Here is a 56,025-nt window from a genome sequence, read left to right as displayed (position 1 = left end):
CTCGAACTGCTGAAGCCCGAGCTGATCCAGCAGGAGCAGGGTGTGGAATCCACCGTGGTCGTGTTTGGTAGCGCGCGCTTCAAGGCGCCGGACGTGGCCGACGCAATGCTGCGCGATGCGGTGGCCAGCGGGGACGAGGCCGCGATCCGGCGCGCGCAGCGCATGGTGAGCAACGCGCGCTGGTACGAGGAGGCGCGCCGCTTCGGTGAACTGGTCACGCGCGAGCCCGAGGCGTTGGGAGAACCGGTGATCGTCGCCACCGGCGGCGGCCCGGGGATCATGGAGGCGGGCAACCGCGGCGCCTACGAGGCTGGCGGGCGCAGCATGGGGATGAGCATCTTCCTGCCCTTCGAGGAGGCGCCCAACCCCTACATCACGCCCGAGTTGTGCTTCCAGTTCCACTACTTCGCCATCCGCAAGATGCACTTCCTGATGCGGGCGGTGGCACTGGTGAGCTTCCCGGGGGGCTTGGGTACGCTCGATGAGCTCTTCGAGGTGCTGACCCTGACCCAGACGCGCAAGATCCGCCGCCGGCCGATCATCCTGGTCGGGCGCGACTTCTGGCAGCGCCTGATCGACTTCGAGGTGTTGGTCGAGCATGGCGTGATCAGCCCCGAAGACCTGAACCTCTTCCACTACGCGGAGACGGCCGAGGAAGCCTGGGATGCGATCAAGGCGGCCTACAGTGGTGACAACCCCACGCTGACCGCGCGCCAGCTCCGGGGCAACTGAGCCGGCACGGCCCGCGTCGCATGCGCTTCCGGTTCCGCCTGTACCGCTCGTGATCGGACGCATGGAGCAGCGAGATGAATGACCGACCCTCCGAAATCGTCTTCATCCACGGTTTGTGGATGCATGGCTGCGTGTTCGGGCTGCACCGCCGCCGCGCCGCGCGGGCGGGCTGGCGCAGCCATGTGTATTCGTATCCTTCGCTGCGCGGGTCGTTGGATGCGGTCGCCGACGGGCTGGCCGATTTCGTGGCCGCGCACAACGGGCGACCCCTGCACCTGGTTGGCCACAGCCTCGGCGGTTGCGTTGTGCTGCATATGCTCGCCCGCCATCGCCCCGCCGGCATCGGGCGCGTGGTGCTGCTGGGTTCGCCCTGCTGTGGCTCCCGCCCTGCGCAGCGGGTGCTGCGCTTGCCGGTGCTGCACCACGCACTGGGGCGGGTGTTGCCGCAATGGCTGGCGCTTGCCCGGCCCGTACTCGATTCTGCGCTCGAGGTCGGCGTCCTGGCGGGCAACCGGCCCTATGGCCTTGGACGCATCGTGCCGGGACTGCCCTGGCCCAACGATGGCATGGTGGGCGTCGAGGAGACCCAATGGCCCGGTGCGCGTGCGCATCTCGTGCTCCCGGTCACGCACATGCAGATGCTGTGGTCGACGGACTGCCTCGTACAGACCTTGCACTTCCTGGAGGCGGGTTGCTTCCTGCATGAGGGTGGAGGGTGACTGGGGCGGGCGCGGCGCATCCGGTGTATGTGACGGCGGTCGTGAAGCATGCATGGTGTGAACAGGAACAAGGCTCTTAGAATAGATCTTCGTTTTCCTGGAGGCTGAGAATGACGATCCCGCAGGCCGCGTGTTTCGGCAGGTTCCCGTGGGAGCCCCGCTCGTCTCCAGACTTGCCTGCCGTGGCGCGCGCAGCATGATCGCGTTCGCTTCACACGCGGGATGTCCGGCCCGGGGGGCAAGCCGCTTGGCTTGGACCTTCGGTCTGCTCCTGCTGTTGTGGAGCACCCTCGCGCGGCCGGCCGTGCCGCTCGATGTGCTCGGGGGAGGGCCGGTCGGGCGCCATGCCAGCCTGCTGCTGGAGCAGGCATCGGTGATGAGCGTGGAGGAAGCGCTGGCGGCGCAGCGCGAGGGGCGCTTCGTCGCGGCGGATGCTGCGGTGCCGAAGTTCGGGATCGGCGCAGCACCGGTGTGGCTGCATCTCGCGCTGGAGAACCGCAACGCGGTGGTGCAAGCGCGACAATTGTTCTTCGGAGCGCCCTGGACCGATCGGCTGGATGTCTTCATCTTGCGGGAAGGGCGGGTGGTCCTGCAGGTGGCGGCCGGCGATGGCGAGCGCGGCTTGCAGGCTCCAGTGGGCAGCGTGGGCTATCGGATCGAGCACGATTTTTCTCCGGGGGTGACGGAGATCCTTGTGCGTGCGGCCTCGGCCGACCCCCTAGTGCTCCGCTGAGGCTGCTCGAACCCGCCGAGGCACGGCAGATGCTGCGCGCACACGACTATGGCTATGGGCTGCTGTACGGCTACCTGTTGGTGCTTCTGGTCTACAACCTGATGCTCTTCCTGGGCCTGCGCGATCGCAGCCAGCTCGACTACGTGCTCTATGTGGGGAGTTTCGCGCTGCTCAGCATCGCCTATTCCGGGCACGGCCAGATCTGGCTGTGGCCGGAACAGCCCGTGGTGCAGCGCTACGTGATCCTGGCGATGATGGTGCTTTTCAGCTGCATGGGCCTGCGTTTCGCAAGTAGCTTTCTGGGGCTGGCGAGTAGCCTGCCAGGCCTGTACCGGCTCGCCCGCGCTCTTGTTTTCGGGGGGGCGTCGGCGATGGCCCTGTGCGTCGTGTTCGAACTGCAGGCGGCAGCGGGGGTGCTAGCCTTCGTGTTCACGCTGGCCTTGGCGGTGGCGATGGCCTGGATCGGCGTGGTCAGCGTCCGGCATGACCGCATCGCGGCGCCCTATTTCCTTGCCGGTGCGCTGATCGCGATGGCAGGCACGGCGACTACCACCCTGGCGGTATGGCAAGGCTTGCCTTATTCGCCGTGGGCCCTGCACGCGGCGGAGATCGGGATTGCCGTGGATGGCACGGTGTTGACGCTTGCGCTGGCCTATCGCATGCGCAGGCTGCGCGGTGAGCGCCTGCGTGCGGAGTATCTCGCTTCCACTGACCCGCTCACCGGACTGCGTAACCGCCGTGCTTTCGCTGTGGAGGCTGCCCAGGCCTGGCAGACGGCGCTGACGCGCGGATCGCCCCTGTCCGTGATCGTGCTTGATCTGGACCACTTCAAGGTGCTCAACGACCGCTTCGGGCATGCGGCAGGCGATGCGGCTCTGGTCGCGGTTGCGCGCACGCTCGAGCAGGGGTGCCGGGCAGCCGATCTCATCGCGCGCTGGGGCGGTGAGGAGTTCGTGGTGCTGCTGCCAGACACCGGGTTGGGGCAGGCCAGGGCAAGCGGTCTGCGTCTGCTGGAGGCCATTCGCACCGCCGAGGTGGTGCATGAGGGGCGGCACCTGCCGTTGAGTGCCAGCGTGGGCGTGGCAGAACGTGCGGAGCATCCCGACCTGGAAGCGCTGATCCGGGATGCGGACCGGTGGATGTACGAGGCCAAGCAGGCTGGGAGGGGGTGCGTGTGCTGCGATGGCGGCGCAAAGCCGGCACAGGCCTGAGCGCAGGGGCGGACGTGGGGCGCCGCGTGCATGGAAAGAGCGCTACCGAAGCAATGCAGGACTGAATACAATTACAGGCATGCTTGCTGCCCCCCGCTCTTCCGATCGAGTTTCTGCTGTCGGAAATCCTGACGATCCGCTCGCTGCGCTCAATGCGGCCCAGCGTGAAGCCGTTCTGCATGGTCTGGGTGGCGGGGCGGGTGGGGACCCTCCGCCGCCGCTGTTGGTGATTGCTGGCGCCGGCTCGGGCAAGACCAACACGCTGGCCCACCGTGTCGCGCACCTCATCGCCCACGGTGCCGATCCCGGCCGCATCCTGCTGCTCACCTTCTCGCGTCGCGCGGCTGACGAGATGGGGCGTCGGGTGCGGCGCATCCTGGCAGAAATGTCGGCTGGCCGGCCTGGCCCGGCGCAGGCCCAACTGAACTGGTCCGGCACCTTCCACGCCCTCGGCGCGCGCCTGTTGCGCGAGTACGCCGGGCGCATCGGAGTCGACCCCGGTTTCACCATCCACGACCGTGAAGATTCCGCCGACCTGATGAACCTGGCGCGCCACGAACTGGGCCTGTCGGCGACCAAACAGCGTTTTCCGCAGAAGGGCACCTGCCTGGCGATCTACTCGGCGGCGGTCAACACGCAGGCGCCGCTGGCCGAGGTGCTGCAGGCGAGCTTCCCGTGGTGCGCGGCGTGGGAGGATGCGCTCAAGCGCCTGTTCCGCGCCTACGTCGAAGCCAAGCAGGCGCAGCAGGTGCTCGATTACGACGACCTGCTGCTGTACTGGGCGCAGATGGTGGCCGAGCCCACGCTCGGAGCCGAGATCGGCGGCTTGTTCGATCATGTGCTGGTCGACGAATACCAGGACACCAACCTCCTGCAGGCGTCGATCCTGCTCGCAATGAAGCCCGATGGCCGCGGCCTGACCGTGGTCGGCGATGACGCACAGTCGATCTACGCCTTCCGCGGTGCCACCGTGCGCAACATCCTAGATTTTCCCGCCGCGTTCGACCCGCCGGCGAGAATGGTGACGCTGGAGCAGAACTACCGCTCCACCAAGCCGATCCTGGAAGCCGCCAATGCGGTGATCGCGCTTGCCGCGGAGCGCTTCACCAAGAACCTGTGGTCCGATCGCGCATCCACCCAGCGCCCGCGCCTGGTGTCGGTCAAGGACGACGCCGACCAGGCGGCCTTCGTCGTGGACACCTTGCTGGCGCGGCGTGAGGAGGGGCTGAAGCTCAAGCAGCAGGCAGTGCTGTTCCGCGCCTCGGCGCACAGCGCGCGTCTGGAGATGGAGCTCACCCGGCGCAATGTCCCGTTCGTGAAGTTCGGCGGGCTCAAGTTCCTGGAGGCCGCTCACGTCAAGGATGTGCTTGCGCTGCTGCGCTGGGCTGAAAACCCGCGCGACCGCATCTCGGGCTTCCGCGCCATCCAGCTGCTCGCCGGCATCGGCCCCAGGACCGCTGGCCGGGTGCTCGACAACGTCTGCGCCGCGCCCGAGGGCTGCGCGCTGCTCGCCGAGCAGCCGGTGCCCGAGGCGGCACGCGCAGGCTGGCAGGCGTTTGCGGCCTTGATCGACCGCCTTGCAGGACGTATCGCCGCTGCCGACCCGGCCGCTGCCTCGGCGGCCTTGGCCGAGCCGCGCGCACACGACGCGGGCGGCAGGTTTGCCAGCGGCTGCCCCGCCTGGCCGGTCGACTTCGAACTCGCCTGCCGCTGGTACGAGGCCCAGATGCCGCGCCTGTACGACGACTTTGCGCTGCGTGTGCTCGACATCCAGCAGCTCGCCCGTATCGCCGCCACCAGCCCCAGCCGCCAGCGCTTCCTCACCGAGCTCACCCTCGATCCGCCCAGCGCCACCAGCGGTGAAGCCGGTATGCCGCTGCTCGACGAGGACTACCTGATCCTGTCGACGATGCATTCGGCCAAGGGGCAGGAGTGGAACGCTGTGAGCGTGCTCAACGTGGTAGACGGCTGCATCCCGTCCGACGTCGCCACCCGCAACAGCGCCGAGATCGAGGAGGAGCGCCGCCTGCTGTACGTGGCGATGACGCGGGCGAAGGACAGCCTCGACCTCATCGTGCCGCAGCGCTTCTACGTCACCCAGCAGATGGGCATGGGCGACCGCCACCTGTATGCGGGCCGCACGCGTTTCATCCCCAACCGCCTGCTGGGGCACTTCGAGCAGATCAGCTGGCCGCCTCCGCCGCCGGAACTGCAGGGCTCGCCCGCATCGCGCCAGGCGGCGATCGACCTCGCAGCGAAGATGCGGGACATGTGGCGCTGAAGACTTTCAGCGTGCGCTGTCGTGCGCCTGCAGCCACAGGCGGAGGGCTTGGGCATTGTTGTGTTCCGCGTCGCGCGCGCCGTATAGAAGGGTGACGGTTGGCTGCGTGGTGATGAGCTGGCGCAGTTCGGCGAGTGCCACGCTGGTCGAGGGCGACTGTAGTTCCTCGGCATAGCGCTGGCAAAATGCATCCCAGCGCTCAGCGTCGTGTGCGAACCATCGACGCAGTTCGTTCGATGGTGCGAGCTCGCGCAGCCAGTGGTCGATCTGCGCCTCGTCACGCGCCAACCCGCGTGGCCAGAGGCGGTCGACGAGCACGCGGCAGCCGTCCCCGGCTGCGCTCGGGTCGTAGGCACGGCGCACGCGGATCGTCATGGCCTCGTCAGATCGCCAAGCCCTTCTCGTCGAACATTCCCTCGAACAGGATCGAGCTCAGATAGCGCTCGCCCGAATCCGGCAGGATCACCACGATGGTCTTGCCCGCGTTCTCTGGCCGCTGTGCCAGGCGAACCGCAGCCGCAGTGGCCGCGCCGCAGGAGATGCCGGCGAGGATGCCTTCCTCGCGCGCCAGGCGGCGGGCGTAGAGGACCGCGTCCTCGTTGGTCACCTGCTCGACGCCATCGACCAGCGACAGGTCCAGCACCTTGGGCACGAAGCCGGCGCCCAGGCCCTGGATCTTGTGCGGCGCGGGGGTGAGCGGCTGGCCGGCCAGGGTCTGGCTGATCACCGGGCTGGCGGCGGGTTCCACTGCGATCGACTGGATCGCCTTGCCGCGCACGCGCTTGATGTAGCGCGAGATGCCGGTGATGGTGCCGCCGGTGCCGACGCCCGAGACCAGGATGTCGATCGCGCCGTCGGTGTCGTTCCAGATCTCCGGGCCGGTGGTGACCTCGTGGATCGCCGGATTGGCCGGGTTCTCGAACTGCTGCAGCAGCACGTAGCGATCCGGGTCGGAGGCGACGATCTCCTGCGCCTTCGCGATCGCCCCGTTCATGCCCTTGGCGCCTTCGGTCAGTACCAGCTTGGCGCCATAGGCCACCAGCAGCTTGCGGCGCTCGACGCTCATGGTCTCGGGCATCGTCAGCGTGAGCGGGATGCCGCGCGCCGCGCACACGAAGGCGAGCGCGATGCCGGTGTTGCCGCTGGTCGGCTCGACGATCTCCTTGCCCGGGCCGAGGCGGCCGTGGGCTTCGGCGTCCTTCACCATCGAGGTGCCGATGCGGCACTTCACCGAGAAGGCCGGGTTGCGGCCCTCGATCTTGGCGAGCACGGTGGCCTGGGCACCGTCGGTGACGCGGTTGAGACGGACGAGCGGGGTGTGGCCGATGGATTCGGTGTTGTCGGGGTACCAGTGGGACATGCGGGCTCCTTGTGGTGTGGAGTTGTCGTTCAACGCGGAGGGGCGCTTTCGCTGCGGCGCCGGTAGCGGAAGTATAGGCAAGTGCGTGGGTCCTCGCCCGGGGCGTCCGCTGGCTTGGTAACATCGCCGTCCATGCAGACACCCATTTCGCTCCCCGCCGCCCAGCTTGCCCTCGGCCTGCGCGACGTCGCCGCGCTCGGGCAGATCTTCACCCCCGAGCCGGTGGTGCGCGCGATGCTCGCATTGCGCCGCAACACCGGCCGCGTGCTCGAGCCCTCATGCGGCGATGGCGCCTTCCTCCGCCATCTTCCGGGGGCCGTGGGGCTCGAACTCGACCCCGACCACTGCCCGCCCGGCGCGCAGGCGATCGACTTCTTCGCCTACCCCGATCACGAGCAGTTCGACACCATCATCGGCAATCCGCCCTATGTGCGATGTCAGGACATCCCGGCTGCCACCCGGGCCCTGATTGCGCGGGGCGGCTACGGCGCGTGCCTGGACAAGCGCGCCAATCTCTACCTGTTCTTCATCGACAAGTGCCTGCGCCACCTCAAGCCCGGTGGCGAGCTGATCTTCATCACGCCGCGCGACTTCCTCAAGGCGACTTCGGCGGTGAAGCTCAACCGTCTGCTGTTCGAGGCGGGCTCGATCACCGACGCGATCGAGCTCGGCGACGCGCGCGTGTTCCCCGATGCCGTGCCGAACTGCCTGATCTGGCGCTTCGAGAAGGGCTGTGCCGAGCGCAGCCTGAATCATTGCGAGATTGGCGCGGGCGATGATCTGGCTGCCGCGCTCGCCGCACCCGGCTGGGACACGCGCCACTTCATCGAATGCGCCGGCCACCTGATGTTCGCGCGTGGCGACTATCCGCTGCGGCTGTCGGACGTGGCCTTCGTCAAGGTGGGTGCGGTGTCCGGGGCGGACGAGCTCTACACCAGCCCGCTGCAGGGCAACCGCGAGTTCGTGTGCTCGCACACCGTCCGCACCGGCCAGACGCGGCGCATGATCTTTTCCGAGCCCGGCGAGCCACCGCCCCAGGCGCTGCTGCCGCACCAGGCGCGCCTGTTGCAGCGCAAGGTGACGAAGTTCGACGAGTCGAACTGGTGGATGTGGGGCAGGCTGCACTACCGCAGCACGCAGCCGCGGGTGTACGTGAATGGCAAGACGCGCGTTGCCAAGCCCTTCTTCGTGCATCCGTGCAGGGACTACGACGGTGCGGTGATGGCGGTCTTTCCGCGTCGCGCGGATGTCGACATCGAGGCCTTCCGCGATGCGCTCAACGCAGTCGATTGGGGCGATCTCGGTTTTGTCTGCGACGGCCGCTTCCTGTTTGCCCAGCGCAGCCTGGAGAACGCACCGCTGCCGGCGGAGTTCGTGCGCTTCCTGCCCGGGCCTTGAGCTTGCCCATGTGCAGGTCGGGCCGGAGCGGGCCGTTTCCCGGCGATCGGCGTGTCTTCGTCGCTTGTCGGGGAGATGGCTTAAGCATTCTTTAAGGATTCGTTAAGCATCTGTAAATAAAAGAGTTTTTTATGAGCGAGTAAGCAGAATGTAAGCCTCTCGGCCTACCTTGCCGGCAGCCGGACGAGCGTCCGGACCGCTACGGAGGAGGGAGAGATGAAGGACGACATGGCGATACGAATCGCCGCAAACCCCAAGTACCAGCGCCTGGTACGCACGCGCTCCAGCTTCGGCTGGATCCTCACCGCGATCATGATGGTGGTGTACTACGGCTACATCGCAGTCATCGCCTTCGACAAGGAGATGCTCGCCGCCCGCCTGGGCGATGGCGTGATGACGGTCGGCATCCCGGTCGGCCTCGGGGTGATCTTCTTCACCATCCTCATCACCGGCTTCTACGTGCGGCGCGCGAACTCCGAATTCGACCGCCTGACCCGCGAGATCGTCGAGGAGGTGGGCAAATGATCACGACCCTTCTGAAGCTCGCAGCTGCGTTTGCGTTTGCACTTGCGCCCGCAGTCGTGTTCGCTGCGGGCGGCGATCTCGGCCAGGCCGAGAAGCAGGCGACCAACTGGACGGCGATCATGATGTTCGGCTTGTTCGTCCTCGGCACGCTGTACATCACCAAGTGGGCGGCCTCCAAGACCAAGTCGGCGTCCGACTTCTACACCGCCGGCGGTGGCATCACCGGCTTCCAGAACGGACTGGCGATCGCCGGCGACTACATGTCGGCGGCCTCCTTCCTGGGCATCTCGGCCGCGGTGATGATGAACGGCTACGACGGCCTGATCTACTCGATCGGCTTCCTGGTCGGCTGGCCGGTGATCACCTTCCTGATGGCCGAGCGCCTGCGCAACCTCGGCAAGTTCACCTTCGCCGACGTGGCGGCCTACCGCTTTCAGCAGACCCCGATCCGCGCCTTCGCGGCCTCGGGCACCCTGGTCGTGGTGGCCTTCTACCTGATCGCGCAGATGGTCGGTGCGGGCCAGCTCATCAAGCTGCTGTTCGGCCTGGAATACTGGATGGCGGTGGTCATCGTCGGTGCGCTGATGATGGTCTATGTGCTGTTCGGCGGCATGACCGCGACCACCTGGGTGCAGATCATCAAGGCCTGCCTGCTGCTTGCCGGCGCGAGCTTCATGGCCTTCATGGTGCTGCTCGCCTATGGCTTTTCCCCTGAGGCGATGTTTGCCGATGCGGTGCGCATCAAGGTGGAAACCGCGATCGCCGGCGGCAAGAGTGCGGAAGAAGCGGCCGCTATCGGCCAGGCGATCATGGGCCCGGGCTCCTTCATCAAGGATCCCGTCTCGGCGATCTCGTTCGGCATGGCGCTGATGTTCGGCACGGCGGGCCTGCCGCACGTGCTGATGCGCTTCTTCACCGTGCCGGATGCCAAGGAGGCGCGCAAGTCGGTGTTCTGGGCAACCACCTGGATCGGCTACTTCTACATTCTCACCTTCATCATCGGCTTCGGCGCGATCGTGCTGGTGTCGACCAATCCGGACTTCCTGGATGGCAAGGGTGGTCTGATCGGCGGTGGCAACATGGCTGCGATCCACCTTGCCAATGCGGTGGGCGGCAACATCTTCCTCGGCTTCATCTCCGCGGTGGCGTTCGCGACCATCCTTGCGGTGGTGGCCGGCCTGACCCTTTCGGGTGCCTCGGCGGTGTCGCACGACCTGTACGCCACGGTATTCAAGAAGGGCAACGCCGACTCGGCTTCCGAGCTGAAGGTCTCGCGCATCACCACGCTGGTGCTGGGCTTCATCGCGGTCATCCTGGGCATCGCGTTCGAGAAGCAGAACATCGCCTTCATGGTGTCGCTCGCCTTCGCGATTGCGGCCTCGGCCAACTTCCCGGTGCTGTTCATGTCGGTGTTGTGGAAGGATTGCACCACGCGCGGTGCGACCATCGGCGGTTTCCTCGGCCTGATCACCGCGGTGGCGCTGACCATCGTATCGCCCTCGGTGTGGGAGGCCACGCTCGGCAACCCGAAGGGTTCGGCGCTGTTCCCCTACGCGTCGCCGGCGCTGTTCTCGATGGCGGCAGGCTTCATCGGCATCTGGCTGTTCTCCATCCTCGACAACAGCGCGCGGGCCAAGGCTGACCGCGCCGGGTACCTCGCGCAGAAGGTGCGTTCGGAGACCGGCATCGGCGCCGCGGCAGCCTCGTCGCACTAAGCCGCAGGCTGGGTCGGTCGCTCCCGTGCGGGGGCGACCGGCCGGCGGATTCGACCGCGGGGCGGTGGGCGCAGGCTCGCCGCCCCGCGGTCTTTTCAGGGGGCGGGCCGCGGATGGAGCGGGAGCCGGACGCGCACGCAGGTGCCGCAGCCCTGGGGTCCGTCGTCGATGTCGATGCGGCCACCATGGCTATGGACGATCTCGCGCGCGATCGACAGACCCAGCCCGCTGCCGCTGGCTGCAGCGGTACCGGCATGGCGGTAGAAGCGCTCGAAAACCTGTTCGCGCACGACGGGCGGAATACCCGGTCCATCGTCACAGACCTCGATCAGTACCGATTCCCCTGTGCGCGCGCAGCGCAGGCTGACGGTACCGTGCGTGCGCCCGTACTTCAGCGCATTGTCCATGAGGTTGGCGATCAGCTCCTGAAGCAAGGTCGGGTCTCCAGCGATGCGTAACGGTTCGCGCTCGATCCCAAGGTCGATCTGGCGTGCGTCGGCGCGCTCCACCCAGTCCTCGACCATCGCATCGATCAACGCGGCGAGATCGACCTCGGTGGCGTCGGCCATCAGGCGCTCTCCCGCCTCGGCGCGCGCGAGTGCGAGCAGCTGGTTGGCGAGCCGGGTGATGCGGGCAACCGAGTGCCGCAGGCGGGCGCGCGCTGCCGCGTCCGCTGGGCGTGACTCGAGCAGCTCGAGCTGAACCTGCAGGCCGGCGAGCGGGGTGCGCAGCTGGTGCGCGGCATCCTGCAGGAAGCTGCGCTGCTGTGCGTTGGCGGCACGCAGGCGGTCGAGCAGGCCATTGAGCGCGCCGATCACCTCGCGTACTTCCTGTGGCACGCCGGCCGGGTCGATGGGTGACAGGTCCGTGCCCGAGCGGGCGCGCAGCGAGCGCTCGAGGCGCGCGAGCGGCGCGAGGCCGCTGGGGATGCCGAAGCGTGCCGCCACGCCAGCGGCGATCAGCAGCAGCAGCGCTGCCCACGAAAACCCGGCGACCAGCCGGCCCATGGCCTCGTCGCGCTTGCCGAGGGTTTCCGCCACCGTGACGTAGAAACCGGCGGAGCCTTGGCTGCGGTACAGCCGGACCGCGCGGATGGGCTGACCGGCGTGGGTCAGGTCGCGAAAGACGGGGCGTGCGGCGGGTACGGTGGGTAGTATGGGGTAGGTGGGTTCCCTGCCGACCGGCGTGTAGGGGATCGGCAGGCTGGAGAGCGCGTCGAGGTCATCGAGCAGCGGCAACCCGGCGTCGCCGCCGAGCACGCGCCCCTGCCGTTCGCGAACACGAAAGTAGATGCGGTCGACGGCGTCGGTGCGCACGGCAGCTTCCACCTCGGGTGCGAGGCGGAGCGCCAGGCCGTCGGGTGTCGCATGTACATGGGTGGCGATGGCCTGTGCGAGGTTGAGGAGGTTGGCGTCGTAGGCATTGCCGACCACCCATCTCGCGCTGCTGTAGGCGACCGCGCCTGCGGTGAGGAGGAGCACGAGGGTGGGTGCGGCGAGGCTGCTGAAGAGCGTGCGGCGAAGGCTAGTCTGCACCGGCGGGACGCTCCCTGGCGCGCTCCAGCCGGTAGCCGAAGCCGCGTACGGTGCGGATCAGCAGGCCCGCCGCTTCGAGGCGGGGGCGCAGGCGCGAGACGTAGACCTCCAGCGCATTGCTGCTGCCTTCGCCCTGCAGTCGTTCTCTAGGCACGGTGCGTCCGTCTGCGCGTACCAGGGCTTCGAGCACCTCCCACTCCCGCCCGCTGAGGGCGAGCGGCTCGCCGGCCAACTCGGCCAGTCGGCCTTCGACGTCGAGCACCAGCGGGCCGAAGCCGACCGCCGGCGCTGCCGCGCTGCCACCACGCCGCTGGACGGCGCGCATGCGCGCACTCAGCTCGGCCAGCTCGAAGGGTTTGACCAGGTAGTCGTCGGCGCCCAGGTCGAGCCCGTAGATGCGGTCGTCGAGCGCATCGCGCGCGGTGATGAGGATCACCGGCATGCGCTGCCCGCGTTTGCGCATGCGGCGCACGAGCTCGTAGCCGTTCAGCCCGGGCAGGCCGACGTCGGCGAGGACGAAGTCGAAGGGCGCGGCCTGCAGGAGGCGGTCTGCGGTCAGGCCGTCATGCTCGACGCTGACCTCGTCGCCTTGGCCGCGGAGGAACTCCGCGACGCCCTCGGCAAGGGTGGGGTCGTCCTCGATGAGCAGCAACTGCATGGCGTCCTCTTCGGCAGGGCAGGGGCGAGGGCGCAATGCTATCCCGCCGCGGCAACGGCTGCACCCACCGCGCTCCGGCGCGTATCATGGTCCGACCCAGATCGACCCGGCGGCGATCCGCCCGAGCGCCATGTCCGACCTCCTGACTGCCAATACCGACCAGATCGAGGCCTTCCTGATCGCAACCGGCATCGGTCTGCTGATCGGCCTCGAGCGCGAGCGCGTGCCCTCCTCACGCGCCGGCCTGCGCACCTTTGCACTGGTCGGTCTGTTGGGCGCGTTGATGACCATGCTCGGGGAAGCCTTCGGCAGCGGTCTGCCCTTCGTCGCCGGCCTGCTGATCGTGGGGGCCACCATCATCGCCGCCTATCTGCGCCATCCCGACCCCACCGATCCGGGCACCACCTCGGTTGCAGCGCTGGTGCTGTGCTACGGGCTGGGGGCGGCGACATGGCTCGGCCATGCGCAGCAGGCGGTGATGCTCGCCGTGGGGGCGACCGTACTGCTGTACTTCAAGGCGCAGTTGCGTGGCATGGCGACGCGTCTCGACAGCCGGGACTGGATCTCGATCCTGCAGTTTGGCGTGCTCTCGCTGGTGATCCTGCCCATTCTGCCGAACGAGGAGATGGGTCCCTATGGCGCGCTCAATCCGAAGCAGATCTGGTGGATGGTGGTGCTGATCGCCGGGGTAGGGCTCGCCGGCTATACCGCGCTGCAACTGGCCGGGGTGCGCTATGGGGCGGTCTTTGTGGGGGTGTTCGGAGGGCTGGCTTCGAGTACGGCGACCACGGTGCTCTATGCGCGCCAGGCGCGCGAGCTGCCAAGCATGAACGCGATGGCGGCGCTGGTGATCGTGATGGCCAACCTCGTCATGGTGTTGCGCGTCGGGGTCGTTGCCACGCTGGTTGCGCCCTCGGTGGCGGGGGCGCTGATGCGGATCATCGCTCCGGCGCTTCTGCTCGGCGGGCTGGCTGCGATCTGGCACTGGCGGCAGATGCTCGAGCGCAGCGAGCCGGTCGTGCCTTCCACGTCCAACCCTGCCGAACTCAAGACCGCACTCGGGTTTGGCGCGCTCTATGCCCTCGTGCTGCTGGCCGCTGCCGCATTGTCCGACTACGCGGGCAGCCGCGGCCTCTACGTGCTGGCCCTGATCTCCGGCCTGACCGACGTCGATGCGATCACCCTTTCCAGTCTGCGACTCTTCGCGCTGGAGCGCCTGGCGCTGGAGGTCACGGTGACGGCGATCGGCATCGCGATGCTTGCCAACCTTGGGTTCAAGCTGGGCATGGCGGCCGTGATCGGCGGCCCCGCGCTTGCGCGCAAGGCCGCCGTGGGCATGGGCGGGGTCGGGGTCGGCCTGCTCGGTGGGCTGCTGTGGCTGGCGGGCAGCAACGGGCTGCTCTGAGGTACGCGGGCGCGGGCTCAACGCCCGGAGCAGTGCCCGCCCGACGCGGCCATTCCACTGCCGAATGCGATCGGAGGGGGTTCAACCCGGACGCTGCTGCTGGTCGCTGTATCGACCATGAGCAGGCCCAGGGCCAGCAGCCAGAACAGGGCCATGCCGGCGCGAAAGAGCGTGGTCTTGTTCATGCGGACGCCTCCTGTGCACTGATGCTACGGCGAATGCGCACGCCCACGATCGATCCTGCGAAGGCGAGTGCGAACCATACCCAGCCGTGCAGGCTGGCCGACGCGATGCCCCCCAGATAGGCGCCGACGTTGCAGCCGAAAGCCATGCGTGCGCTGTAGCCCATGACGAGGCCGGCGAGGGCCGCCGCGGCGAAGCGCCGGCTGGACGGCAGGCTGAAGCTGGCCGCGCCGCGCCAGCGGGATGCGGCGATCGCGCCATAGATCAGGCCGATGTTCGTTACCGAGGTCACATCGGCAAGAATGGGCTCCACCAGACGCTGTGCATGCGGGGCCGCGCCCCAGAATGCGTCGCCGGAAGGGTCCCAGCCAAGCGCAGCCATGGCTTTCGCGCCCCACACCCCCATGCCATACACGATGCCCCAAGGCTGGCCGGCGACCACGAGATGCAGCAGGTAGAGTACCGCCAGCAAGAGCGCGCCCAGCCACCAGCGTCGCGCCCAGCGCGTGGGGCGAGCGGGTGAGCTTGCGGGCACGAAGCTCGCGGTACCTGCGCGCAGGATCTGTTCGGCAACGCTTGCGGGAGAGGTGGCAGAGGCAGGTGTGGCAGAGGCGGGTGCCGTCTTGCGTGCACCACGGCCAGCCCACCAGGCGACCGTGCCGCAGGCGATGGTGGTCAGCGCGAGCGCAGTGGGCCACCCGAATGCCAGCAGATCGACCGCTGGCAGGCCGCCCAGTTCGACCCATGCGGGCTGGTGGGACGCGCCGAGGAAGCTGCCGAAGGCAAAGGTGGGAAGCACCACGAAGGACAGCGGCGAACCCGAGCCGGCCTTGTAGAGCGTGCCGGAGCCGCAGCCGTCGGCCAGCTGCATGGCTGCTCCGAACAGGAAAGCCCCGAGCACCAGGCTGATGGTCAGCGGCGCCACCGCGCCGACGAGCTCACCACCGCTGCCGGCGATGAGCGGCAGGGTCAGTGCGGCTGCCAGGACCATGAGCAGCATCTGCGCCCACAGGCCCTGCGGGTCGCGGCGTTCGATGTAATCGCGCCAGCCGGTGGTGAAGCCGAAGCGCGCAGCTTGCAGCACGGCACCGAAACCGATGCCGAGCAGGGCGAGCAGCCCCTGGCGTACCCCGGCGGCCAGCGTCACCGCGAGCACGCCGGCAAGCCCCCCGGCGATCAGGAAGGAGCGGTTGATCCAACGCATCGAAACCTCCCCGCCCTTACTTGTCGAACGCGCGCTTGACGTCCTGCACCAGCGCCGTCACGCGCGAGGGCTGGTTCTCCATCGCCCGCTCCGACTGGCTCCACTCCACGACCGAGGCCGGATACAGCTTGACCGACTTGTTGCCGGCGATCTCGGACATCACGAACCAGTTGGTCGCCGCCCAGTGGCCGGTGTTGCAGAAGGAGACCGCCGGTGCAGCGTCCGCACCGGACAGGGCGACCAGCGCCTTGAGTTCGCTCGCGGGCTTGAGTGTGGTGCCCCCCTTGGGGAAGAACTGCGCATTGTCGAACGACTTGGCCCCGGGGAGGGTGCCGTACCGGGCGGCGGCATCTACCCGTGCCTCGCCGCTGAAGAAGCGTGCCGGGCGGGCGTCAACGAGCAGGGGGGTGTTCCCGGACTGCAGCGCCGCGGCGAGCTCGTCGCTGGTCACGATCTGCTCCTGGTCGTAACGATAGACGAACCGGGTGGGCGTCACCTGCGGAACTGCGCTTTCCAGCGCTCCGCCGGCAGCCTGCCAGGCCTTGGTGCCGCCGTCGAGAATGGACAGCCGGCTCAGGCCACCGACCTTGAGCGTCCAGTAGACGCGCGCGGCCGCGCCGAAGTCGGTGTGGTCGGCGCCCGCATGCGCGACGACCACATGTGTGTCGCGGTCGATGCCTGCGACCTGAAGCAATGCGGTCAAGGCATCTTCCGACTGCAGCTGGCCAGGGTTCTCCTTCGGCCCGCGGAACTTGCCGTAAGGCGTGTGGATGGCGCCGGGGATGTGGCCCGCGGCGTAGTCCTTGTCGGCGCGGATGTCGAGCACGCGGACCCCGGGGGCGCCGAGCAGGGCCTTCAGCGCTGCTGGTTGCAGGAGCGGGGCAGGCGCGGCGGCGAGCGACTCCGTCGTCGCGGCAGCCGTGTGGGCCGGGTGGGCGAGGTCCGGGTTGGCGAGGGCGGGGGCGGTGAGGGTGAGGCTGCCGCCGGTGAGTGCGAGTGCGAGCGCGAGGGGTGCGAGTTTCTTCAGCATGATCGGACCTTCCTTGAATGCGATTCGAAGCACGGGCCGCCGATGTGGGCAGGGCACGCGTTGACGGAGCGCAGACTACGGGAAAGCCTTAATGCGTTGAAGTGCTCTGATGTCTTTTAAAAAGAACTATTGGTTATTTGTTGCGGGTGGTCCAGCGATGAGAGGCCTGCGGCGAGATCCCCGATATCGTGCGGTGGATCTCGGCCACAGATTCACCCCGCTCAGGTGCGGAAGCGCTCGACCAGGCCAGAAAGCGCGGTGGCGACGCGGGTGAGTTCCTCTGCGGTTCTTGCACTTTCGTGCGCCGAGCCGCTGTTTTGCTCGGTCATCGCGGCAATGCGTTCGGCATTGGATGCGACCTGCTGGATGGCAAGATCCTGCTCGCGGATGGCGTCGGCCATGCCCTGCACGCTCTGCGCAACCTGCTCCGAACTGTCACCGATGCTGCGCAGGGCCGTCTCGGTACGCGATACGAGCTCCAGGCTACCGCTGACGTTCTCGCCCGCGGACTGCATCGAGGTGACCGTACCGCCGATATGCTGCTGGATCTCACCGATCAGGCCGCTGATCTCCTGGGTGGATGCGGCCGTGCGCTCGGCGAGCTTGCGCACCTCGTCCGCGACCACGGCGAAACCGCGGCCCTGCTCCCCAGCGCGCGCGGCCTCGATCGCGGCGTTGAGGGCGAGCAGGTTGGTCTGTTCGGCGATTTCGCGGATGGCGCTGACGATGCCGCCGATCTGCTTGGAGCTCGAGGCGAGGGACTCGACATCGTCCTGCGAGGCGCGCACCTGACCGGCGGCATCTTCGACGCGCTTGACCATCTCCTGCATGATGCCCAGCGCTGCCTTCGTTTCATCCGAGGCCTTGTCGACGAGTTCGGCCGCCACCGCGGCGCGCGATGCCGTCTCGCTGACGCTGCTCGAAACCTCGGTGGCAGCAGCGGCTACGGTTGCGGCAGCTTCGGCCTGGGTGCCTGCGCTGCGGCTGAGCTGTGCGCTCGAGGCCGAGATCGCCGTGGCTGCGGACGACACCCCTTGGCTGGAACTGCGGGCTTCGGACAGGATCTGGCGGAAGCTGTCGATGAGGCGATTGAAGGCCTGCGCGGTGCGCTGCACCTCGGCTACGCCGGCGACCGGGACGCGGCGGGTGAAGTCCTCGTCGCTGGCGATCTGCTCCGCGATCTGCACGGCCTGGGTGAGCGGGCGGCTGATGCTGCGCCCGAGCAGGATCGAGATGAGCAAGGTGGCGGCGATGGCGATGACCGACAGGCCGATGGTGACGGACAGGGTCTGCGTGCTCTTCGCGACCAGTTGTTCGGCCATTGCGGCGATCTCATCACAGACCTGCTGCTCGAGCCGGTAGAGGCGGTCGATGTAGGCGGTACTGGTTGCGAACCACTCCGCACCCTGGATCCCGAATTCGCCGTAGGCCTGGCGCTCGCTCATTACGTTGCGCATGCGCGCGACGGCCTCGCGCTCGGGCGAGGCCTCGATCTCACGCAGGACCGCTTGGGCATCCGTGCCCGCCATCGAGTTGAAGATCTCGAAGAAGGCTTGCTGGCGGTAGATGCGCTCCTGAATGGCGCGATACTGCTCCGAGGTGACCCAGTCCGTGCCGAAGGCCTGAGTGCCGAGGGCGCGTTCCTGGCCGGCGGCTTCCTTCGCACGGATGAGCGCTTCGAGCGCCGAGGCGTGCTGCCCGATCACCGGGTCGGTGTTGAACTGCGCGGCCGTGCCCACGAGCTGGATCAGCGCGTTGATGACGCTGGTGTAGTAGCGGGTGCTTTCGCCCGCGCCGATGCTCAGCTGCTGCGCCTGCGTGCGGATCTCGGCGAGCTGCTGCAGATGCCCCTCGATGTCGGCGACAAGCTTCTCTGCCGCGGGGGTGTCTGCCGTGATCGTCTGCTGGTGTCGACTACGAAACTGTGCGACTGCCGTGTCTGTCACCTGCCGGAAGCCAGGCAGGGCATCACGTAACTGCTGTCCCGATGAGCTGATGAAGCCGCCAGTGGCACCGCGCTCGACCTGCAGGCGGTGGATCAGCTCGCTGGTCGCGGCGCTGAGCCTCGACAGGCGCTCGGTGGTTTCGGCCGAGTGCGAACGCTCCTGGGCCGACTGCCCCAGCAGTACGGCAAAGACGATGATGACGAGCAGCGGCAAGGCAACGATGACGCCGAGACGGCTGGCGATCGCCCGGGACGGGCGGATGTGGGTAGCGGGTTCCATCTGCGTTCCTTGGTGCGGGCGGTGAGGTGCTGCGGATCCTTCGGGCGGCGATTCAGCCGCCTGGATCAGGTACGACAAGTTATCGTCACGGCTGCGCGAGACTTTAGCGTGGGCTTGCCAGGCGCTCAGCCCTTCTCGCCCTTTGCCGCCAGGTAGATCCCCACCAGCAGCAGGCTGAAACCGACGAACTGCAGCGGCGCAAAGCCTTCGCCGAAAATGAGGAAGGCCATCAGCGCGCTACCCACCGGTTCCCCGAGCGTGACCACCGCGACGAAGGTGGCGGACACGTAGCGTAGCGACCAGTTGTAGGCAGTGTGGCCGAGCAGTTGCGGGCCCACCGCCATTGCGAGCAGGACCAGCCAGGCGGTGCCCGACAGGGCGATGAGCTCCACCCCACCCACGCCGCTGGCGGCGAAGAGAAACAGCGCCGCAGCGCCATAGGCCAGCCAGATGTAGGCAGGCAACCCGAGCCCGGCGCGCAGCCGGCGCCCGATCAACAGGTAGGCGGAAAAACACCAGCTCCCGATCAGTGCCAGCAGGTTGCCCAGCATCGGGTTGCTGCCTGCGCCGGCGGTCTGGCTGTCGCTCCAGAAGATGAACAGGCTGCCGGCGAAGGACAGCGCGATGCCGCCGATCATCATCCGCGTCGGGGTCTCGCGGAAGATCAGGAAGGAAGCCAGGCCGATCCAGAGCGGGTTGGTGGTGACGAGCGCGGTGCTGGAGGCGACCGAGGTGTATTCCAGCGAACTGATCCAGGTAGCGAAGTGCAGGGCGAGAAAGAAGCCCGCCACCAGCGCCATGCCGATCTGCCTGCGGGTGAGCCGTGCCAGTTCGTGGCGCGATTGCAGCAGGGCGATCGGGGTGATGATCAATGCCGCGAGCCCCAAGCGCCAGGTCGCCACGGTAAGGGAGCTGACACCCTCAGCCTGGGCGAGGCGGGCGAAGATGGCGCCGAAGGAGATTGCGGTGAGGCCGATGCCGAGGACGACGAAAGGCAGCCAGCGGGCGGGTTGGGAGGTGTCGGACATGGATTCGCGCGAAACGGGAGGGCTGCGGATGATCGCCGATCAGGCGTGCCCGCCCTCCAGGTAGGCTGCACGCACTTCCGTACTCGCCAGCAGTTCGGCCCCGGTGCCGGCGAGGGTGATCTCGCCGTGCTGCAGCACGTAGCCGCGGTCGGCCACGCGCAGGGCCTGGTTGGCGTTCTGCTCGACGAGCAGGATGGTCATGCCGTGGTCGCGGTTGAGTTCGCGGATGATCTGGAACACCTTGCGGATGTAGATCGGCGCCAGCCCGAGTGAAGGCTCGTCGAGCAGCAGCAGCTTGGGGCGGCTCATCAGCGCGCGGCCGATCGCGAGCATCTGCTGTTCCCCGCCCGACAAGGTGCCGGCGCGTTGCGTGCGTCGCTCCTCGAGAATGGGAAACATCGCAAACACGCGCGCGATGTCGGCATCGTAGTTCGCCGGGTCGGCATGCGCCGTTCCCATCTGCAGGTTCTCGATCACCGTCATGCGCGGAAAGATGCGCCGGCCTTCGGGCACCAGGGCGATGCCGCGACGGGCGATCTCGTGGGTATGGACGCGGGTGATGTCCTCGCCGTCGAACACGATGCGCCCCGCGCTGGCCTTGGGGTTGCCGAACAGGCTCATCATCAGCGTGGATTTTCCGGCGCCGTTGGCACCGATCAGGGTGACGATCTCCCCGACCTGAACCTCGATGTCGATGCCGCGCAGTGCGTGGATATGTCCGTAATGGGCGTGCACGCCCTCCATCGTGAGCATCATGCCGGCTGCCCCCCCTTGCGTGTCTCGGTCATGCCTTCCTCGGCAAGTTTCTCGGCGATGCCCGCTTCGGCTTCTTCCTCGTCCTCGCCGAGGTAGGCCTTGATCACCTCCGGGTTGTTCCGGACCTCCTCGGGTGTGCCTTCGGCGATCTTGCGCCCGTAGCTGATCACGCCGATGTGGTCGGAGACGTTCATCACCACGCTCATGTCGTGCTCGATGAGCAGGATCGCGATGCCCAGTTCGCCGCACAGGTAGAGCAGCAGCTCGTTGAGTTCGGCCGATTCGCGCGGGTTGAGGCCGGCCGCCGGTTCGTCCAGGCACAGCAGAACCGGGTCGACGCACAGCGCACGTGCGATCTCGATGCGGCGCTGGATGCCGTAGGGCAGGTCGCCTGCGGCGTGGTCGGCGAGGTGGGTGAGCTTGAGCCTTTCGAGCCACATCGCTGCGCGCTCGATCGCCTGCCTCTCCGCCTGGCGGTAGCCGGGCAGCTTGAAGATCCCGGCGATGGAGAATCTCGAGGCGCGCTGCAGCACGTTGTGCTGGGCGACGATGAGGTTCTCCAGCACCGTCATTTTCGGGAACAGGCGGATGTTCTGGAAGGTGCGCACCACCTGGGCGTCGCGCGCGACCCGGTGGCTGGGCAGCTTCTCCAGCAGTATCTCGCCGCGCACGGGATGTGCCAGGCGCAGCGTGCCGGTGGTCGGCTTGTAGAAGCCGGTGAGGCAGTTGAACAGCGTGGTCTTGCCCGCGCCATTGGGGCCGATGATGCCGGTGATGCGGCCGGCCGGCACCTCGAGCGACAGATCGTCGATCGCGGTCAGACCGCCGAAGCGCATGGTCAGCTGGCGCACCGACAGCAGGGTGCCCTTGTCGTGTGCGCTCATCGTGCGCCCTCCTTGTCGCTGGCGGCGGCGCCCGCAGGCTGCAGGCGTACCGTGGGTTCGCGGTGCGACAGCAGGCCGCCGGGCTTCCACACCATGATCAGCACCATCGCAGCGCCGAACAGCAGCATGCGGTACTCGGAGAAGTTGCGCCCGAACTCGGGGATCAGCACCAGCAGCGTTGCCGCAAGCACCACGCCCATTTGCGAGCCCATGCCGCCCAGTACCACGATGGCGAGGATGATCGCCGACTCGGTGAAGGTGAAGCTCTCCGGCGAGATGAAGCCCTGGCGCGCGGCGAAGAACACCCCGGCGAAGCCGCCCAGCATGGCGCCGATGGCGAAGGCCGAGAGCTTGATGTTGGTGGTGTTCATGCCCATGGCCTGGCAGGCGATCTCGTCCTCGCGGAGTGCCTCCCAGGCGCGGCCGACGGGCAGTTTGCGCAGCCGCGACACGAACGCGTGGGTGAGCAGGGCCAGCACCAGGATCAGGTAGTAGAGGAAGATCAGCCGGTGCATGGCCGAGAACTCCAGGCCGAAGAAGCTGGCGAAGGTCTGTGTGCCTTCCGGTGCGCTGCGGGTGAACTCGAGGCCGAAGAAGCTTGGGCGCGGGATCGAGCTGATCCCGTTGGGGCCGCCGGAGAATTCGGTCCAGTTCACCAGGATCACACGGATGATCTCCCCGAAGCCCAGCGTGACGATGGCGAGATAGTCGCCACGCAGGCGCAGGATCGGATAGCCCAGGAGGATGCCGAAGCTGGCCGCGAGTACGCCGGAGACGGGCAAGGCCTCCCAGAAGCCCCAGCCGTACTGGGTGGACAGTAGCGCGTAGGAATAGGCGCCCACCGCGTAGAAGGCGACGTAGCCCAGGTCGAGCAGGCCCGCGAGTCCCACGACCACGTTGAGGCCCCAGCCCAGCATCACGTAGATCAGCACCGTGGTGGCGGTGTCGACCACATAGCGGTTGTCGGAGTACACGATGGGCAGCGCGATCGAGGCGCCGAGCGCCACCCAGCCCAGGATGTTGACCACCTTCTGCGCGCCATGTGCACGTTGCGCGGCGGTGGTGGTGCTGGCCTGCTCGCGGGCGAGCTTGCGGTTGCGCATGTGGTCGATGCCCCAGCGCAGCAACAGGCGCCCCGCGAAGGCGGCGGTGACGAAGGCTGCGAGCAGGCCGAAGCGGGTGTCGACCGCCAGTCGCCCGCCCACGTCCACTGTGGTCAGGCCGATCAGCGGCACGCCGAGGATGAGACCCACGAAGGCTACCCAGCCGGCGTCGCGCAGACGCTCGGCGGGGGTCATGGCATGGCGGGCGAAGACGATGGTGCTCATCAGACCTTCTCCACTTCAGGCCGGCCGAGCAGGCCGGAGGGGCGCAACATCAGCACCAGGCACAGGATGCTGAAGGTGGCGACGTCCTTGTATTCCGCCCACAGGTAGGCGGCCCAGAAGGACTCGATGAGCCCGATCAGCAGCCCGCCCAGCATGGCCCCCGGCAGCGAGCCGATGCCGCCCAGCACCGCGGCGGTGAAGGCCTTGATGCCGGCGAGGAAGCCGATGAAGAAATCCACCACGCCGTAGTACACCGTCACCATCACCCCGGCGACCGCAGCCAGCGCCGCGCCGAGCATGAAGGTGTAGGAGATGGTGCGGTCCACATTGACCCCGAGCAGCCCCGCCATGGTGCGGTCCTGTTCGCAGGCGCGCTGCTGGCGGCCGAAGGGGGTCTGCGTGATCATCCACGTGAAGGCGGTCATCAGGATCACGGTCGTGACGATGATCAGCATCTGGCTCCAGCCGATCTGCACCGTGAAGGCGGGGTTGTCCCACAGCACGATGCCGCCCTCGAGCACCGGTGGGATCGGCTTGACGCGCGCACCCTGGGTGAGCTGCACGGTGTTCTGCAGGAAGATCGACATGCCGATCGCGGAAATGAGCGGCGCCAGCCGCGTCGAGCCGCGCAGCGGGCGGTACGCGGTGCGCTCGACCGCCCAGCCGTAGGCTGAGGTGAAGAAGATCGCCACAATCAGCACGAAGGTGAGTGCGAGCGGGATCGAGGTCACGTCGGCTGCGGCGAGGATGGTAAAGGCGGTGATCGCGATGAACGCGCTCACCATGAAGATGTCGCCATGGGCGAAGTTGATCATGCCGATGATGCCGTACACCATCGTGTAGCCGATGGCGATGAGGCCGTACATGGCGCCGAGCGTGAGCCCGTTGATCAGTTGCTGGAGTGCGTAGGCCACGATGTCTCCCGTGGAGGCACGATGGCGCCCGCGCCGGTGTGGCCGATGCGGGTGCCGGGTGCCGTCTTGTCGTTTGATTGCAGGGTCGCCTCCCGCCTCGTGGGCGGAGGGCGACCGATGCCCCGGACAGTCCGGGGCGGGTGATTACTGCGCGTAGTCGTACTGGCCGCCCTGCCAGCGATAGACCACGAAGCCCGGCGCCTTCTGGTCGCCCTTGGCGTCGAAGGACAGCTCGCCGATCACGGTGTTGAAGCTGCCGCCACGCATCGCCTTCTCGAGGTCGGCGTATTGGGTGCTCTTGGCTGCGGTGGCGGCCTGCTCGAAGAGCTGGAAGGCAGCGTAGGCGTAGAGCACATAGCCTTCGGGCTCGACCTTGGCGGCGCGGAACTTCTCCACCACCGGGGCAGCGTCGGCGTTCTTGCGCGGGTCGGGCGAGAAGGTGAACAGCACCTTGTCCGCAGCCGGGCCGGCAGCGGTGACGAGCTCGGAGTTGGTCATGGTGTCGCCGCCCATCACGGTCAGGTCGAGGCCGGCGGCCTGGGCCTGGCGCAGGATGAGCGCAACCTCGGTGTGGTAGCCGCCGTAGGCCATCACCTCGACGCCGGCCTGCTTGAGCTTGGTGACCAGGCCCGAGTAGTCCTTCTCGCCGGCAGTGATCGCCTCGCGCAACGTCGGCTTGAGACCCTTGGCTTCCATCGCCTTGGCCATCTCGTCGGCCAGGCCCTTGCCGTAGGCGCTCTTGTCGTCGACCACGGCGGCCTTCTTGCCGGCGAACTTCTCGGCGATGTAGCTGCCCGCCACCAGGCCCTGCTGGTCGTCACGGCCCATGATGCGGAAGATGTTGTTCAGCCCGCGCTCGGTGACCTGCGGGTTGGTCGACACCGTGGCCATCAGGATGTCGGCTTCGTTGTACACCTCGGAGGCGGGGATGGTCGAGCTCGAGCACCAGTGGCCGTGCATGAACACGATGTTCTTGTTGACCATGGTGTTCGCCACCGACACCGCCTGCTTGGGATCGCAGGCGTCGTCGCCCACCTCCAGCTTGAGCTTCTCGCCGAGCACACCGCCACGTGCGTTGATGTCGGCGATGGCCATTTCCGCGCCCTTGCGGATCTGGTCGCCGGCCGATGCGTACTGGCCGGTCATGGGGCCGGCGATCGCCACGGAAAGATCTGCGAGGGCGGCGGAGGAAAAGCCGCCTAGTGCGAGCACGGCGGTTGCGAGCAGGGTTTTCTTCATGAAACGTCTCCTTCTTGGCTGTGGTTATGGCCTTGGTTCGGGCATCGGGCTCGTGTGCGGAGCCGTTTGCGGCCGCCTAAGGTAAGCGAATTCTCCGGAATTACCATCCGTGCTGGCCCTAGCTGCGGGGGCTTCGCCGGAGATGAACTTCCCCTAGGGTGTAGCCCTAGGGGAAGGTTCTGCGGACCCGGGGGCGTTCAGGCCCCCATCGCCATCAGGCTGGCGTTACCGCCCGCGGCTGCGGTATTGATCGATAGCGTGCGCTCATGCACGAGGCGGGCGAGGTCGTAATCCGGGTTGGGCTGCAGCAACTGGACGATGGGCCCCTTGCGGGCGGCGATGCGCACACGCAGTGCGTCAGCCTCGGTCTCGGGGCCCTCGAACAGCACTGCACCAATGGCCTTTTCGGCCCAGCCTGCATCGAGGGTGATCCGGGTTTGCAATGCCTGGGGCAGTGCCTCGTACACGGCGCGAGCGGCCGCCTTGTCGTCCAGCAGCAGGTGATTGCCACTGGCGAGTGCGGCCATGACCTGATGCAGCACGCCGGTGCGGTGCCCGGCCACGCCGGCGATCGTGCCGCGCGCGGTGAAGCGCAGGCTGTCCTCCTCGCCCGTGGGGCCGGGCAGGGTCAGGCGCAGGCCGCTGAGGCTGCGCGCGCGGCAGGCATCGGCGCGGTCGCGCAGCACGGCCAGTTCGTCACCCTCCACCAGACTGCGGCCGTCGCCGTCCAGCCAACCCAGGAAGCGTTCGAGCGCCTGGTCGGCCGCGCGAGCCTCTTCGTCCTCGCCCACCGTGCATGCGCCATCGGCCAGCGCAGGGCCGGGCGTGCGGGCCAGCAGCCGGTGCAGGTAGAGCGGGCCGCCCGCCTTGGGTCCGGTGCCCGAAAGCCCTTCGCCGCCGAAGGGCTGTACGCCAACGACCGCACCGATGATGTTGCGGTTCACATACAGGTTGCCGACATGGGCGCGTGCGGCGACGCGCTCGACCGTCTCGTCGATGCGCGTGTGCACCCCCATGGTGAGGCCGTAGCCGCTGGCATTGATCGCGTCGATCAGCGTGTCGAGCTCGGCGGCGCGGTAGCGCAGCACGTGCAGGATGGGGCCGAACTGCTCGCGGCCGAGTGCGGATAGCGCGTCGATCTCGATGATGGTCGGTGCGACGAAGGTGCCATGCGCGCACCCGGCAGGCAGGGGAAGGCGGGTGACGCGCGCGCCCTTCGCCTGCATCGCGGCAACGTGGGCTTCCAGGCCGGCACGGGCGTCGTCGTCGATGACCGGACCGACGTCCACGCGTACGTCCGCAGGGTCGCCCAGGGCCAGCTCGTCGAGCGCGCCGCGCAGCATGTGCAGCACGCCGTCGGCGATGTCGTCCTGCAGGCAGAGCACGCGCAGTGCCGAGCAGCGCTGGCCGGCAGAGTCGAAGGCGGAGGCGAGGACGTCGGCCACCACCTGCTCGGGCAGCGCCGTGGAGTCGACGATCATCGCGTTCTGTCCGCCGGTCTCGGCGATCAACGGGATATCGCCACCGCGCTCGGCAAGTGTGCGGTTGATCAGCGTTGCGACCTCGGTGGAGCCGGTGAACATCACCCCGCGCACGCGGGTGTCGGCCACCAGCGTGGCGCCGACCGTTTCGCCACGGCCAGGCAGCAGCTGCAGCGCTGCGGTCGGCACCCCGGCTTCGTGCAGCAGGCGCACCGCATGGGCCGCGATCAGCGGAGTCTGCTCGGCCGGCTTGGCCAGTACCGGGTTGCCGGCGGCAAGCGCGGCGGCGGCCTGGCCGGTAAAGATGGCGAGCGGGAAATTCCACGGGCTGATGCATAGCACCGGGCCGAGCGGCACATGACTGGCGGCATCGAAGCCGCGCGCCTGCTGGGCGTAGTAGCGCAGGAAGTCGACCGCCTCGCGCAACTCGGCGACGGCATTGGCCCAGGATTTGCCGGCCTCGCGGATTGCGAGTGCGAGCAGGGTGTCGGTGTCCCGCTCGAACAGATCGGCGGCGCGCACCAGTGCATCGCAGCGCTCGGTTGCCGGGGTGGAGGCCCACTCGGCTGCCGCGGCGCTGGCGGCGGCCAGCGCCCGCTCGATGTCGTCGGCGCTTGCTTCGGCAGCATTGCCGACGGTGTCCTGGTGGTTGGCGGGGTTGTGTATCGGCAGTGCGGTAGCGGGGGTAATCTTGCCGGCGACCACCGGCCCGCCTGTGAAGGCGCTTGTGCGAGAGGCGGCGAGTGCCATGACGATCCGTGCGCGCACCGGCTCGCTGGCGAGGTCGACGCCGGCGGAGTTGGTGCGCTGTGCGCCGAACAGTTCGGCCGGCAGCGGGATCTTCGGATGCGGCGCGCCCGCAAGCGGCGCAGCCTGCTCAACCGGGTCAGCGATCAGCTCTTCGACTGGCACGCGCTCATCTACGATGCGATTGACGAAGCTGGTGTTGGCACCGTTTTCGAGCAGGCGGCGCACGAGGTAGGCGAGCAGGGTCTCGTGGCTGCCCACCGGCGCGTAGATGCGCACCATGCGGTGGCGGTCGGCACGGCCGACGATCTGGTCGTAGAGCGGCTCGCCCATGCCGTGCAGGCACTGGAACTCGTAGTCACCCGGCTGCCAGGGGCGGCCGTCGGCGGCGGCGAGGTGGAAGATTGCTGCCAGCGAGTGTGCGTTGTGGGTGGCGAACTGCGGGTAGATCACGTCGCGCGCAGTGAGCAGCTTCTTCGCGCAGGCAAGGTAGGCGACGTCGGTGTAGACCTTGCGGGTATAGACGGGGTAGCCGCCAAGACCGTCGATCTGTGCGCGCTTGATCTCGGCGTCCCAGTATGCGCCCTTGACCAAGCGCACCATCATGCGCTGGCCGCTTCGGCGTGCGAGGTCGATGACGAAGTCGAGCACGAAGGGCGCCCGCTTCTGATAGGCCTGCACGACGAAGCCCAGACCGCTCCAGCCGGCGAGTGCATCGTCGGTGGCAAGCGCCTCGAGCAGGTCGAGCGAAAGATCGAGACGCTCGGCTTCCTCGGCGTCGATGTTGAGGCCGATGTCGTAGCCCCGTGCCTGCAGGCACAGGGTCTTGAGCCTGGGCAGCAGCTCGGCGAGCACACGCTCGCGCTGCGACCAGGTGTAGCGCGGGTGCAGGGCCGAGAGCTTGACCGAGATGCCGTTGCCATCGACCACGCCGCGGCCCTTCGAAGCCTGCCCGATGGCGTGGATGGCGCTTTCGTAGTCCTTGAAGTAGCGCTCGGCGTCTGCGGCGGTCATCGCGGCCTCGCCCAGCATGTCGAAGGAGTAGCGGTAGCCCTTCTTCTCATGCTCGCGGCCGCGCTTGAGGGCTTCGTCGATGTCGCGGCCGGTGACGAACTGCTCGCCCAGCATGCGCATCGCAAGGTCCATGCCTTTGCGGATCAGCGGCTCTCCACCGCGCGCCATCAGCCGGGTGAGCGCCGAAGACAGACCCTCCTCGCTGCTGGTCGACACCAGTCTGCCGGTGATCAGGAGGCCCCAGGTTGCGGCGTTGACGAACAGTGAGGGGCTGTTGCCGATGTGCGCGCGCCAGTCGCCGTCGGCGAGCTTGTCGCGGATCAGACGGTCGGCTGTCGCCTTGTCGGGCACGCGCAGCAGCGCTTCGGCCAGGCACATCAGTGCCACGCCTTCCTGGCTGGAAAGCGAGAACTCCTTCATCAGCGCATCCACGCCCGAGGAGCGGGTGCGGGTGGCGCGCAGGCCGCTCACCAGATCATGGGCGAGGCGGTGTACCCCGTCGCGCAGGGTATCGGGGATGCGGGCAGATTCGATCAGCCCGGGGATGCACTCCGGTTCCGGACTGCGCCAGGCTGCGTCGATCGCAAGGCGAAGCGCACTCCGCGGGCGCTCGGGCAGGGCCGCCGTGCTGGGGGCGATGGGGGCGGCACAAGGCTGGGTCTGGATCGGTGTCACGGCCGGGGCTCCGTCGGGGGCTTGCGAGGGGCTTGTGCAGGGAGGCTGCGAAGCGCGTCGCACATGTCTTCAATAGGCCGCATTCTTTGCGAAAAACTGGAGTTAATGGCTCCAAAATTTGCATTTATAAAGTCATAATTCCCGAATTGAACCCTACTTGCAGGCAGAACGCCTGTTGCGCCGCAATGGATCGCATCGATCAGAAGATTCTCGCTGAACTCCAGGCCGATGCCCGCCTGTCCATCGTCGAGCTGTCACGCCGGGTTGGCCTGACCAAGACGCCCTGTGCCGAGCGGATCCGCCGCCTTGAGAAAGCCGGGGTGATTCGCGGCTATCATGCAGCGCTCGACCCTGCGGCGGTGGGAGCCGGCCACATCGTGGTCGTGCAGGTGCTGCTGACCAGCACGACCGAGCAGGATCTGCGCCGCTTCAACGAGGCCGTGCGGCGCATTCCCGAGATCGAGTCCTGCTTGATGATCGCGGGCGATTTCGACTATCTGCTGAAGGTGCGCACCCGTGATATCAACGAGTATCGCCGCGTGATGGGTGAGCAGATCTCGAGCTTGCCCTGCGTGAAGCAGACCCACACCTACGTGGTCATGGAGGCGGTGAAGGACGAGCATCGCCTACCGCTGCGTCCGCTTCTCGGGTGACCCGGTTTTTGCTCTCGACGCAATGGGCGCGCGTGCCCTTGGTGTAATATTTCGGCCAATCCATTCGCTGCCCCGCCCGGGTTTGCAGCGCTCTCAAGAGACACTTCATGGTTCCCCATCTCACCACTGCACTGACCGGCCCCCTGCTGGAGCTGGAGCGCCAGTTTCTGGACAACGCCACCGAGATCGAACGCTGGTTCCGGGACCAGTGGCAGGACCACATGCCGCCCTTCTACGGTTCCACCGACCTGCGCAACTCGGGCTTCAAGCTCGCGCCGGTCGACCTGAACCTGTTCCCCGGCGGCTTCAACAACCTCAACGACGCCTTCATGCCCTTGTGCGTGCAGGCGGCGCAGGCGGCGATCGAGCGCATCTGCCCCGATGCCAGCAAGCTGCTGCTGGTCCCCGAGAACCACACCCGCAACCAGTTCTACCTGCAGAACGTGGCCAAGCTGGTGTCCATCCTGCGCCTCACCGGCCTGGACGTGCGCATCGGCAGCCTGCTGCCCGACATCGCCGAGCCGACCGTGCTGGAGCTGGCCAACGGCGCCACGCTGACGCTGGAGCCGCTGCGCCGCAGCGGCAGCCGCATCGGCCTGGACAACTTCGACCCCTGCGCGGTGCTGCTGAACAATGATCTGTCCGCCGGCATTCCAGCGGTGCTGACGGGGTTGGACGAACAGTGGCTGATCCCGCCACTGCACGCCGGCTGGCACTCGCGCCGCAAGTCCAAGCACGCCGAGTGCTACGACCGCGTCGCGCACGAGTTCGCGACCGCGATCGGCATCGACCCCTGGCGCATCAACCCAGAGTTCGGCGTGTGCGGCCAGATCAACTTCCAGGAGCGCACCGGCGAGGAGTGCCTGGCGGCGCAGGTGGACTCGCTGCTGACCCGCATCCGCGCCAAGTACAAGGAATACGGCGTCACCGATGAGCCTTTCGTCGTGGTCAAGGCGGATGCCGGCACCTATGGCATGGGCGTGATGACGGTGAAGGATGCCTCCGAGGTCGTCGGCCTGAATCGTCGCCAGCGCAACAAGATGGCGGTGGTGAAGGAAGGCCTGCAGGTGCAGGAAGTCATCATCCAGGAGGGCGTGCACACCTTCGAGACGGTGGAGGACGGCGTCGCCGAACCGGTGGTGTACATGATGGATCACTACGTGGTGGGCGGCTTCTACCGCGTGCACACCGAGCGCGGCCGCGATGAGAACCTCAACGCGCCGGGCATGCACTTCAAGCCGCTGGCCTTCGACACCTGCTGCACCCTGCCCGACGCAGCGCAGGGACCCGATGCGCCGCCCAACCGTTTCTACGCCTATGGCGTCGTCGCCCGCCTCGCGCTGCTCGCGGCCTCGGTCGAGATCGAGGAAACCGAACCCGTGACGGATGAGGCGTTGATGGCGTGAGTGGGACGGCGGCGCCTCGGGGCGCCCCGCTTCGGCAAACTGACGCAGGCAAGGACGGTATGAACCGCAAGCTCAAGCTCCTCTTCATCCTGGATCCGCTCGAGGGCCTCAAGGCCTACAAGGATTCCAGCATCGCGATGATGCGCGCCGCCGCGCGCCGTGGCCACGAGGTGTGGTCGCTACAGCGCGCGGGGCTTACCTGGCGCGAAGGCGTGGTGGTGGGCACGGGCTGCGTGCCGCTGGACGTCTGTGACGACGATGCCGCCTGGTACCGGGCGGGTGTGGCGCAGGCCGTGCCGCTATCGGCGTTCGACGCGGTGCTGATGCGTCAGGACCCGCCCTTCGACTTCGAGTACGTCACCGCCACCTGGCTGCTTGAGCGTGCGGCGCAGGCCGGCGTGCGGGTGTTCAATGATCCGCGTGCGGTGCGCGACCATTCCGAGAAGATCGCGATCACCGAATTCCCGCAGTTCACCGCGACCACGCTGGTGGCGCGCGACCCGGTGGACATTCACGCCTTCATCGACGAACTCGGCGACGTCATCCTCAAGCCGCTCGACGGCATGGGCGGCAGCCAGATCTTCCGCGTGCGTGCGGATGACCCCAACCGCAACGTGATCGTCGAGACGCTGGCCCACGATGGCGCGCGCACGATCATGGCACAGCGCTACCTGCCCCAGATCGCCGAGGGTGACAAGCGGGTGCTGATCATAGGCGGCCAGGTCGTGCCCTTTTCGCTGGCGCGCATCCCCCGGGCCGGTGAGACGCGCGGCAACCTGGCCGCGGGCGGGCGCGGCGTGGCGATGCCGCTCACGCAGCGTGAGCGCGAGATTGCCGAATACCTCGCCCCCATCCTGTGGCGGCGGGGTCTGCTCATCATCGGCCTGGACCTGATCGGCGGCTACCTCACCGAGATCAACGTCACCAGCCCGACCTGCATGGTCGAGATTCATGCCCAGCAAGGCTTCGATGTCGCCGGCTTGGTGGTCGACACGCTGGAACAGGCGTGCGCCTGAGCATCACCGTCGATTCATTCCCGGCGGTGATGCGCGGGGTCGGGCTGCTGCTGGTTGCCGTACTGCTCGCAGCCTGCTCGCGCGCGGAGGTGTTCCGGCATGAGGCGTATGTCTTCGGCACGCGGGTCGATGTCGCGGTGTATGGCGACAGCCAGGAAGCGGCCGATGCGGCGGCCTACGCCGTGCTGCGCGAATTCGACCGCCTGCACCGCGCCTACCATGCCTGGGAGCCGTCTGAGCTCACCGCGCTGAACGCTGCGCTGGCCCGTGGCGAAACGGCGGACGTGTCTGACGAGCTGGCCGCAATGCTGGCTGATGCCCAGCACATCGCCGCCACCGGTGATGGGCTGTTCAATCCGGCGCTTGGCGCGCTGATCGCGCTCTGGGGGTTTCACACGGACACCTTCGTGCCACAGCGGCCCGACCCGGCGGCGCTCGAAGCCCTGCTGCAGACGCGTCCGTCCATGGACGACCTGCACATCGAGGGAAACCGCGTGAGCAGCCGCAACCCGGCGGTGCAGCTCGATCTGGGCGGATACGCCAAGGGCTACGCGCTCGATCGTGCCGCGGCCATCCTGCGCGAGAACGGGGTGAACAATGCGCTCATCAACATCGGCGGCAATGTCATGGCGCTGGGCCGCAAGGGCGACCAGCCGTGGCGCATCGGCGTCCAGCATCCGCGCATGCCCGCGCCCATCGCCACCCTGCCGTTGTACGATGGAGAAGCGGTAGGCACCTCCGGAGACTATCAGCGCTACTTCGAACTCGACGGCGAGCGCTTCTCGCATCTTCTGGATCCGCGCACCGGCCAGCCTGCGCATGGCACTCAGGCGCTCACCATCCTGATCTCTCCGCGCGAGGGCGCCGGCACGCTCTCCGATGCGCCGAGCAAGCCGGCTTACCTTGCCGGTGATGCGTGGCGAGAACATACACGCCGTTTCGGTATCGAACACGCGTTGCGCATCGCTGCCGATGGGCGGGTCGAGGTAACGCGTGCGCTCCGAGCGCGCCTGCAGTTCATGTCGCCCGTGGAGGCGACGGTCATCGATTGAAAAGCAAGGGAGGAAGAAGATGGATATGACACCGCAAACCGCCTGGTTGATCGCAATCTCTGCCGTCGTCATCGTCGGCATCGTCGCTTTCTTCATCGGTCGCAAGTCGGCCGGTACGAAGGAGCGTATCGATCAACTCGAAACCGAACTCCGGAGCAAGCAGGAAGAGGTCGAGGGCTATCGCAAGGAGGTCGAGGCGCACTTCGACAAGACCGCCACGCTGTTCGTGTCGATGGCTGGCGGCTACAAGGAGCTGTTTCAGCATCTGTCTTCCGGCTACGAGAAGCTGTCTACCGGATCGGCGCGCGAGCTTTTCCAGCAGCGCGTGGATGCACTGCTGGTGGGTACGGCCCAGGGTGCGGACGAGCAGGCTGGCAAACTCATCGCAGGGGCTGCCGCCGGTGCGGCAGTTGCTGCGACTGCGGTCGAGGCTGAGTCTGTGGCAGCCGATGTCGGCGCTGAAGCTGCTGCTGCAACCGCGCAGGACAGCGAGGCCGCGAAGGGTGCCGCGGATGAAAGCGCTATGGCTGAAGGCGTCGCAGCGGGCGGGCAGTCTACGCCCGAGGAGGCTTCGGCGGCGGCTGCAGGAGAGGCTCCCAGCGACACGTCTGCCCAAGCTGACGAGGATGTGGAGCGTGCTGCGGTGGAGCCGGTTGCCGATGCTGCGGATCGCAGCACCAATGAGGCGGCCGGCGTCCAGGCCGCGGATGAGCGGCAGGACGCCCGCTAAGCCACTCGCGCCCGCCCGACCGTACAGGTTCACGCCCCGTCGCCGGCCCTGCGGGCCGGGTGCGGGAGGGAACGCGTCCGCTGGCGGAAATACGCCCGCGCGTGCTGCACCGGCTGCGCCGCAAAGTATGGCGCCAGAGAACTTCCCCCGTGCGGCAGCGTCTCTCCACCATGCCGAAGACGCTCCGTGCGCTACTTGTGATCCTGCTCGCCGTCCTCCTGCTCGGGGGATGCAGTCTGCGTTTTGCCTACGGCAAGCTGGACTGGCTGGTGCCGTGGTACGTGCGTGATTTCGTGACCCTGGACGCGGGGCAGCGGAGTGACCTCTACCGCCGCCTCGCCGTCCAGCTGACGTGGCACTGCCGCACCCAGCTTGCCGACTATGCCGCGGGTCTGCGAGATGCGCAGACCTTGTTCTCGAGCGATCGCGTCGACGCGGCGCAGCTCGAGGTCTTCCTCCGGCGTGGGGAGGCTTGGTGGCGGGCGGTGCTTGGCGCGCTGATGCCGGACGCCGGCGCCCTGCTTGCCGGCCTTTCTCCCGCCCAGGTCGACGAACTCGATGTCTCGCTGCAGCGGCGCATGGCAGATGCGCGGCAGGACTACCTCTCCGGTAGCGAGGCAGAGCAGCACGCGGCGCGTGTGAAGCGCATGCAGAAGCGCCTTCATCGCTGGCTGGGCGCGTTGAGCCCGCAGCAGCGCGGGCGTGTCGAAGCGTGGAGCCGTGCGTTGCTGCCGACGACCGAGACGTGGCTGCTCGACCGCGAGCGACGCCAGTCTGCGCTGGTAGACGTCCTGCGCACCGGAGCGGATGCCGCCGCCCTGTCGTCCCACATCCGCCCCCTGCTGTTGCCGGACGAGGCGCGCCTGCCGCCCGCACATCGCGAGCGGCAGGCGCGCAACCGGGCGCTGACCCTGCAACTGCTGGCCGATCTGTTCAATGAGGCGGACACGGGGCAACGCCGCCGCCTGCTGGGCGAGGTCGATGCGCTTGCCAGTCAGTTCGAAAGCATGGCCTGTACGGAGCCTGTTCGCGTTTCCGGCGCCGGCAGCCCATAATCCGGTCCTTTCCGGACGCCCCTTGTCCGGCCACGCCGCAGCCCGGCATGCTTCCCATGCACAAGACCGAACTCGACCGCCTCGCCATCGGCATGATGCTGCTGTTCTGCACCATCTGGGGCTTGCAGCAGGTTGCGATCAAGCTCGCCATCGCGGGGATATCACCGGTGTGGCAGGCCGGGCTGCGTTCGATAGGCGCTGCGCTGATCGTCCTGCTGTGGTCGCGTCTGCGCGGTGTGCCCCTGCTGGCGCGCGATGGCAGCCTGTGGCCCGGGGTGCTGGCCGGCGCGCTGTTCGCGGCCGAGTTCGCGCTGATCTTTCTCGGGCTGCAGTTCACCACTGCCTCGCGGGGTGTCATCTTCCTGTACACCGCGCCCTTCTTCGTCGCGCTCGGTGCGCGCTGGCTGCTGCCGCTCGAGCAGATGCGCAAGGCGCAGTGGGCGGGTATGGCGCTGGCGTTCATGGGCATCCTGGTCCTGTTCGGCGAGCATCTGCTCGCGCCGGTCGGCGCCTCGTGGATCGGCGATCTGATGATCGTCCTGGCTGCGGTGTTCTGGGCTGCGACCACGCTGACGGTGAAGGCGAGCGTGCTGGCGCGCGTATCGGCCGAGAAGACCCTGCTCTATCAGCTCACGGTGTCGGGCCTGGGGTTGCCATTGCTGTCGATCGTGCTCGGCGAACCCGGCGTGTTCGCGCCGACGCCTGCGGTCTGGACGAGCCTCTTCTTCCAGACCTTCATCGTGGCCGGTGCGTCCTACCTGGGTTGGTTCTGGCTGATCCGGCAGTACCCTGCGACGCGCCTGTCGTCGTTCTCCTTCCTCACGCCGGTAATGGGGGTGCTCGCGGGCGGACTGCTGTTGGGTGAGCCGCTGACGCCAGCGGTGTTTGCCGCGCTGGGGCTGGTGGGGGCGGGGATCTGGGTGGCGAACCGGCCGCGCTGAAGCCTCCCGGCGGTGTATCCGTGCCGGACCCATGATGCCGTGCGAGCGTGTTCGCCTATAGTGACGAAGTTCGTCCCCTGCAAGGAGCCTTGCCATGGCCCGTCCGGTCGTCGATTTCTGGTTCGAGTTCGCCAGCACCTATTCCTATCTGGCGGTGATGCGCATCGAGGAGGCCGCGCAGACGGCCGGTGTGGCGCTTGCGTGGAAGCCTTTCCTGCTGGGGCCGGTGTTTCTCGCCCTGGGCTGGAACGATTCGCCCTTCAATATCTATCCGCCCAAGGGGCGGTATATGTGGCGCGACCTGGAGCGCTTGTGTGCCAGGAATGGACTTCCGTTCCGGCGCCCAAGCCGCTTCCCGCGCAATGGCCTGCTTGCCGCGCGGGTGGCGCTGATTGGCGTGGAAGAGGGCTGGGTTGCGCGTTTTGCGCGCGCGGTAATGACGGCGAACTTCGCCGAGGACCGCGAGATCGGCGAGGTTGACGTGATCGAGGACATTCTCGGCACGCTCGGATTGCCGGTCGCCGAGATCATGGCGCGTGCGCAGAGCGAGGACAACAAGCTCGCCTTGCGCCGGCAGACCGAGTTGGCGGCCGAACTTGGCCTGTTTGGTGCGCCCAGCTTCAGGGTCGGCGACGAGTTGTTCTGGGGCAACGACCGCCTGGAGGATGCCCTGGCCTGGGCAAGACAGTCGGGTTGAGTGCCTATTTCTTCTTCGCGGCCTGCTCTTCCTCGTAGCGGCGGATGCGCTCGTCGTAGCGCGCGCGGTCTTCAGCTGCCTGTTGGGCGCGGCGCGCCGCCGCCTCCTCTGCGCTGCGGCGCTCGCTGGCGCGTTGGGCCTCGGTCTCGGCGCGCTTGCGTGCGGCCTCGGCCTTCGCAGCATCCGCTGCGGCGTCGCGCTGAGCGCGGATGCGCTCCGCTTCGGGGGAAGGCGCGATGCCCGCGTCCGGACCGGGTGCAGGCGCGGCGGCTGGGGCTGTGGTGGGCAGTTCGCTGGGTGTGGCGGGCGTGAGCGAACGCGCATTGCCGCCCGTGTCCGCATGCGCGGCAGCACGCTGGCGCTCGTGCAGGGTGATGCCGCGGGCCTCGGCTTCAAGCGTCCGGGCGCGCTGGATCGTCTCCAGACGTTGCTTCCGCGCCTGGTCGATGCAGCGGTTGACGAGGAATTTCTCATGACAGCCCGGCACGGTGGCCTCGAAGGTGGCCTCGGCCTGGTCGCGCAGGGCCTTGCCCTCGGCCTCCAGCGCTGCGGCGCGTGCGCGCTCGGCGGCCCGGTGCGCCTCGTCGTCCGTCTGTGCCCGCAGCGGACTGGAGAGCAGGGCGGACAGGGCGAGCGGGACGAGCAACAGGCTGCGGGGAAGCCGGGCACCATTCGAGGACATGGAGGAGGCGGGGCGTGGGCGGATCATCATGCGCGCTGGTTTCCGGGGTCGAGGTTCCGGGTTCGGTTGGGCTGGCGCGTAGAATAGCGCCTTTACTTCAATCCGCGGCCCCGCGGCCGTGTATCCGTTCGTGATCAGTCTTCGCAATTTGCGCCTCGCGCGCGGTGCCAAGGTCCTCATCGAGGCCGCCACGCTGCAGATCCACCCCGGCTGGAAGGTCGGCCTCACCGGCGCCAACGGCAGCGGCAAGTCCAGCCTGTTCGCCCTGCTGCGCGACCAGCTCCACCCCGACCAAGGCGACCTCGACCTGCCGCCGGGTTGGGTGATCGCCCACGTCGCCCAGGAAACGCCCGGGCTGGCGCAGCCGGCGATCGACTACGTGCTGGACGGCGACGCCGAGCTGCGCCGCATCGAGGCCGAGCTGGCCGCGGCCGAGGCCGCCCACGATGGCTCACACATTGGCGAACTGCATGCCCGCCTGCACGAGATCGGTGGCTACGCGGCGCGTGCGCGCGCGGCAGCGCTGCTCGACGGCCTGGGCTTCCTGCAATCCGACATCGAGCGTCCGGTGTCCGATTTCTCCGGCGGCTGGCGCATGCGCCTGAACCTGGCGCAGGCGTTGATGTGCCGCTCCGATCTGCTGCTGCTCGACGAGCCCACCAACCACCTCGACCTCGACGCGGTGATCTGGCTCGAGGCCTGGCTGCGCGATTACCGCGGTACGCTGCTGCTGATCTCGCACGACCGCGAGTTCCTCGACGCCTGCGTCACCCACATCGCCCACATCGAGCAGCAGAAGCTCACCCTTTACACCGGCGGCTATTCCGACTTCGAGCGCCAGCGCGGCGAGCGCCTGATCCAGCAGCAGGCGATGTTCGAGAAGCAGCAGCGCGACATCGCGCACATGGAAGACTACATCCGCCGCTTCCGCGCCAAGGCCACCAAGGCGCGCCAGGCGCAGAGCCGGATCAAGGCGCTCGAGCGCATGGAGCGCATCGCCGCCGCGCATGTGGACACGCCCTTCAGTTTCGCCTTCCGTGACGCACCGCCGGCGCCCGACCCCTTGCTGCAGATCGAGGACGGTGCGGTGGGCTACGGCGACAAGACGATTCTGGAGCGCATCACGCTGACCCTGCGCCCGGGCGAGCGCGTCGGCCTGCTCGGGCGTAACGGCGCCGGCAAATCGACCCTGATCAAGCTGCTGGCCCACGAGCTGCAACTGGCCAGCGGCCGCCGCCTGGAGGGCAAGGGCCTGGCCACCGGCTACTTCGCCCAGCACCAGCTGGAAACGCTGCGCCCGGACGAATCGGCGCTGCAGCACATGGTCCGCCTCGACCCACAGACGCGCGAGCAGGAGCTGCGCGACTACCTCGGCGGCTTCGACTTCCGAGGCGACGGTGTGGGTGGCACCTCGACGCCAGCGACGACGCCCTGCGGGCCGTTCTCGGGCGGCGAAAAATCACGACTCGCGCTGGCGCTGCTGATCTGGCAGCGTCCCAACTTGTTGCTGCTCGACGAGCCCACCAACCACCTCGACCTCGAAATGCGTCATGCGCTCACCATGGCGCTGCAGGACTACGAGGGGGCGATGGTGCTCGTCTCGCACGATCGCGCGCTGCTGCGCGCCACCTGCGACCGCTTCCTGCTGGTCGATGGCGGGCGCATCCAGCCCTTCGACGGTGATCTGGACGATTACCGCGACTGGCTCGCCAGTCGCCGCGCCGAAGTCGCCGCCGCCGCCGCCTGCCCCGATCAGGTGGCGGACAAGGCGGCGCGCAAGGCCGACCGCGCCCAGGCTGCCGCCGACCGCCAGGCGCGCCTGGTGGCGCGCCGGCCGCTGGTGAAGGAGATCGAGCAGATCGACAAGCGTCTGGCGGCGTGGAACAAGGAAAAGGCCGAGATCGACGCGCAACTCGCCGACCCGGCGCTCTACACCGGCCCGCAGGCGAGCGAGGTGCCGGCGCTCAACAAGCGTCAGGCCGAGCTTGCCGGGCGCATCGAGGAAGCCGAGCTGCGCTGGCTGGAGCTGCACGAGGCGCTCGAGGCGATCCCCGCCGACTGAGCGGCCGGCGGGACCGGCCGCCGCCCCTCATTCCGGCAGCCAGCGCGCCGGGTCGATGTTCCAGGCCTCGAAGTCCTCGTGACCAACGATGCGGTCCTGCGAGTGGCGCAGGTCCACCGTCTCGGGCGTCAGGTAGTAGCCGCGGGTGTGGAAGATCACCTTCACCACCGGCTGCATCAGGTTCTCGGGGGTCTGCGCCTGCACCACGGCCAGGCGGCGGCTTTCGAGGCGTACCAGCGAGCCGGTGGGATAGATGCCCACGGCGCGGATGAAGGCCTGCACCAGCGTCGGGTTGAAGTGGAACTTGCTCCATTCGAGCAGCTTGCGCAGCGCCTCGGTGGGCGCCATGCCCTTGTGATAGACGCGGTGCGAGGTGATCGCGTCATACACATCGACGATGGCGCCCATCTGGCCATAGAGGCTGATCTCGTCACCCTTGAGCCTGTTCGGGTATCCGGTGCCGTCAAAACGCTCGTGGTGCTGCGCGGCCACGTCCAGCGCGATCTGGCTGATGCCCGGCGTGCCCTGCAGGATGATCTTGCTTTGCACGACATGGCTTTTCATCTTGGCGAACTCGGCGTCGGTGAGCTTGGCCGGCTTGTTCAGGATCTGGTCGGGAACCTTGGCCTTGCCCACGTCGTGCAGCAGGGCACCAATGGCGATCTCGTGGATGATCTCGCGCGGCAGTTCCAGCGTGCGTGCGAACGACGTCATGAGTGCGCACACCGAGACCGAGTGCTGGAAGGTGTACTCGTCATGGTCCTTGAGCCGCGCCAGCGGCAGCATCGCGTCCTGCTGACGGAAGATGGAGTCGACGATGCGCTCCACCAGCGGCTCGATCTGCTCGAGCTGGATCTGCTTACCGAGGCGGATGTCGCCCATCATGTCGCGCACGATACGGTTGGCTTCGCTGTGCAGATTGCGCGCGCGCTGGACCTCGTGCTGCACCGAGGCCTGCTGGGCCGGTGCGACGATTGCGATCGCCTCGAGCGCCTCATCGACTTCGTGGGCGGCTTCTTCCTGCGTCGGGGCCTCTTCCAGGTCGAGCCCGCGGCTGGTGTCGATGTAAAGCTCATGAACCCCCAGCGCACGCACCTTGTCGACAATCTCCGATGATTTGACCGGGAAGCGGTTGCGCACGAAGTTGTGCTCCATCCAGCCGCAATTGAGGTCGTGGATGTACATGCCCGGCAGGAGCTTTTCGATGGGGATAAGTTTGATCATGACGAATTGAGCCTGGAATTGGCAGAATTATCTTATTTAGTGCTCGTGCCTGCTACAGGAAAAGAAGCCCGATCCGAGACATAGTCCTCATGCGAACCGCGCCCATTGGAGGCACCTATGGTTGCGTCCCCGTGGGGGGAGCGGGCGAATGCTAGAATCGCGCCCTTGCCATTCCATTCATTCGTCTGCAGGAGCGTACGGTGCGTATCGTCTGTCTCGACCTCGAAGGTGTGCTGGTCCCCGAAATCTGGATCGAATTCGCCGAGCGTACCGGCATCCCGGAGCTGCGCCGCACCACCCGCGATGAGCCCAATTACGACACGCTGATGAAGTACCGCCTGAACATCCTGGCGGAGAAAAAGCTCGGCCTGCCCGACATCCAGGGCGTGATCGCCAGCATGGGCCCGATGGAAGGCGCGCGGGCGTTCCTCGACGCGCTGCGCGACACCTACCAGGTGGTGATCCTGTCGGACACCTTCTACGAGTTCGCCAAACCGTTGATGAAGCAGCTCGGCCTGCCGACGCTGTTCTGCCACAGCCTCGAGGCCAACGACGAAGGCATCCTGGTCAACTACCACCTGCGCATGCCCGACCAGAAGCGCGAGGCCGTCAAGCGCTTCAAGGAACTGAACTTCAAGGTCGTCGCCGCGGGCGACTCCTACAACGACACCGCAATGCTGGGCGAGGCCCATGGCGGCATCCTGTTCCACCCGCCGGAAAACGTCGTGCGCGAGTTTCCGCAGTATCCGGTGGTGCGCGACTACACCGCGCTGCGCGCCGAGATCGACAAGGCATTCGCCCGCGCCGGCTGATCCAGACCATGCATCGCGAGCGCTTCTACACCCTGTCCGCCTCCTGCCCCGACCGCGTCGGTATCGTTGCCAAGGTTTCCGGCTTCATCGCCGAGCACAAGGGCTGGATCCTCGAGACCTCGCTGCACGCCGAGCCGCCGCAGGATGGCGAGGCGATCGGCCGCTACTTCATGCGCATCGAGATCAAGGCCGGCTCGCTGCCCTTCCACCTCGCCGAGTTCCGTGAGCGCTTCCGGCCCCTGGCCGAAGAGCTCGAGATGGAGTGGAAGATCAGCGACTCCGCGGTCAAGAAGCGCGTCGTGATGCTGGTCAGCAAGCAGGAGCACTGCCTGTACGACCTGCTCGCGCGCTGGCAGTCGAAGGAGCTCGACATCGAGATCCCGTGCGTGATCTCCAACCACGACACCTTCCGTGGCTTCGTCGAGTGGCACGGCATTCCCTTCCACCACGTGCCCGTCACCGCCGACAACAAGGTTGCGGCCTATGCCGAGGTACAGCGCATCTTCGAGGAGGTGCGTGGCGACACGATGGTGCTGGCGCGCTACATGCAGATCCTGTCGCCGGACCTCTGTGCCGCCTACCCCGGCCGGATCATCAACATTCACCACAGCTTCCTGCCCAGCTTCGTCGGTGCCAAGCCCTACCACCAGGCGTGGGCCAAGGGCGTCAAGCTGATCGGGGCGACCTGCCATTACGTTACCGCCGACCTCGACCAGGGGCCGATCATCGAGCAGGACGTGATCCGCATCGATCACTCGGATGCGGTCGAGGACATGGTGCGCTACGGCAAGGACATCGAGAAGACGGTGCTCGCGCGCGGCCTGCGTTACCACCTGGAAGACCGGGTGCTGGTGCACGGCAACAAGACGATCGTGTTCCGCTGAGCGGGATGGAGACTGGCGCGGCGAGTGGCGGCGGAGCAATGTTCAAGCGCGTCACAAACCAATACGATCGCGGATTTGGAAGGGTTTCACGGCATAACTGGAATGAACGTCATGCAAAGTTCGGAAAAACGGATGATCTCGGTTGAAAAGATCGGCGGCACGTCGATGTCCGCCTTCGGCGATGTGCTGCGCCACATCATGCTGTATGACAGCGCGCGTATCTATGGCCGTATTTACGTGGTGTCCGCCTATTCCGGCGTGACCAATCAGCTTCTGGAGCACAAGAAGACCGGCGAGCGGGGCATCTATGCGCTGTTCGCAGAAGGGGCGGACTATCACGCGGCGCTCAACGGCCTGGCCGTGAGTCTCAAGAAGCTCAATGCCGGGTTCGCCGATCTCGGGCTGCCGCTGGACGTCGCCGATGCATTCGTCGACACCCGCATCGGCGAGGTCAAGAAGTATCTCGATGCGATGCATCACGTACTCGCCAGCGGCTACATCCTGCGCAAGGACGTGCTGCTTGCGGCGCGCGAGGTGCTGGCCTCGATCGGCGAGTCGCACAGCGCCTTCAACAGCGTCGAGATGCTCAAGGCCAAGGGGGTCAATGCGATCCTGCTGGACTTGGCCGGCTTCCACGACGATGAGGCCTGGACCATCGACGAGCGTATCCAGAACAGCTTCAAGGGGCTGGACATCGCGAACAACGTGATCGTCGCCACCGGCTACACCAAGGGCACCGAAGGCATCATGCGCGAGTTCGACCGCGGCTATTCGGAGGTCACCTTCAGCAAGATCGCGGTTGAGGTGCGTCCGGCCGAGGCGGTCATTCACAAGGAATTCCACCTCTCCTCGGCCGACCCCAACATCGTCGGGCTGGAGAATGCGGTGGTTGTGGGGGCGACCAACTACGACGTGGCCGATCAGCTCGCCGACGTCGGGATGGAGGCGATCCACCCCAAGGCGGCCAAACCGATGGAACTGGCCGGCATCCCGATCCGCCTCAAGAACACCTTCGAGCCCGAGCATCCGGGCACGCTGATCACCAAGGACTACGTGGGCGAGCGTGCGCGGGTGGAGATGGTGACCGGCAGCGACAAGGTCACGCTGGTCGAGATCCACGACCCCAGCATGGTCGGCACCGTCGGCTTCGACCTCGGCATCATGGAGATCTTCTGCAAGCACGGGATTTCCTACATCCTCAAGGCCACCAACGCCAACTCCATCGCCCATCTGCTGTGGGAGAACACGGTCACGCCTGCGCTGGTGGCCGAACTCGAGGCGCGCTATCAGGTGGTGACGGTTAAGAACAGCGCGATCGTGTGCGCGATCGGCTCCAACATCAGTATCCCCGGCGTACTCGCGCGCGCGGCGCAGGCGCTCGCGGACGCGCAGGTGAACGTAAACTGCGTCTCGCAGACCCTGCGTCAGGTGAACATGCAGTTCATCATCGAGCGTGGGGACTACAGGAAGGCGATCATCGCGCTCAACCACTCGCTTTGCGTCAGCCCCGGCGTGCCCGTTCCGCTGGCCTGAGTATCGCCCGGCGCCGCATTCGTGGCGCGAAAGCAGAAGGCGGCCCCGAGGGGTCGCCTTCTGCGTTTACGTCTGCGCCACCTGGACGGCGCGGACCGTTCGTTCCCCCGCCGTCGCAACGATGATTCAAACGATCGTTTGACATCGGCTAATGTCTGGATAAAATAAAACGAACGTTTGATTTACTTCTGCGGCCGCCGTCTGGCGGCCGCCGTCGATTCCACCCGAAGGAGACCTCCGCGATGCCCCAGTACACGCCGCCCCTGCGCGACATGCAGTTCGTCCTCCACGAAGTACTCGAAACCGTTGGCCAGCTTCAGGCCTGCCCGCCGCATGCCGAGCTCGACGTCGAAACCTTCAACGCGGTCCTCGAAGAGGCGGGCAAGTTCGCGGCCGAAGTGACTTTCCCGTTGAACGTCAGCGGTGACGCCGAGGGCTGCACCCTCGATCGCGGCACCCACGAGGTCAGCGCACCCAAGGGTTTCAAGGAGGCCTATGCGCAGTACGTCGAGGGCGGCTGGCCTTCCCTCGCCTGCGATCCCGAACATGGCGGCCAGGGTCTGCCCATCGTGCTCAACCAGTGCCTGTACGAGATGCTCAACAGCGCCAACCAGTCCTGGACCATGTATCCCGGCCTGTCGCACGGTGCCTACGAGGCCCTGCATGCGCACGGCTCGCCGGAGCAGAAGGCGACCTACCTGCCCAGGCTGACCAGCGGCGAGTGGACCGGCACCATGTGTCTGACCGAGCCGCACTGCGGCACCGACCTCGGTCTGTTGCGCACCAAGGCCGAACCGCAGGGCGACGGCACCTACCGCATCACCGGTGAGAAGATCTTCATCAGCGCCGGCGAGCACGACCTCGCCGCCAATATCGTGCATCTGGTGCTGGCCCGCCTGCCTGACGCGCCGGGCGGCAGCAAGGGCATCTCGCTGTTCGTGGTGCCCAAGTACCTGATCAATGCCGACGGCTCGCTCGGCGCGCGCAATGGCATCCACTGCGGCGGCCTGGAGCACAAGATGGGCATTCATGGCAACGCCACCTGCCAGATGGTGCTCGAGGGCGCGATCGGTACCCTGGTCGGCGCGCCGAACAAGGGCCTGCAGGCCATGTTCGTGATGATGAACGCTGCCCGCCTGGGGGTCGGCAACCAGAGTCTGGGGCTGACCGAGGTCGCGTTCCAGAATGCGCTCGCCTATGCCAAGGAGCGTATCCAGATGCGTAGCCTCACCGGCCCGAAGGCTGCGGACAAGCCGGCCGACCCGATCATCGTGCACCCCGACGTGCGCCGCATGCTGCTCACCGCCAAGGCCTATGCGGAAGGCGCGCGCGCGCTGCTGTGCTTCTGCGCGGTGCTCTCGGACAAGGAGCTGCACCACCCGGACGAGAAGGTGCGCCACGACAGCGCCGAGCTGCTCGCGCTGCTGACCCCGATCGCCAAGGCCTTCGTCACCGACAACGGCTTTGTCGCCACCAATGAGTGCATGCAGGTGTTCGGCGGTCACGGCTACATCAAGGAGTGGGGCATGGAGCAGTTCGTGCGCGATGCCCGCATCAACATGATCTACGAGGGCACGAACACCGTGCAGAGCCTGGACCTGCTCGGCCGCAAGGTGCTCGGCAACAACGGCGCCACGCTGAAGAAGTTCGCTCGCCTGGTGGGGGTGCTGGTCGAAGCGGAGGGCGTCAACGAGAAGATGGCCGAGTTCATCAATCCGCTTGCCCAACTCGGTGAGCAGATGAGCAAGTTCACCACCGAGATCGGCTTCAAGGCCCTGCAGAACCCGGACGAGGCGGGCGCTGCCGCGGTGCCCTACCTGCGCGTGGCGGGTCATCTAGTGTATGGCTACTTCTTCGCCCTGATGGCTTCGGTGGCGCTGAAGAAGATCGCAGCCGGCAGCTCCGACCCCTTCTACACCGCCAAGCTGCAGACCGCGCGCTTCTACTTCGCCCGCCTCTTCCCCGAGACCGCGATGCTGATGCGCACCGCGCGCACAGGCAGTGCGGCACTGATGGACACCGACGCGGCGTTGGCCTGACAACCGAGCCCGGGGTGCGCACACCGGGGCTTCGCTCGCACGGCCCACCTTCCGGCCGGCGAACGTCGTCCCGGGCGCGCCCCGCTCCCATCGCAAGGATTCACCTATGTCCCGATTCATCATCAAGCGCGTGGCCGTGCTCGGCGCCGGCGTCATGGGGGCGCAGATCGCCGCCCACCTGGTCAACGTCAAGGTGCCGGTCATCCTGTTCGACCTCGCCAAGGACGGCGCGGACAAGAGCGCCATCGCGCGCCAGGCCATCGTCGGCCTCAGGAAGCTCAAACCCAGCCCGCTCGGCGTAGCCGAGGATGCCGAACTGATCCGCCCGGCCAACTACGACGAGCACCTCGAGCTGCTGCAGGGCTGCGACCTCGTCATCGAGGCGATCGCCGAGCGCATGGACTGGAAGCATGCGCTCTACGCCCGCATCGCACCGCACCTCGCCGAAGGCGCGATCCTCGCCAGCAATACCTCGGGTCTGGCCATCGGCCAGCTCGCCGAGTCGCTGCCGGTGGAACTGCGCCCCCGTTTCTGCGGCATTCACTTCTTCAACCCGCCGCGCTACATGCCGCTGGTGGAACTCATCGCCACTGCCGACACCGCGGCGCAGGTGCTCGACAGCCTGGAAGCCTTCGTTACCTCCATGCTCGGCAAGAACGTGGTGCGCGCCAAGGACACACCCAACTTCGTCGCCAACCGCATCGGCGTCGCCGGCATGCTGTCCACCATGGCTGAGGCCGAGCGCTTCGGGCTCAGCGCCGATGTGGTCGATGACCTCACCGGCAAGCGCCTCGGTCGCGCAGCCAGCGGCACCTTCCGTACCGCCGACGTGGTCGGTCTGGATACGCTGGCGCATGTGATCCGCACCATGCAGACCCAGCTCCCGGCTGCAAGCGACCCCTTCCAGTCCAGCTTTGCCACCCCCGCGGTGCTGCAGGCCCTGCTCGAAAAAGGGCATCTGGGCCAGAAGACCAAGGCCGGCTTCTACCGCAAGCAGGGGCGCGAAGTGCTGCGCTTCGACCTGGCGCGCGGCGACTACGTGCCCGCCGGGCAGAAGGCCGATGCGGTCTATGGCCGCATGCTCAAGCGTCCGGCCGGCGAGCGCCTGCGCCTGCTGCGCGAAGCCGAAGGGCCGCAGGGCCGCTTTCTGTGGGCGATCCTGCGCAACGGCTTCCACTACGCTGCGCTGCACCTGCAAACCATCGCCGACACCGCGCGCGACGTGGATCAGGCGATGCGCTGGGGTTTCGGCATGCAGCAGGGGCCCTTCGAGCTGTGGCAGGAAGCGGGCTGGCTGGAGGTCGCCCGCATGGTGCAGGCGGACATCGACGCCGGCGTCGCACTGTGCGCCGCGCCGCTGCCCGCCTGGGTGTTCGAGGGGCCAGTCGCCGAGCGCGGCGGTGTGCACCAGCCCGAAGGCTCGTGGAACCCGACCACGGCGTGTTTCGAGCCGCCGCGTGCGCTACCTGTGCATGCGCGCCAGCTCTTCCGCGAGCGCGTGTTCGGAGAGGGGGGTGAAGACTGGCGCAATGCCGGTGCCACGGTATTCGAGGACGAGGCGATCCGGCTGTGGACGCTGGGTCGCAGCGGCATCGATGATGTGCTTATCGCCAGCATCAAGACCAAGATGCACGCCATCAGCCCGGCGGTGATTGCGGGCCTGTCGCGTGCGGTGGACGAGGCCGAGGCGCGCTTCGCGGGCCTGGTGGTGTGGTCGGGCGACGAGCCCTTCTCGGTCGGTGCCGATCTGCAGGCGACGCTGCCCGCCTTCGCCACCGCGGGCGTACAAGCGATCGAAGCCGCTGAGGCCGAGATGCAGCGCGTCTTCCTCAAGCTGCGCTATGCCCAGGTGCCCACCATCGCCGCGGTGCGCGGCATGGCACTCGGCGGCGGCTGCGAGCTGCTGGTGCATTGCGCGCGCCGCGTCGCCCACATGGAGAGCTACATCGGCCTGGTCGAGGTCGGCGTCGGCCTCGTCCCGGGCGCGGGTGGCCTCACCTACATCGCGCGCCGCGCCGCCGAGAACGCACGTACCAGCACTGGCGCCGACCTGCTGCCCTTCCTGTCCGAAGGCTTCAAGGCCGCGGCCATGGCCACGGTCGGCACCAGTGCCCTAGAGAGCCGCAAGCTCGGCTATCTGCTCGACAGCGATCTCGTCGTCGCCCACCGCGACGAACTGCTCTTCGTCGCCATCGGCGAGGCGCAGGCGATGGCGCGCGCCGGTTACCGTCCGCCGCTCGCGCGCTTGTTCCCGGTCGCCGGGCGCTCGGCCAAGGCCACCATCCTCGGCCAGCTGGTCAACATGCGCGACGGCGGCTTCATCACCGCGCACGACTTCCACATCGCCAGCCGCATCGCGCATGTGCTTGCCGGCGGCGAGGTCGAGGCCGGCACCTTGGTCGACGAGGCCTATCTGATGAAGCTCGAGCGCGAGGCCTTCTGCGGCCTCATCGTCCATCCCAAGACGCAGGCCCGCATCCTGGCCCTGCTCGACAGCGGCAAGCCGCTGCGCAACTGATTCCGCGGAGATCCACGACATGAAACAGCTTCAGGACGCCTACGTCGTCGCGGCTACGCGCAGCCCGATCGGCAAGTCGCACAAGGGCTTCTTCCGCAACACCCGCCCGGACGACCTGCTCGCGCAGGTGCTGCGCGCGGCGCTGGCGCAGGTGCCGGGCCTGGACCCGGCTGCAATCGAGGACGTGATCTGCGGCTGCGCCATCCCCGAGGCGCAGCAGGGTCTCAACGTGGCGCGCGTCGGCGCGGTGCTCGCTGGCCTGCCCAAGAGCGTGGGCGGCATCACGGTCAACCGCTTCTGCGCCTCGGGCCTGTCCGCCGTGCAGATGGCGGCCGACCGCATCCGCGTCGGTGAATCGGAGGTAGTGATCGCCGCTGGCGTGGAGAGCATGAGCATGGTGCCGATGATGGGCAACACGCCCAGCCTGTCGCCGAGCATCTTCGCCAACACCGAGGATATCGACGACTACGGCATCGCCTACGGCATGGGCCTCACCGCCGAGAAGGTGGCGCAACAGTGGAAGGTGTCGCGTGCGGCACAGGACGCGTTTGCGGTGGAGTCCCACCGCCGTGCACTCACCGCCCAGGCAGCGGGCCTGTTCGTGGACGAGATCACCCCGATCGGGGTGACGGAGCGCCGGCTGGATCTGGCCAGCGGCCAGGTGAACACCGCCACCCGCACCGTAAATCTGGACGAAGGCCCGCGCGCAGACACCTCGCTGGAAGGCCTCGCGAAGCTGCGTCCGGTGTTCGCCACCCCACGCCGCGCCGACCTCAGCCCCACCGGGCTGGGCACGGTCACCGCTGGCAACAGTTCGCAGACCTCGGATGGCGCCGGCGCGCTGATCCTGGCGAGCGAGGCGGCGGTCAGGCGCTTCGGGCTCACGCCGCTGGCGCGCTTCGTCGGCCATGCCGCGCGCGGTGTGCCGCCGCAGATCATGGGCATCGGCCCGATCGAGGCGATTCCCGCGGCGCTGCGGGCTGCGGGGCTGAAGCAGGACGATCTCGACTGGATCGAGCTCAACGAGGCATTCGCCGCGCAGTCCCTGGCGGTGATCAACAGCTTGGGGCTGGATCCGGCGAAGGTGAACCCGATGGGTGGCGCGATCGCGCTCGGCCACCCGCTCGGCGCCACGGGCGCCATCCGTGCAGCCACCGTCGTTCATGCACTGCGCCGCAACAGCCTGCGCTACGGCATGGTGACCATGTGTGTCGGCATGGGTCAGGGGGCGGCGGGCATCTTCGAGCGCGTCTGAGCCTGTAAGATTGCGCACTGAGCCCCGGGGCGTGCCCGCCGCGTCCCGGGGCTCGATTTTTTTTGCAAAGGAGAGGACAAGCATGCCGAAACACGCCATGGCGCCAGAGGGGCCGGTACAGTTCGAACCGGAGTTCATCGCCGGAGTACGCGAGATCTTCGAGCACAAGATCGCCTTCAACGCGCTGATGGGGTTGCAGATCGAGGAGGTCGACGGTGTGCGTGCCACCGGGCGGATCGAAATGCGCCCCGAACTGGTAGGTCATTATCTGCACAACCGCATTCACGGCGGCGTGATTTCCGCGTGCCTGGATGCCATGGGCGGGTTGGCGGTGATGACGGCGATCGGGGCGCGCCACCTCGATGAGCCGCCCCTCCAGCGTCTGCATCGCTTCTCCAAGCTCGGCACCATCGACCTGCGTATCGACTATCTGCGTCCCGGGATCGGTGACGCGTTCCGCATGGAGGCTGAGGTGCTGCGCCTGGGCTCGCGCGTCGCCTCGACGCGGATGAGCTTCCTCGGCGCGGACGGGAAGCTGCTGGCCACCGGCTCGGCGGCGTACATCGTTTCGTGAGCTGGGGATGAACGACGCAGCGTCCACCGCCGGGCGTGGCAATCTCTTCTCCGGGCTGCCGTCGCCGACCGGCAGCGAGATCTTCCAGACCCTGTTCGCATCCGCCGCCTGCCGCATTGAGCGTATCGTCTCGCAGGGCCATGCGAGTGCGCCGGGAGACTGGTACGACCAGGACGAGGAGGAGTGGGTGGCGTTGCTCAGTGGCACAGCCGTACTGATGTTTGAAGGGGGGGAGCCCGTGACGCTGAAGGCGGGCGACTGGCTCGTTATCCCCGCACATCGCCGGCACCGGGTCGCATCCACATCCGCGGATGCGGTATGGCTTGCAGTGCATGCCGCCGCGCAGGCCGATTCATGAGGCACTGAATTCATCTCCTGCGGGGTGGCCCCGCATGGAGGTGCTTCCGTGTGCGCTGCCCCGTGCGGCAGGTAGACGAAAAAACGGCGCCCCGAAGGGCGCCGCGCGAACCGGAACCAGAGGAGTATGGCTCCGGGCGGATGCTCAGTAGCGGTAGGCAGTTTCGCCGTGCGCCGTGATGTCGAGACCCTGGCGTTCCTCTTCTTCCGGCACGCGCAGGCCGACGAGCAGATCTGCGACCTTGTAGGCGACGAAGGCGACCACTGCCGACCACACGATGGTCACGATCACGCTCCAGGTCTGGATCCACACCTGCGAGGCGATGGAGAAGTCCTCGCCGCCGGTGCCGCCCAGGCCGGGTGCTGCGAACACGCCGGTCAGAATCGCGCCGACGATGCCGCCCACGCCATGTACGCCGAACACATCGAGCGCGTCGTCCGCACCCAGCATGTGCTTGAGGCCGTTTACCCCCCAGATGCAGATGAAGCCTGAGAGCGTGCCGATCACGATCGCGCCCATCGGGCCCACCGAGCCGCAGGCCGGGGTGATCGCCACCAGGCCGGCGACCGCGCCCGAGGCCGCACCCAGCATCGAGGGCTTGCCCTTGAGCAGCGCCTCTCCCAGCGACCAGGCCAGCACTGCAGCAGCCGTCGCGAGCAGGGTGTTGATGAAGGCGAGTGCGGCGCCCGCGGTGGCCTCGAGGTTGGAGCCGGCGTTGAAGCCGAACCAGCCCACCCACAGCAGCGAGGCGCCGACCATGGTCAGGGTCAGGCTGTGCGGCGCGAGTGCCTCACGACCGTAGCCGATGCGCTTGCCCACCATGTAGGCACCCACCAGGCCGGCGATACCCGCGTTGATGTGCACCACCGTGCCGCCGGCGAAGTCGAGCGCGCCATCCTCCAGCAGGTAGCCGCCCGGGCCCCACACCATATGGCAGATCGGCAGGTAGCACAGCGTGAACCAGATCACCGAAAAGATCAGCACCGCGGAAAACTTCATGCGTTCGGCGAAGGCACCCACGATCAGCGCACCGGTGATACCGGCGAAGGTGGCCTGGAAGGCGATGAAGGCGAACTCCGGCAGCTTCGCGGTCTCGGTGAAGGTATCCGCCAGCGAGTCGATCGTCACCCCGGACAGGAAGACCTTGTCGAGCGAGCCGATGAAGGGGCTCGCCTCGGTAAAGGCCAAGCTGTAGCCGTAGATCGCGAACAGCAGCGCATTGAGCGAGAACACGGTCATCACCTGCATCAGCACCGAGAGCATGTTCTTGGCGCGCACCAGGCCGCCGTAGAACAGCGCCAGGCCGGGCAGTGCCATCATCAGCACCAGCAGGGTGGCGGTCATGATCCACGCCACGTCGCCCTTGTTGACCTCGACCGCGGCGGCAGCGGCCTCCTGGGCGAACGCGCCGCCGGATAGGCCGGCGAGCAGGGTCGCGGCCGGCAGGTAGGTGAGGAGCTTGGTCATTTTGCGGGTCTCCCTTACAGCGCGTCCGTGCCGGTCTCGCCGGTGCGGATGCGGATGGCCTGTTCGAGTTCGAACACGAAGATCTTCCCGTCACCGATCTTGCCGGTGGCGGCGGATTTCTCGATGGCTTCGATCGCCTGGTCGAGGATGTCGTCGGGGATGGCGGCTTCGACCTTCACCTTGGGCAGGAAATCGACGACGTATTCGGCGCCCCGGTAGAGCTCGGTGTGCCCCTTCTGGCGACCGAAGCCCTTGACCTCGGTGACGGTGATGCCCTGCACGCCGATCGCGGAAAGCGCCTCGCGCACTTCGTCGAGCTTGAAGGGCTTGATGATGGCTGCGATGAATTTCATGGATGTCTCCGGTTCCGGATGGAAGGGCTCAGAAGCTCTTGCTGATCGACAGGATCACGCGCTCGTCGGCGAGATCCGTGTTCTTCACGTCGGTATCCACGTAATGCAGGCCGAACTCGAAGCCACCGTATTCCTTGCTGAGACCGAGCTTCCAGTCGGTGTAGTTGTCCTGGCCGCGAATGTCGCTGTAGCCGACATGTGCGCCGAGGGTGACGCCATAGCCGATGTCGAACGACGCGCCGAGATCGAAGTACTGGCTGCCGTCGGAATCGGAATAGCCGAACAGGTCGCTGAACGCATACGAATACTTGAAGGAGAGGAACTCCCACGACAGTCCGACGTAGCCTTCGAGCGTATGCGGCTTCTCGCTGCTGGCGCGATAGGCTGCGCCGTAGCTGCCCGGGTAGTAGTACTGCAGCAGGCCCACGTCGTAGCCGATCGGGCCGGCTTCGCCCGCGTACCCGGCGTACAGGTTGGTCTCGAGGCTGTTGCTGACATCGGTGGACGCATCGGACAGCCAGGAGACATTCGACGCCCAGAACCCGGCATAGAAGCCGCTCGCGTGTGCATAGTCGAACCCTCCCTGCAGTGCCGGGCGCTCGTCGGTCTGGCTGAAACCGCGAAAGGCGTAATCGGACACCAGGCTGAGGTTGGCGCTGAACGGGCTCTCCTCGGCCTGGGCGCCACCCGCGAACGGGAGGGCAGCGAGGAGGGTGGCAAGCGTTGCAACGGCACGGGTCTTTTTCATGATCTGCTCCTTGGGAGAGGTGTCGGAAGGTCTGACGAGCCATCCTAAGCAGACGGCGTGCCAGGTCTCTGAAAGCCCTATAAATAAAGGGGTTCAGAGATCCTTCAGGGGTGTGATGCTGCGGTGCGCCATGAATTCGGGCACAGAATCGGCGCGTGATGCACCGTTGCGGTGCATCACGCGCTCGCCTGGGGCGATTCCGGTGCGAGCGCGTGCGCATGCTAGACTTCCGGCCGTTTTCCAACCTCTCTGCAGGCGATCATGAGCACTCCCCGCTTCCTCGACGAAATCGGCGCAAAGCTTTCGGAAATCGCGGCGAACAGCCCGGTGCGCGACATCGAAAAAAATGCCAAGGCCATGCTCGGAAGCGCCTTCGGCAAGCTCGACCTCGTCACCCGCGAGGAATTCGAGGTGCAGCGCGAAGTGCTCGCGCATGCACGGCAGAAGCTTGCCGAGCTCGAGGCGCGTGTCGTGGAACTCGAGGCCCGGCTTGGCCAAGGTGGCAAGTCCTGAAGCCTGCGCAGCCCTGGCGCGGGTGGTGCGCCGCGCAGAGCCGCCCGACCCCGTGGCCCTGAATGCCCCGGTCGCAGTGCATTCAGGCAGCGACATTCATTTGTCCTGAAGATTCTCTTTTGTCATGCGTGGTATCTCCGCTAGACTGGCGCCCCACCCGGTCTGGAGATATCCATGTCGCTTGCGCTCGTGCGCACCCGCGCGCTGGAAGGGCTTGCCGCGCCCGAGGTCACGGTCGAGGTCCACCTCGCGAACGGCCTGCCGGCATTCAGTCTCGTGGGCTTGCCGGACACCGAGGTCCGTGAGGCTCGCGATCGCGTTCGGGCGGCGATCCAGTCCTCCCACTTCGAGTTTCCCCAGCGAAGGATCACGGTCAACCTCGCGCCTGCAGACCTGCCCAAGGAAGGGGGGCGCTTCGACCTTGCGATCGCGGTCGGCATCCTCGTGGCCTCGGGCCAGGTCGCCGCGGGCCGGATCGAAGCATTCGAGTTCTGCGGTGAGTTGTCCCTGACCGGCGAGCTGCGGCCGGTGCGTGGCGTGTTGGCCGCGGCACTGGCTGCGGCCCGCGCCGGGCGCGGTCTGCTGCTGCACGCGGCCAATGCGCCCGAGGCCGTGCTGGCACGGGGGCTGGAGGTGCTGCCCGCAGCGGATCTGCTTGCGGTGTGTGCGCACCTCAACGGACACGCTGCGCTGCAGCCTTGGCAGGCGGACGTTCTGCCCGAGCGTGTGGACGACGGCGCCCCGGATCTGGCCGAGGTCCGCGGCCAGTTGCAGGCTCGCCGCGCGCTCGAGGTGGCGGCGGCGGGCGGGCATTCGCTGCTGTTGTTCGGGCCACCGGGCACCGGGAAGTCCATGCTCGCGCAACGCCTTCCGGGCGTCCTTCCCCCCATGAGCGAGGAGGAGGCGATGGAGGCGGCGGCAGTCGCCTCGATCGAGGGTGAGTTCGATGTCCGTCGTTGGGGGCAGCGCCCCTTCCGTGCGCCGCATCACTCGAGCTCGGCGGCGGCCCTGGTCGGTGGCGGTGCGATGCCACGACCGGGCGAGATCTCGCTGGCGCACAGGGGCGTGTTGTTTCTCGACGAACTCCCGGAGTTCGACCGGCGTGTACTCGAATCCTTGCGTGAGCCGTTGGAGACGGGCTCGATCACGGTGTCCCGGGCGCGCAGGCGGGCCGAATTTCCGGCGCGCTTCCAGCTCGTCGCGGCGATGAACCCGTGCCCCTGCGGTCACCATGGCGACCCGCTGCACGCCTGCCGATGCTCGCCCGAGCAGATCGCCCGCTATCGCGCGCGGCTCTCCGGCCCGCTGCTCGACCGCATCGATCTGATCGTGGAGGTGCCTGCGGTCGAGCCCGAGGCGATCGTGCGCAGCCCGCAGGGCGAGCGCTCCAGCGTGGTTCGCGAACGGGTGCGCACGGCGCGGGCGGTGCAACTCGCGCGCCAAGGCTGCGCGAACGCCCTGCTCCGTGCGGGCGAGGTGCTGGAGCACTGCCAGCCCGATGCAGGCGGCGAGACCCTGTTGCGCCAAGCCATGCAGCGCCTGAAACTGTCAGCGAGAGCGTATCATCGCGTGCTTCGCGTGGCGCGCACGCTGGCCGACCTGGCCGGCACCGAGCGCCCAGGCACTACGCAGATCGCCGAGGCGATCCAGTATCGGCGGAGCCTAGAGAGTCGTTGAGGCGCGTGCTGAACCGGCTGCCGGGCCGGAACACAGCGCTTTGCAACGGCGCCCGGTCATGCGCCGGTGCGCTTGCCCTTCCTGGGCGCGTGGCGACCGCCCACAAGGCAGAGATGAAACAGAATCCGTCCCTAGATCGCCTCGCGTTCATGCTGGCGATGCTATCCGCCATCGGTCCGTTTGCGATCGATGCCTACCTGCCCGCATTCCCGCAGATTGCTGCAGGGTTGGGGGCGACCCAGCTCGAGGTGCAGCAGACGCTCACCGTGTATATGGCTGCGTTGGCCTTGATGGTGCTCTGGCACGGTGCGCTTGCGGACCGCTTCGGCCGGCGCACCGTGCTGCTGGTCCTGACCCTGGTGTTCTCCGCGGCTTCGCTGATCTGTGCGCTGGCGCCGAGCATCGAGTGGCTGTGGCTGGGCCGGGCGCTGCAGGGCGTCAGCGGTGGCGCAGGCGTGGTCGTGGGCCGGGCCGTGGTGCGCGACCTGCACGAGGGGCCGCAGGCGCAGCGCCTGATGTCGCGGGTGATGCTCATCTTTGCGCTGGCGCCTGCGCTGGCGCCGATGGTGGGTGCCGGTCTGCTCGCTCTCGCGGGGTGGCGCTCGATCTTCGTGTTCCTGGCGGTCCTGGGTGCCCTGCTGAGCTGGATGGTGTGGCGCTTCCTGCCTGAGACGCTGGATGCAGGGGCGCGTCAGCCCCTGCATCCCATGCATCTGCTGCGAGGTTATGCCGCGATCTTCGCGCATCCTGCCTTCATGTTGCTGGCGGCGGGGATTGCGCTGAACTTCAACGGTTT

The 56,025-nt window shown here is 67.3% G+C and carries 49 protein-coding genes (2 of these 49 running past the window's edge); 29 read left to right on the top strand and 20 right to left on the bottom strand.

The genetic code is table 11. From position 1 onward, the window contains the following. The 5 genes from ACNKW1_RS07315 to ACNKW1_RS07295 form a co-directional block, all read left to right on the top strand. Positions 1 to 732, top strand: partial view of a TIGR00730 family Rossman fold protein gene (locus ACNKW1_RS07315; RefSeq protein WP_418363943.1) — the 3' portion only. 168 nt of this gene lie to the left of the window's left edge; the window shows 732 of its 900 coding nt (coding positions 169-900); its start codon lies beyond the left edge, outside the window; its stop codon occupies positions 730 to 732. A gap of 74 nt (positions 733 to 806) precedes the next feature. Next, entirely contained in the window at positions 807 to 1,451 is a 645-nt protein-coding gene (locus ACNKW1_RS07310) for an esterase/lipase family protein (RefSeq protein WP_418363942.1), read from the top strand. A 247-nt stretch (positions 1,452 to 1,698) separates the two neighbouring features. After that, entirely contained in the window at positions 1,699 to 2,184 is a 486-nt protein-coding gene (locus ACNKW1_RS07305; RefSeq protein WP_418363941.1) for a 7TM-DISM domain-containing protein, read from the top strand. A gap of 29 nt (positions 2,185 to 2,213) precedes the next feature. Further along, positions 2,214 to 3,395, top strand: a complete 1,182-nt coding sequence (locus ACNKW1_RS07300; RefSeq protein ID WP_418363940.1) for a diguanylate cyclase — start codon at positions 2,214 to 2,216, stop codon at positions 3,393 to 3,395. A 79-nt stretch (positions 3,396 to 3,474) separates the two neighbouring features. Next, a complete protein-coding gene (locus ACNKW1_RS07295; RefSeq protein WP_418363939.1) occupies positions 3,475 to 5,676 on the top strand; it encodes an ATP-dependent helicase in 2,202 nt (733 codons plus the stop codon). 6 nt (positions 5,677 to 5,682) lie between these two features. Here the strand turns inward: ACNKW1_RS07295 and ACNKW1_RS07290 are convergent, their stop codons facing one another. Both ACNKW1_RS07290 and cysK read right to left on the bottom strand, forming a co-directional pair. Beyond that, positions 5,683 to 6,051, bottom strand: a complete 369-nt coding sequence (locus ACNKW1_RS07290; protein ID WP_418363938.1) for a DUF488 domain-containing protein — start codon at positions 6,049 to 6,051, stop codon at positions 5,683 to 5,685. Positions 6,052 to 6,058: 7 nt separating this feature from the next. Next, the gene (cysK, locus tag ACNKW1_RS07285; protein WP_418363937.1) at positions 6,059 to 7,036 is read right to left on the bottom strand and encodes a cysteine synthase A; all 978 of its coding nucleotides are present in this window, start codon (positions 7,034 to 7,036) and stop codon (positions 6,059 to 6,061) included. Positions 7,037 to 7,168: 132 nt separating this feature from the next. Here cysK and ACNKW1_RS07280 point away from each other — a divergent pair, with 132 nt between their 5' ends. The 3 genes from ACNKW1_RS07280 to ACNKW1_RS07270 all read left to right on the top strand — a co-directional run bounded on the left by ACNKW1_RS07280 (position 7,169) and on the right by ACNKW1_RS07270 (position 10,674). After that, entirely contained in the window at positions 7,169 to 8,434 is a 1,266-nt protein-coding gene (locus ACNKW1_RS07280) for an Eco57I restriction-modification methylase domain-containing protein (RefSeq protein ID WP_418363936.1), read from the top strand. 216 nt (positions 8,435 to 8,650) lie between these two features. Continuing rightward, positions 8,651 to 8,959, top strand: a complete 309-nt coding sequence (locus ACNKW1_RS07275; protein ID WP_418363935.1) for a DUF485 domain-containing protein — start codon at positions 8,651 to 8,653, stop codon at positions 8,957 to 8,959. After that, entirely contained in the window at positions 8,956 to 10,674 is a 1,719-nt protein-coding gene (locus ACNKW1_RS07270; RefSeq protein ID WP_418363934.1) for a cation acetate symporter, read from the top strand. The genes ACNKW1_RS07275 and ACNKW1_RS07270 overlap by 4 nt, the downstream gene beginning before the upstream one ends. A 95-nt stretch (positions 10,675 to 10,769) precedes the next feature. Here ACNKW1_RS07270 and ACNKW1_RS07265 read toward each other — a convergent pair whose 3' ends face one another. Both ACNKW1_RS07265 and ACNKW1_RS07260 read right to left on the bottom strand, forming a co-directional pair. Beyond that, a complete protein-coding gene (locus tag ACNKW1_RS07265; RefSeq protein WP_418363933.1) occupies positions 10,770 to 12,209 on the bottom strand; it encodes an ATP-binding protein in 1,440 nt (479 codons plus the stop codon). Then, entirely contained in the window at positions 12,199 to 12,867 is a 669-nt protein-coding gene (locus ACNKW1_RS07260; RefSeq protein WP_418363932.1) for a response regulator transcription factor, read from the bottom strand. Before ACNKW1_RS07260 ends, ACNKW1_RS07265 begins: the two co-directional genes overlap by 11 nt. A 130-nt stretch (positions 12,868 to 12,997) precedes the next feature. Between ACNKW1_RS07260 and ACNKW1_RS07255 the strand changes: the two genes are divergently transcribed. Then, positions 12,998 to 14,272, top strand: coding sequence for an MgtC/SapB family protein (locus ACNKW1_RS07255; protein WP_418363931.1), 1,275 nt, complete (start codon positions 12,998 to 13,000; stop codon positions 14,270 to 14,272). A gap of 17 nt (positions 14,273 to 14,289) precedes the next feature. Here ACNKW1_RS07255 and ACNKW1_RS07250 read toward each other — a convergent pair whose 3' ends face one another. The 11 genes from ACNKW1_RS07250 to putA form a co-directional block, all read right to left on the bottom strand. Then, positions 14,290 to 14,457 carry a hypothetical protein gene (locus ACNKW1_RS07250; RefSeq protein WP_418363930.1) on the bottom strand — a complete coding sequence of 56 codons (168 nt, stop codon included), beginning with the start codon at positions 14,455 to 14,457 and terminating at the stop codon, positions 14,290 to 14,292. After that, positions 14,454 to 15,659 carry a YeeE/YedE family protein gene (locus ACNKW1_RS07245; RefSeq protein WP_418363929.1) on the bottom strand — a complete coding sequence of 402 codons (1,206 nt, stop codon included), beginning with the start codon at positions 15,657 to 15,659 and terminating at the stop codon, positions 14,454 to 14,456. Before ACNKW1_RS07245 ends, ACNKW1_RS07250 begins: the two co-directional genes overlap by 4 nt. A 16-nt stretch (positions 15,660 to 15,675) precedes the next feature. Further along, on the bottom strand, positions 15,676 to 16,689 hold the full coding sequence (locus tag ACNKW1_RS07240; RefSeq protein WP_418363928.1) for a sulfurtransferase: 1,014 nt from the start codon (positions 16,687 to 16,689) through the stop codon (positions 15,676 to 15,678). Positions 16,690 to 16,910: 221 nt separating this feature from the next. Next, positions 16,911 to 18,914 carry a methyl-accepting chemotaxis protein gene (locus tag ACNKW1_RS07235; RefSeq protein WP_418363927.1) on the bottom strand — a complete coding sequence of 668 codons (2,004 nt, stop codon included), beginning with the start codon at positions 18,912 to 18,914 and terminating at the stop codon, positions 16,911 to 16,913. Positions 18,915 to 19,039: 125 nt separating this feature from the next. Further along, positions 19,040 to 19,942, bottom strand: a complete 903-nt coding sequence (locus tag ACNKW1_RS07230) for a DMT family transporter (protein WP_418363926.1) — start codon at positions 19,940 to 19,942, stop codon at positions 19,040 to 19,042. A 39-nt stretch (positions 19,943 to 19,981) separates the two neighbouring features. Beyond that, on the bottom strand, positions 19,982 to 20,695 hold the full coding sequence (locus ACNKW1_RS07225; RefSeq protein WP_418364090.1) for an ABC transporter ATP-binding protein: 714 nt from the start codon (positions 20,693 to 20,695) through the stop codon (positions 19,982 to 19,984). Next, positions 20,695 to 21,582 (bottom strand): ABC transporter ATP-binding protein, encoded by an 888-nt coding sequence (locus tag ACNKW1_RS07220; protein WP_418363925.1) that lies wholly within the window; start codon positions 21,580 to 21,582, stop codon positions 20,695 to 20,697. Before ACNKW1_RS07220 ends, ACNKW1_RS07225 begins: the two co-directional genes overlap by 1 nt. Next, a complete protein-coding gene (livM, locus tag ACNKW1_RS07215) occupies positions 21,579 to 22,910 on the bottom strand; it encodes a high-affinity branched-chain amino acid ABC transporter permease LivM (RefSeq protein WP_418363924.1) in 1,332 nt (443 codons plus the stop codon). Before livM ends, ACNKW1_RS07220 begins: the two co-directional genes overlap by 4 nt. Further along, a complete protein-coding gene (locus ACNKW1_RS07210) occupies positions 22,910 to 23,824 on the bottom strand; it encodes an ABC transporter permease subunit (RefSeq protein WP_418363923.1) in 915 nt (304 codons plus the stop codon). Before ACNKW1_RS07210 ends, livM begins: the two co-directional genes overlap by 1 nt. 144 nt (positions 23,825 to 23,968) lie before the next feature. After that, positions 23,969 to 25,063, bottom strand: coding sequence for a branched-chain amino acid ABC transporter substrate-binding protein (locus tag ACNKW1_RS07205; protein WP_418363922.1), 1,095 nt, complete (start codon positions 25,061 to 25,063; stop codon positions 23,969 to 23,971). Between the two features lie 197 nt (positions 25,064 to 25,260). After that, positions 25,261 to 28,980, bottom strand: coding sequence for a trifunctional transcriptional regulator/proline dehydrogenase/L-glutamate gamma-semialdehyde dehydrogenase (gene putA, locus ACNKW1_RS07200; protein WP_418363921.1), 3,720 nt, complete (start codon positions 28,978 to 28,980; stop codon positions 25,261 to 25,263). A gap of 185 nt (positions 28,981 to 29,165) precedes the next feature. On the opposite strand from putA, the gene ACNKW1_RS07195 reads away from it, so the two are divergent. The 8 genes from ACNKW1_RS07195 (at position 29,166) to ACNKW1_RS07160 (ending at position 36,530) form a co-directional block, all read left to right on the top strand. Beyond that, positions 29,166 to 29,633, top strand: coding sequence for an Lrp/AsnC ligand binding domain-containing protein (locus ACNKW1_RS07195; RefSeq protein ID WP_418363920.1), 468 nt, complete (start codon positions 29,166 to 29,168; stop codon positions 29,631 to 29,633). A gap of 107 nt (positions 29,634 to 29,740) precedes the next feature. Beyond that, complete coding sequence (gshA, locus tag ACNKW1_RS07190) at positions 29,741 to 31,039, top strand: glutamate--cysteine ligase (protein ID WP_418363919.1); 1,299 nt, start codon at positions 29,741 to 29,743, stop codon at positions 31,037 to 31,039. A gap of 59 nt (positions 31,040 to 31,098) precedes the next feature. After that, positions 31,099 to 32,055, top strand: a complete 957-nt coding sequence (gene gshB, locus ACNKW1_RS07185; RefSeq protein ID WP_418363918.1) for a glutathione synthase — start codon at positions 31,099 to 31,101, stop codon at positions 32,053 to 32,055. A gap of 29 nt (positions 32,056 to 32,084) precedes the next feature. Continuing rightward, positions 32,085 to 33,107: an FAD:protein FMN transferase gene (locus ACNKW1_RS07180; protein WP_418364089.1), complete on the top strand. Its 1,023-nt coding sequence runs from the start codon at positions 32,085 to 32,087 to the stop codon at positions 33,105 to 33,107. Between the two features lie 25 nt (positions 33,108 to 33,132). Then, positions 33,133 to 33,837 (top strand): YhcB family protein, encoded by a 705-nt coding sequence (locus tag ACNKW1_RS07175; protein WP_418363917.1) that lies wholly within the window; start codon positions 33,133 to 33,135, stop codon positions 33,835 to 33,837. A 170-nt stretch (positions 33,838 to 34,007) separates the two neighbouring features. Continuing rightward, entirely contained in the window at positions 34,008 to 34,892 is an 885-nt protein-coding gene (locus tag ACNKW1_RS07170) for a DUF6279 family lipoprotein (RefSeq protein ID WP_418363916.1), read from the top strand. A 56-nt stretch (positions 34,893 to 34,948) separates the two neighbouring features. Next, on the top strand, positions 34,949 to 35,833 hold the full coding sequence (locus tag ACNKW1_RS07165; RefSeq protein ID WP_418363915.1) for a DMT family transporter: 885 nt from the start codon (positions 34,949 to 34,951) through the stop codon (positions 35,831 to 35,833). A gap of 94 nt (positions 35,834 to 35,927) precedes the next feature. Beyond that, the gene (locus ACNKW1_RS07160) at positions 35,928 to 36,530 is read left to right on the top strand and encodes a 2-hydroxychromene-2-carboxylate isomerase (protein ID WP_418363914.1); all 603 of its coding nucleotides are present in this window, start codon (positions 35,928 to 35,930) and stop codon (positions 36,528 to 36,530) included. A 4-nt stretch (positions 36,531 to 36,534) separates the two neighbouring features. Here ACNKW1_RS07160 and ACNKW1_RS07155 read toward each other — a convergent pair whose 3' ends face one another. Then, positions 36,535 to 37,242, bottom strand: coding sequence for a hypothetical protein (locus tag ACNKW1_RS07155; RefSeq protein WP_418363913.1), 708 nt, complete (start codon positions 37,240 to 37,242; stop codon positions 36,535 to 36,537). A gap of 100 nt (positions 37,243 to 37,342) precedes the next feature. Between ACNKW1_RS07155 and ACNKW1_RS07150 the strand changes: the two genes are divergently transcribed. Next, positions 37,343 to 39,274 carry an ATP-binding cassette domain-containing protein gene (locus ACNKW1_RS07150; protein ID WP_418363912.1) on the top strand — a complete coding sequence of 644 codons (1,932 nt, stop codon included), beginning with the start codon at positions 37,343 to 37,345 and terminating at the stop codon, positions 39,272 to 39,274. Positions 39,275 to 39,301: 27 nt separating this feature from the next. On the opposite strand, the gene ACNKW1_RS07145 is transcribed toward ACNKW1_RS07150, so the two are convergent. Next, on the bottom strand, positions 39,302 to 40,498 hold the full coding sequence (locus ACNKW1_RS07145; protein WP_418363911.1) for an HD-GYP domain-containing protein: 1,197 nt from the start codon (positions 40,496 to 40,498) through the stop codon (positions 39,302 to 39,304). Between the two features lie 200 nt (positions 40,499 to 40,698). Between ACNKW1_RS07145 and thrH the strand changes: the two genes are divergently transcribed. The 8 genes from thrH (at position 40,699) to ACNKW1_RS07105 (ending at position 50,471) form a co-directional block, all read left to right on the top strand. After that, positions 40,699 to 41,310 carry a bifunctional phosphoserine phosphatase/homoserine phosphotransferase ThrH gene (thrH, locus tag ACNKW1_RS07140; protein WP_418363910.1) on the top strand — a complete coding sequence of 204 codons (612 nt, stop codon included), beginning with the start codon at positions 40,699 to 40,701 and terminating at the stop codon, positions 41,308 to 41,310. An 8-nt stretch (positions 41,311 to 41,318) separates the two neighbouring features. Beyond that, the gene (gene purU, locus ACNKW1_RS07135; protein ID WP_418363909.1) at positions 41,319 to 42,194 is read left to right on the top strand and encodes a formyltetrahydrofolate deformylase; all 876 of its coding nucleotides are present in this window, start codon (positions 41,319 to 41,321) and stop codon (positions 42,192 to 42,194) included. Between the two features lie 132 nt (positions 42,195 to 42,326). After that, the gene (locus ACNKW1_RS07130; RefSeq protein WP_418363908.1) at positions 42,327 to 43,727 is read left to right on the top strand and encodes an aspartate kinase; all 1,401 of its coding nucleotides are present in this window, start codon (positions 42,327 to 42,329) and stop codon (positions 43,725 to 43,727) included. A gap of 242 nt (positions 43,728 to 43,969) precedes the next feature. Next, complete coding sequence (locus ACNKW1_RS07125; protein ID WP_418363907.1) at positions 43,970 to 45,766, top strand: acyl-CoA dehydrogenase C-terminal domain-containing protein; 1,797 nt, start codon at positions 43,970 to 43,972, stop codon at positions 45,764 to 45,766. Positions 45,767 to 45,872: 106 nt separating this feature from the next. Continuing rightward, positions 45,873 to 48,284, top strand: a complete 2,412-nt coding sequence (locus ACNKW1_RS07120; protein WP_418363906.1) for a 3-hydroxyacyl-CoA dehydrogenase/enoyl-CoA hydratase family protein — start codon at positions 45,873 to 45,875, stop codon at positions 48,282 to 48,284. 19 nt (positions 48,285 to 48,303) lie between these two features. Next, the gene (locus tag ACNKW1_RS07115) at positions 48,304 to 49,539 is read left to right on the top strand and encodes an acetyl-CoA C-acyltransferase (protein ID WP_418363905.1); all 1,236 of its coding nucleotides are present in this window, start codon (positions 48,304 to 48,306) and stop codon (positions 49,537 to 49,539) included. 82 nt (positions 49,540 to 49,621) lie between these two features. Then, on the top strand, positions 49,622 to 50,113 hold the full coding sequence (locus tag ACNKW1_RS07110; RefSeq protein ID WP_418363904.1) for a thioesterase family protein: 492 nt from the start codon (positions 49,622 to 49,624) through the stop codon (positions 50,111 to 50,113). Between the two features lie 7 nt (positions 50,114 to 50,120). Continuing rightward, the gene (locus tag ACNKW1_RS07105; RefSeq protein ID WP_418363903.1) at positions 50,121 to 50,471 is read left to right on the top strand and encodes a cupin domain-containing protein; all 351 of its coding nucleotides are present in this window, start codon (positions 50,121 to 50,123) and stop codon (positions 50,469 to 50,471) included. Positions 50,472 to 50,615: 144 nt separating this feature from the next. Here ACNKW1_RS07105 and ACNKW1_RS07100 read toward each other — a convergent pair whose 3' ends face one another. The 3 genes from ACNKW1_RS07100 to ACNKW1_RS07090 are packed head-to-tail and all read right to left on the bottom strand — an operon-like array spanning position 50,616 to position 53,039. Further along, positions 50,616 to 51,938: an ammonium transporter gene (locus ACNKW1_RS07100; RefSeq protein ID WP_418363902.1), complete on the bottom strand. Its 1,323-nt coding sequence runs from the start codon at positions 51,936 to 51,938 to the stop codon at positions 50,616 to 50,618. Between the two features lie 14 nt (positions 51,939 to 51,952). Then, a complete protein-coding gene (glnK, locus tag ACNKW1_RS07095) occupies positions 51,953 to 52,291 on the bottom strand; it encodes a P-II family nitrogen regulator (protein ID WP_281050418.1) in 339 nt (112 codons plus the stop codon). 28 nt (positions 52,292 to 52,319) lie between these two features. Next, positions 52,320 to 53,039, bottom strand: coding sequence for a TorF family putative porin (locus ACNKW1_RS07090; protein WP_418363901.1), 720 nt, complete (start codon positions 53,037 to 53,039; stop codon positions 52,320 to 52,322). A gap of 261 nt (positions 53,040 to 53,300) precedes the next feature. Between ACNKW1_RS07090 and ACNKW1_RS07085 the strand changes: the two genes are divergently transcribed. The 3 genes from ACNKW1_RS07085 to ACNKW1_RS07075 form a co-directional block, all read left to right on the top strand. Beyond that, positions 53,301 to 53,552, top strand: coding sequence for an accessory factor UbiK family protein (locus ACNKW1_RS07085; protein ID WP_418363900.1), 252 nt, complete (start codon positions 53,301 to 53,303; stop codon positions 53,550 to 53,552). Between the two features lie 174 nt (positions 53,553 to 53,726). Further along, positions 53,727 to 55,229 carry a YifB family Mg chelatase-like AAA ATPase gene (locus ACNKW1_RS07080; protein WP_418363899.1) on the top strand — a complete coding sequence of 501 codons (1,503 nt, stop codon included), beginning with the start codon at positions 53,727 to 53,729 and terminating at the stop codon, positions 55,227 to 55,229. A gap of 113 nt (positions 55,230 to 55,342) precedes the next feature. After that, positions 55,343 to 56,025, top strand: the 5' portion of a protein-coding gene (locus ACNKW1_RS07075; RefSeq protein WP_418363898.1) for a multidrug effflux MFS transporter. It continues 514 nt past the right edge of the window; the window shows 683 of its 1,197 coding nt (coding positions 1-683); its start codon is at positions 55,343 to 55,345; its stop codon lies beyond the right edge, outside the window.

The sequence above is a fragment of the Thauera sp. WH-2 genome, from assembly GCF_048321015.1.
In the GTDB taxonomy this organism is placed as follows: domain Bacteria; phylum Pseudomonadota; class Gammaproteobacteria; order Burkholderiales; family Rhodocyclaceae; genus Thauera.
The sequence above is the reverse complement of the archived record's forward strand: the minus strand, read 5'-3'. Positions and strand labels throughout refer to the sequence as shown.

What these genes read in the sequence shown, in the direction of transcription:
- ACNKW1_RS07205 (WP_418363922.1), bottom strand. Translation starts at nt 25,063, where the DNA reads ATGAAGAAAACCCTGCTCGCAACCGCCGTGCTCGCACTAGGCGGCTTT.
- ACNKW1_RS07245 (WP_418363929.1), bottom strand. Translation starts at nt 15,659, where the DNA reads ATGCGTTGGATCAACCGCTCCTTCCTGATCGCCGGGGGGCTTGCCGGC.
- ACNKW1_RS07120 (WP_418363906.1), top strand. Translation starts at nt 45,873, where the DNA reads ATGTCCCGATTCATCATCAAGCGCGTGGCCGTGCTCGGCGCCGGCGTC.
- ACNKW1_RS07165 (WP_418363915.1), top strand. Translation starts at nt 34,949, where the DNA reads ATGCACAAGACCGAACTCGACCGCCTCGCCATCGGCATGATGCTGCTG.
- ACNKW1_RS07240 (WP_418363928.1), bottom strand. Translation starts at nt 16,689, where the DNA reads ATGCTGAAGAAACTCGCACCCCTCGCGCTCGCACTCGCACTCACCGGC.
- ACNKW1_RS07275 (WP_418363935.1), top strand. Translation starts at nt 8,651, where the DNA reads ATGAAGGACGACATGGCGATACGAATCGCCGCAAACCCCAAGTACCAG.
- ACNKW1_RS07145 (WP_418363911.1), bottom strand. Translation starts at nt 40,498, where the DNA reads ATGATCAAACTTATCCCCATCGAAAAGCTCCTGCCGGGCATGTACATC.
- gshA (WP_418363919.1), top strand. Translation starts at nt 29,741, where the DNA reads ATGGTTCCCCATCTCACCACTGCACTGACCGGCCCCCTGCTGGAGCTG.
- livM (WP_418363924.1), bottom strand. Translation starts at nt 22,910, where the DNA reads ATGAGCACCATCGTCTTCGCCCGCCATGCCATGACCCCCGCCGAGCGT.
- ACNKW1_RS07105 (WP_418363903.1), top strand. Translation starts at nt 50,121, where the DNA reads ATGAACGACGCAGCGTCCACCGCCGGGCGTGGCAATCTCTTCTCCGGG.
- ACNKW1_RS07295 (WP_418363939.1), top strand. Translation starts at nt 3,475, where the DNA reads ATGCTTGCTGCCCCCCGCTCTTCCGATCGAGTTTCTGCTGTCGGAAAT.
- ACNKW1_RS07175 (WP_418363917.1), top strand. Translation starts at nt 33,133, where the DNA reads ATGACACCGCAAACCGCCTGGTTGATCGCAATCTCTGCCGTCGTCATC.
- ACNKW1_RS07250 (WP_418363930.1), bottom strand. Translation starts at nt 14,457, where the DNA reads ATGAACAAGACCACGCTCTTTCGCGCCGGCATGGCCCTGTTCTGGCTG.
- glnK (WP_281050418.1), bottom strand. Translation starts at nt 52,291, where the DNA reads ATGAAATTCATCGCAGCCATCATCAAGCCCTTCAAGCTCGACGAAGTG.
- ACNKW1_RS07080 (WP_418363899.1), top strand. Translation starts at nt 53,727, where the DNA reads ATGTCGCTTGCGCTCGTGCGCACCCGCGCGCTGGAAGGGCTTGCCGCG.
- ACNKW1_RS07235 (WP_418363927.1), bottom strand. Translation starts at nt 18,914, where the DNA reads ATGGAACCCGCTACCCACATCCGCCCGTCCCGGGCGATCGCCAGCCGT.
- ACNKW1_RS07195 (WP_418363920.1), top strand. Translation starts at nt 29,166, where the DNA reads ATGGATCGCATCGATCAGAAGATTCTCGCTGAACTCCAGGCCGATGCC.
- ACNKW1_RS07300 (WP_418363940.1), top strand. Translation starts at nt 2,214, where the DNA reads ATGCTGCGCGCACACGACTATGGCTATGGGCTGCTGTACGGCTACCTG.
- ACNKW1_RS07225 (WP_418364090.1), bottom strand. Translation starts at nt 20,695, where the DNA reads ATGCTCACGATGGAGGGCGTGCACGCCCATTACGGACATATCCACGCA.
- ACNKW1_RS07230 (WP_418363926.1), bottom strand. Translation starts at nt 19,942, where the DNA reads ATGTCCGACACCTCCCAACCCGCCCGCTGGCTGCCTTTCGTCGTCCTC.
- ACNKW1_RS07130 (WP_418363908.1), top strand. Translation starts at nt 42,327, where the DNA reads ATGATCTCGGTTGAAAAGATCGGCGGCACGTCGATGTCCGCCTTCGGC.
- ACNKW1_RS07085 (WP_418363900.1), top strand. Translation starts at nt 53,301, where the DNA reads ATGAGCACTCCCCGCTTCCTCGACGAAATCGGCGCAAAGCTTTCGGAA.
- ACNKW1_RS07090 (WP_418363901.1), bottom strand. Translation starts at nt 53,039, where the DNA reads ATGAAAAAGACCCGTGCCGTTGCAACGCTTGCCACCCTCCTCGCTGCC.
- cysK (WP_418363937.1), bottom strand. Translation starts at nt 7,036, where the DNA reads ATGTCCCACTGGTACCCCGACAACACCGAATCCATCGGCCACACCCCG.
- ACNKW1_RS07310 (WP_418363942.1), top strand. Translation starts at nt 807, where the DNA reads ATGAATGACCGACCCTCCGAAATCGTCTTCATCCACGGTTTGTGGATG.
- ACNKW1_RS07125 (WP_418363907.1), top strand. Translation starts at nt 43,970, where the DNA reads ATGCCCCAGTACACGCCGCCCCTGCGCGACATGCAGTTCGTCCTCCAC.
- ACNKW1_RS07255 (WP_418363931.1), top strand. Translation starts at nt 12,998, where the DNA reads ATGTCCGACCTCCTGACTGCCAATACCGACCAGATCGAGGCCTTCCTG.
- ACNKW1_RS07270 (WP_418363934.1), top strand. Translation starts at nt 8,956, where the DNA reads ATGATCACGACCCTTCTGAAGCTCGCAGCTGCGTTTGCGTTTGCACTT.
- ACNKW1_RS07290 (WP_418363938.1), bottom strand. Translation starts at nt 6,051, where the DNA reads ATGACGATCCGCGTGCGCCGTGCCTACGACCCGAGCGCAGCCGGGGAC.
- ACNKW1_RS07155 (WP_418363913.1), bottom strand. Translation starts at nt 37,242, where the DNA reads ATGATGATCCGCCCACGCCCCGCCTCCTCCATGTCCTCGAATGGTGCC.
- gshB (WP_418363918.1), top strand. Translation starts at nt 31,099, where the DNA reads ATGAACCGCAAGCTCAAGCTCCTCTTCATCCTGGATCCGCTCGAGGGC.
- ACNKW1_RS07260 (WP_418363932.1), bottom strand. Translation starts at nt 12,867, where the DNA reads ATGCAGTTGCTGCTCATCGAGGACGACCCCACCCTTGCCGAGGGCGTC.
- ACNKW1_RS07180 (WP_418364089.1), top strand. Translation starts at nt 32,085, where the DNA reads ATGCGCGGGGTCGGGCTGCTGCTGGTTGCCGTACTGCTCGCAGCCTGC.
- ACNKW1_RS07220 (WP_418363925.1), bottom strand. Translation starts at nt 21,582, where the DNA reads ATGAGCGCACACGACAAGGGCACCCTGCTGTCGGTGCGCCAGCTGACC.
- ACNKW1_RS07100 (WP_418363902.1), bottom strand. Translation starts at nt 51,938, where the DNA reads ATGACCAAGCTCCTCACCTACCTGCCGGCCGCGACCCTGCTCGCCGGC.
- ACNKW1_RS07160 (WP_418363914.1), top strand. Translation starts at nt 35,928, where the DNA reads ATGGCCCGTCCGGTCGTCGATTTCTGGTTCGAGTTCGCCAGCACCTAT.
- purU (WP_418363909.1), top strand. Translation starts at nt 41,319, where the DNA reads ATGCATCGCGAGCGCTTCTACACCCTGTCCGCCTCCTGCCCCGACCGC.
- ACNKW1_RS07115 (WP_418363905.1), top strand. Translation starts at nt 48,304, where the DNA reads ATGAAACAGCTTCAGGACGCCTACGTCGTCGCGGCTACGCGCAGCCCG.
- ACNKW1_RS07170 (WP_418363916.1), top strand. Translation starts at nt 34,008, where the DNA reads ATGCCGAAGACGCTCCGTGCGCTACTTGTGATCCTGCTCGCCGTCCTC.
- ACNKW1_RS07280 (WP_418363936.1), top strand. Translation starts at nt 7,169, where the DNA reads ATGCAGACACCCATTTCGCTCCCCGCCGCCCAGCTTGCCCTCGGCCTG.
- ACNKW1_RS07110 (WP_418363904.1), top strand. Translation starts at nt 49,622, where the DNA reads ATGCCGAAACACGCCATGGCGCCAGAGGGGCCGGTACAGTTCGAACCG.